The organism is Rheinheimera texasensis DSM 17496 (genome assembly GCF_000711985.1).
Classification (GTDB): domain Bacteria; phylum Pseudomonadota; class Gammaproteobacteria; order Enterobacterales; family Alteromonadaceae; genus Pararheinheimera; species Pararheinheimera texasensis.
In genome coordinates this window covers 99,412-157,082 of record NZ_KL544005.1, presented here as the reverse complement: position 1 = coordinate 157,082, position 57,671 = coordinate 99,412, and the positions used below count along the sequence as shown (strand labels likewise).

The window sequence follows — 57,671 nt, the reverse complement described above, 5'->3', positions numbered from 1 at the left end:
AAATTGCCTGAGGGGCGGCACCGGCTGACCCTCAGGCGCAATTAAAACAGCGCAGACCAGTCCGGATATTTTTTAAAGACATTTGCTATGTGTTTTAGTACATTGCTTCCTTTGGGCCACCGCAGAGCCCACGCGCTTCAGGCGCCAACAGACCACAGAGTCTGAGTTCACCACGGCGAGGATAAATGACAGATAACAAACGACTGGCAACAGCGTCCGAAGAGGCTCTGTGGCGGATCTTTACCGTCCCTGAAGCACCGGATTCGACCCTGAGTATCATCGAGCAGAATATTTCGCAGAATCTGGCCGGTTTCCTGCGCGAAAGTATTGTCGCAGTGGAAAAACCGCTGTGGCAAATCGAACGCGACTTCCAGGCTTATCAGATCCCGGCAGAACCGACTTTTGTCTCTGATTACGCTGAAAATATCATGCAAAAGCTGGTGGCTCATTCAGTCCACACCGCTGCGCCGAGTTTTATTGGTCACATGACCTCTGCCTTACCTTATTTTGTGTTGCCATTATCAAAAATGATGGTCGGACTGAATCAGAATCTGGTCAAAATCGAAACGTCCAAAGCCTTTACGCCGCTGGAACGTCAGGTGCTCGGTATGATGCACCATCTGGTCTATGGCGAAACCGAAGGTTTCTACAAAAAATGGCAGCATAGCGCTAATCATTCGCTCGGCGCGTTTTGTTCCGGCGGCACAGTCGCCAATATGACGGCACTATGGATAGCGCGTAACCGGCTGCTGAAGCCGGACGGTGATTTTAAAGGCGTGGCCAAAGAAGGCCTGTTCCGCGCCATGCGGCATTATGGCTATGACGATTTGGCTATTCTGGTATCAGAACGTGGCCATTATTCGCTGAAAAAAGCCGCCGATTTGTTAGGCATTGGCCGCGATATGCTGATCCCGATCCCCACTGACGACAACAACAAAGTGGACGTCGTAAAGATGCGCGAAAAAGCGCTGGAACTGCAGGCGCGACACATCCGGGTGATGGCGATTGTTGGTGTTGCCGGCACGACCGAAACCGGCAATGTTGACCCGTTAACCGAACTTGCAACACTCGCCGCTGAGCTGCAGTGTCATTTCCATGTCGATGCGGCCTGGGGCGGCGCCACTTTGTTGTCAGACAAATACCGCTATCTGCTCAAAGGCATTGAGCTCGCCGATTCAGTGACTATCGATGCGCACAAGCAGATGTATGTGCCGATGGGGGCCGGTATGGTGGTGTTTAAGCATCCTTCCAGCGCACATGCGATTGAACATCACGCTGAATATATCCTGCGTAAAGGCTCCAAAGATTTAGGTAGTCAGACGCTTGAAGGCTCGCGCCCCGGCATGGCGATGCTGGTGCATGCCTGTTTGCAGGTGATTGGCCGCAAAGGCTATGAAATTCTGATCAACCGTTCGTTAGAAAAGGCGCGTTATTTTGCGGGTCTGATCGATTTACATGCCGATTTTGAATTGGTCACTGCGCCTGAGTTGTGTTTGTTGACCTATCGTTATGTGCCGGCCTCGGTACAACAGGCCATGCAGAAAGCAAAAGCCGCCGGTGATGTTGATAAACTTAAAAAATTCAATGATTTGCTCAGTGGTCTCACCAAGTTTATCCAGAAGCGGCAGCGCGAAGAGGGCAAATCTTTTGTCTCGCGTACGCGCTTGACGCCGGCTCGATATTATCGGCAGGATACAGTGGTGTTTCGCATTGTGCTGGCGAACCCGCTGACCACAGACCAAATTCTGCACGACGTGCTGGATGAGCAAATTGAGTTGGCGAAAATGGATAAAGAGTTTTTACCGAAGTTACTGCAGCTGGCGCGGGATTGTTGATTGCACCGGTTGCAAAGTGATGTTTTTAAAAATGGCGGTCAAACCGCCATTTTTGATCAAGAAGCAGCTTGGGTCGTATAGAAAAAAACAGGAGTGTGTCGATGGCGTTATGGTTCAGGCGTGTTGGCCAGTTGCTGGCGGTCGGCGTGGTCTTGGCGGCGACGTTGTGGCCGTTTTATCAGGTTGGTCAGCAGCAATTGACCAGGGCGGAACAGGCGCGGATTGACGCACAGCCAGGTGTCAGCCGCACCAGGTATCAGCCAAGACTTGACCAGCTGCAGCAAACGGCGGATTTCAGCACTTTGGCATCGAGCGAAATGGCTGGCCGGCGACCAGGTCAGCCGGGTAGTGAGCTGGCGCGGCAGTTTCTGCAACGGCGTTTTACTGAGCTTGGCCTCATTCCTGCCGGTACTGATGGTTTTACACAACGATATCAAACTGACGGGCAAAGTGACGGCGTAAATTTCGTCGGTAAAATCAATGGGACTGATCCACAGCTACCTGCCATTGTTCTCACCGCCCATTATGATCATGTTGGTGTGCATCACAATCGCGTCTATCCTGGCGCAGACGATAATGCGTCGGGAGTGGCGGCTATACTGGCGCTGGCGGCTTATTTTCAGACGCATCCGCCGCGACATTCACTGATTTTTGCCGCGGTAGATCACGAAGAACAAGGCATGCATGGCAGCAAACAGTTATTTGCCGGCAAACTGTTAGACCCACAGCAACTGGCGCTGAACGTCAATCTGGATATGTTAAGCCGCGATACTAAAGCGCAACTGTTTGCGGTGGGCACCTATCAGCATCCGGCGTTGTTGCCGCTGTTACAGTCGTTACAACAAGATAGTCTGGTTGCACTGAAATTTGGTCACGACAGACCTGCAGCTGTAGCAGGGCGGGTGCAGGACTGGAGTGATGCCAGTGACCACGGCATTTTTGCCAAAGAAGGGGTGCCTTTTGTTTATTTCGGCGTGCCGGACCATCCGGACTATCATCAGCCGACTGACACTTTTGAGCGCGTTGACCTGGAGTTTTATCACAAAGTCAGTGACACCATTTTGTCGGCTTTGTTGCTGCTGGACCAGGCTGATATGTCTACGTTACGCCAGAAAAACAACTGAAAACTCAGATCTGGTGAAGTAGCCAAGCCCAGAGCGGTAGGGTGATAAAACTTAAAAGCAGACCAAAACCCACCAGCGCCGCCACTAACCGTGGTGCCAGGCCTGCCATCATCGCAATAGCGCCGGCCGAGATCATCGGCGGCATCGCCGCTTCGAACACAGAAACCTGCACTGCTTTGCCGGATAAATCCAGCAGCATAGCTCCCGCCAAAACCAATAGCGGCATCAGCAGTAGTTTGATGCCAAGCCCGCTCAACAGTGGCGACAAACGCTCACCGGCCAGTGAAAATTTCAGCTGAAAACCCACCGCAAACATAATCAGTGGCACCAGTGTGGCTGCGAGGTTATCTAACGTGGTCTGTAGCAATGGCGGATAAGTCCAGGCTTTGAGCGATAAACCGACCACAAGCGCCAGAAATGGCGGAAAGGTCAGAATGCGCATCGCCATAGCCGCTGCCGATACTTTGCTTTGCACTGCATTCACGCCATAGAGTGCGGCGAGAATGGTCGACCAGGTCGCCAGCGCAACAAAAGAGCCGATTTGGTCGTAAATCATCGCATAAGGCAGCCAGTCGCCGCCAAACAGCGCTTCAATCATTGGAAACCCAAGGAAGGACGTGTTGCCCAATGGCAGCACAATTAGCAGCGCCACGATAATGTCACGTGACCAGTGTAGCAAACGGCCCAGCGCCAAGATTAAAGCACTGACCAGTAACAACAAAATCCACGGTACTAACGCCGGGATCAGTAAATCCCAGGAAAAATGCAGTGACGGGATTTTCTGTAGCACTAAGGCCGGCAGTGCGACATACATAACAAAAGTGTTCAGCACGACCGGCGTGTCGGCCGGGAATTTCGGTACCCGGCGCATGGCAAAACCCAGGCTCAGGTAAATCAGGATCAGGATAAAATTGTCCACGGGGCAACAAATCTCAGAGTAGAAGACAACAGGCTCTGTAGGAGACTACCGGTTTTTCCACCACTTGCCTATGCGACTTCGGTGGAAGCTGACTGCACTGAGTCGACCGTGCTTTGAGTGGCAGGACTGTGCAGCAGCCAGTCGGGCTGCCAATGCCCCTGAACCAGGCGTTCTTTGTCGGCTTTTTTCAGTTGCTTCAGCTGATACTCAAGCACACAGGCATGGCTGCGGTTACAGGCTGTGAAAGTCCAGACCAGCTGCAACGGGCCTTTACCGCGCAGAGCTCTGGCCCCGCCGGCAAGCTCGCCCTGGTGCTGACGCAGCCGGCGTTTTGGGTCTGTCGAAATACCGGCATACAGGCTGCCGCTGCTGGTGCGCACCAGATAAAGCTGCCACTGCGACGCCTCGGCTGTTTCTGCTATAATCGCGCTCTGCAATGCGGCTCCTGCAGCTGGTTATTTTATTGAGGTGTTATGCAATTTACCGATTTGGCCCTTGCGCCGCCTATTCTAACGGCCATCGCCGAACAAGGCTATCAGACGCCAACGCCTATCCAGCAACAAACAATTCCACTGATTTTACAGGGCAAAGACGTATTAGGCGGCGCGCAGACCGGCACCGGCAAAACCGCTGCATTCACCTTACCGATTTTACAAAAGCTCAGCAGCGAGCCCACACCATTAGTGGCGAAACAGGTACGTTGCCTGATTTTAACGCCAACGCGCGAACTGGCGCAGCAAGTGGCGGACAATGTTGCCGCTTATGCCCGGCATCTTCCGCTGAAAACTGCGGTGTTTTATGGTGGGGTGTCGGTGAATCCGCAACTGGAACAAGCTGCCGGCGGCCTCGATATTCTGATTGCGACACCAGGGCGTTTGCTGGACCATTTGCATCAGCAAAGTATCAGCCTGTATCAGCTTGAAGTATTGGTACTGGATGAAGCCGATCGGATGTTAGATATGGGCTTTATCCATGACATTCGCCGTATCATGGCGAAGTTACCGCCAAAGCGGCAGACGTTGTTTTTCTCTGCAACTTTTTCGCCGGAAATAAAAACGCTGGCTGATTCTCTATTAGATAACCCTGTGTTGGTGGAAGTGGCCAAAGCCAACTCCACCGCTGCGGGGGTTGAGCAGCTGGCATACCGGGTCGATTCACAGCGTAAACGTGAATTGATCTCCGAAGTCATTGGCAAAAAGAACTGGCAGCAGGTGCTGATTTTCAGCCGTACTAAGTTTGGAGCCGACCGTTTAAGCAAGCAGCTGCAACTCGATGGCATCGACGCTCAGGCCATTCATGGCGATAAAAGCCAGGGCCACCGCACTAAGGTGCTGCAGGATTTTAAAGAAGGCAAAGTGCGGGTGCTGGTGGCAACCGACATCGCGGCACGGGGGCTGGATATCGAAGAGCTGCCGATCGTGGTCAACTACGACCTGCCACATCAGGCCGAAGATTATGTGCACCGCATCGGTCGCACCGGCCGCGCTGGTAATGTCGGTCTTGCCGTCACCCTGGTGACGCCGGACGATTTGCCGATGCTCAAAGAGATTGAACTGCTGACCAAGCAGGTGATCACGCAACAGGTATTTCCGGGCTACGAACACGACCCGCGCTTTAACCATTCCAGCAAAGGCACCCATAAAGCTGCAGATGAGCAGGATGAGGTGAAACCGAAGAAGAAGTTTTCCAACAATCGCAAGTTGTCACAGGAAAAAGCGCGACTGCGTGCTGAACTGACCGGAAAAAAACGCCCGCGTTAAGCGGGCGTTTTGCGATGAAAAACCTTAATCATCCTGCGGTTGCTGCGGCGTTGGCAGTGTCAGCTGATAAAAGGCTAAATCCAGCCAACGGCCGAATTTAAATCCGGCTTGTGTAATCGTACCGCTGTGGACAAAACCAAGCTTCTGATGCAGCGCGATACTGCCGCTGTTGCTGGCATCAATACCACCGATTAATAAGTGATAATCCTGTGACTTCGCCGCTTCAATCAGCAACTGCAGCATCTGCCGGCCAAGGCCTTTGCCCTGATGGTCCGGATGCACATACACCGAATGTTCTACCGAATACTTAAAGGCTGGAAAAGCACGGAAAGTACCGTAACTGCCAAAGGCCAATAAAGTACCATCGTCGGCTTTGAGGCCAATCACCGGGAAATTACCGGCTGTTTTATTGGCGAACCACTGCTGCATCGTCGCCATGGTGCGGGGCTTGTATTCATATAGCGCAGTTGTGTGCAAAATGGCGTGGTTGAAAATCTCGAGGATTTGCGCCGCGTCTGACTCATACTGGCACTGAATAATTTGCATGCAGGGCTCGCTTGAAATGCGCCTCAGGCGCGATAGAGGGTTTTGATCAGGTGGAAACCAAACTGGGTTTTCACCGGGCCATGCACTTCGAGCACCGGCTTTTTAAACACCACTTCATCAAAGGCTTTGACCATCTGACCCGGTCTGAACTCACCAAGGTCACCACCCTTTTTACCAGAAGGACATAATGAGTGTTTTTTCGCAAGGTCCTGAAAATTGGCGCCTTTGGCCAGTTGTTTTTTCAGTTGTTCCGCTTCTTCCTGGGTCTTCACCAGAATATGACATGCACAGGCTTTGGCCATAATGAGTACTCCTACCACTTAAATTGAGCAGCTCTGCCATCCGGGGCGGACCTTTTGCATTGGGGGCGTAGTTTAATCGAAAACAGCGACAAAAAAAATATGCAGCGCGGACCAGTTTAATTGTGTTTTTTTTGCGCTGTCTTGGATAAGGTGGACGCTGTTGCTGACAACATTACTTAAGCATCTGTTTATAAATATAAAAAAGGGGAACTTCGATGTGGAAATGGTTTGGGCGTTTATTGTTGCTGGCGCTTTTGGTACTGGCGGCTTTTGTAGTTAATGCGATCTGGTTTAAGCCAGTCTCCAGTCGGGTATTTTATGAGCGGGTATTTCTCGAGTTTGGTCTACAAAGCCCGGAGCTGCTCAGTCAGCTGCGGTTGCTGGAAGGCCTTGGTATTCGTGGCCACAATGCCGAGCTGGATGACCGTTCTCAGGCCAGCGGTGACAAGCAGTTCGCGAAATTGAAAGCAGATTTGGCAACCTTACGCAGTTACGATCGCGACAGCATGACCGACGCTGAAAAGCTCAATTACGACATGCTGGAATGGTTCATGGCGCATCAGGCCGAAGGGGAAAAGTGGCGCTATCACGATTATCCGGTCAATCAGTTATTTGGCGTGCAGAATATGTTGCCACGTTTTATGGTCAACACCCATCAACTGAAAGATAAAACTGATGCAGAACAATACATTAGTCGGTTAAATCAGTTTGACCGGGTATTTGGCCAGGTGGTGGAAGATTTAAATATCCGCGCCGCCCAAGGGGTGGTGCCACCGCGTTTTGTGCTGGAAAAAGTACTCAGTGAAGTCAAAGGGCTGACGGCTGGCGCAGTCGAACAGCAACTGCTGTATACCCACTTCACCACCGCCATTGGTAAAATTGAAGGTCTGACGGAAGCCGAACGTAGCGGCCTGACCACTCAGGTCAAAGCGGCGATAGAGCAATCGGTGTTACCGGGCTATCAGAAGCTGACGGGTTACCTGACCGATACTGTTGCGACCGCAACGACTGATGACGGCGTCTGGAAGTTACCGGACGGCGAGCAGTATTACGCTTATGCGTTGAAACAACATACCACCACAGATCTAACGCCGGAACAAATCCACCAGATGGGCCTGGATGAAGTTGCGCGTATTCAGCAGGAAATGCTGACGATTCTTCAGGCCCAAGGCATCAGCGGTGACAATGTCGCCCAGATGATGACAGCGTTAGGCGACGACCCGAGATTCCTCTATCCGGACAGTAATGAAGGCCGGCAGCAAATACTGGCAGATTACAAAACCATTATCGCTGATATCGAAACCAAACTGACGCCAGCTTTTAATATCAGACCGAAAGCGGCGATGGACGTGCAGCGCGTGCCGGAATTTGCTGAAAAAACCTCGGCCGGCGCTTATTACAATCCACCGGCGATGGACGGTTCCCGTCCGGGTGTGTTTTTCGCTAATTTGTATGACATCCGCGCCACACCCAAATTTGGTATGAAAACGCTGGCCGTACATGAAGGTATACCGGGCCATCATTTCCAGATTGCTATTCAGCAGGAGCTGAAGGGGTTGCCAACTTTCCGTAATATTTTGCCTTTTACTGTTTATGCAGAAGGCTGGGCGCTGTACACCGAACGGCTGATGGCGGAACTTGGTTTGTATAAGGATGACCCTTTTGGTGATTTAGGGCGGTTACAGGCCGAATTATTCCGTGCCATCCGGCTGGTTGTCGATACGGGCCTCCATCACAAACGCTGGACGCGCGAACAGGCGATTGCCTATATGTCTGGCAATGCCGGCATGGCTAAATCTGATGTGGAGTCTGAGATTGAGCGTTATATCGTGATGCCCGGACAGGCCTGTGCTTATAAAGTCGGTATGATGAAGTTATTGGAACTGCGCAGCAAGGCACAAAAAGAGCTTGGCGATAAGTTTAAGCTGACCGATTTCCATGATGTCGTACTGCAAAATGGTTCTATGCCATTGGCAATTCTGGAGCGGGTAGTGGACCAATATATCGCAGCGAAAAAAGCAGTATGATAGCGAGCTGATTTTATCGATATCAGCCCGTGATAAAAAAGGCGCCAGAAGGCGCCTTTTACTTTGGTGTTACACTGTTATTGCGCCGTGTGGCGTTTATCCAGCACATCCAGTTTAACCGTCTTGACACCAGCGACTTGTTGCAGCTGTTGTGTCAGCTGCAGTAAATCGGCGTTAGCACCGGCCTGCAACATCTGCAGCTGGCCTTTACGCAGACTTTTCAGTGGCTTTAAACCTAACTTGGCTGCAGCGGCATTCAGGGCAGCAACGTCTTGTGTCAGCACGCTGATACGGCCTGTCACAATCGCCAGCTCACCGCTGATCAGGTTACGCACTACAGTGTTTTCGGTCAGTACCGCAGGTTTTGCCTGTGCCGGGTTGGCATAGACCTTGTGCTCACCTAAAGTCGCCACAGTGTCAGCTGTTAACACTGTATCTGCCGTGGTCGCGCTAAAACCGGCGACTGTGATGTAGGTACCAAATGTCGCTTGTAACGGCAGCTCTTTGCCAGCGCCAGTGACTTGTTCGGTAGTGACCGCAGCGTTTTGCACTTGCAGCTCCGGAATTTCGCGGACTTGTTGTGCCTGGGCCAATGGCAGGCTCAGCGCCATCGCCAGTGTGATCATTGATTTATACATTATGCAGAGCTCCCGGCTTAGTGGCCAAATACACGGATAGCAACACCTTCAACAGTCGAAAGTGCTGTGTTGTTCAGATACCCTTTGGTTTTTAGCAAACCGCCGGTGGCTTTGATATCCGCGCCGTTGGCGTCCAGTACTTTGATTTTCCAGGTACCTTTGGCTTTTTCGCCATAAAATGCCTGCGAAAGCATCACAGAATCTTTCAGAATATAACCCTGATAGAAATCCACGCCGGCCGCCGGCATTAACAACGCTTGTTTAGAGCTCAGCAGCACGCTGCGGGTGCCCTGCGGCGACGTGACTTCAATCGCAAGGTCGGCACCGGCCGTAGTATGGAACTCTTTATACAGCGCACCTTTGGCATCGACACCCAGAGTCATTTCGCTGTTTGCCACCGTCAGGCGGAACTGCGCGCCTTCCAGCGTGATGTCATCAGCCACTTCGATACTGAACTCTGTACCCTTGGCTGAGTTGTCCGGCACTGTGCCAGCCAATTCTTCCGGCACCTCAGCATAAATGCCAAGACCAGTCCATTCCGCCAGTTTCAGTTCACCCAGATTGGCTTTATAACTCTTCGCCATCTCGACAGCTTTACCGGCGTTCACCCGGCCAAAACCGTACAGGTTGTTGTGTTCAAAGCCCGCTTTGTTTTTCACCCAGCCGGCATGTGCGACAAATTCACCATCTGGCAGCGTCAGTTTCACCGGGGCATTATTGGCATCCACTTTGGTTGAGGTGCTGGCCAGGATATGGCGCACATCACGGTAAGTCAGTGCCGGGTTGGCTGACAGGATCAGGCTGACGACACCGGCAGTGTTAGGCGCCGCTGAGCTGGTGCCGTTAAAGCTGTTGGTATAGTTACAGCTGCTGTTGTCGTCATGGCCTGGATTGTTAAACGGATAAACGGCCTCGAAATAACCCGGGCCAAAATACTCGTCGTACATTTCCGCGGACGCAAAGCTGGAGTAACCGCGCAGACAGGTCATCTGGTCGGTCGTCACCATAGCTGGCGCTGTGTCGCCATATTCACCTGCTGGCGCTACTACCAACAGGTTGGCACCGGCCGTTGAATAACTGGTGTGTTTGCCATCAGAGTTCACCGCGCCGATGCTGAAGTAATACGGCGATGACTGCGAGCTTTCCATGGCGGCGTTGTAGCAGGTCAGGCCCAAAGCCCGGGCACCGCTGGCGCTACAGAAATTGTTTTCCAGTGAGCTGCGGCCAGACAGGAAAGAGTTACCGCTGGACTTTGTATTGACCACACCTTTACCACTGCGCAGTTCAGTTGCGGTGAATTCCTGCAGTGCTTCTTCCATTTCGTCATAAGCAAGTGCGGTTGGATAAGTAATACCGTAGCTGCGGTTAAAGACTGCGACTGGTTCGCTTGCAGAGATACCGCTACCCGGAATACCGTGTGACAGGAAATAAGCCAGATCTGACTGGGCTTCCAGATAGTTCATGCCAATCAGTTTGGCATCCGGCGCCACACCGTGACCACCTTTGCCGTTCCAGCCGACTGCCGCAATCAAACCGGCCACGCTGGTACCGTGGTCGCCATCAATAGCGCTGCTGGTAGGATCGGTTGGGTTTAAAGCGCCTTCGACAAAGTTCAGTGAGCGGTTTGGTAAGATGTTGGCTTGCAAATCTTCATGGGCGATTTCAAGGCCGGAGTCGACCACAACCGCAATCGTATTTTGACCTGTCGCGCCCTGGCTATATGCCGCAGGGACGTTCATATCTTCACCTGGCACCAGGATTTTTTCCCAGTTCGCCATCCGTGTTTTTGCCAGTTTCACGGCATCTTCCGCTGACAGACCTTGTGCCTGGAAACTCTCGACCAGGTATTCATATAAGCCTTCACCTAAGGCATAGGCTTTTTGGCCGGTGTTGCGCAGGTGCCATTGCTGGCTCACCAGTGGGTCAGTGGCGGCAGCAGGGATCTCCAGCGCGGCACTTGCAGTGAGGAAACCGTCGCTGACCACATATTGCAGGCTGCTGGCCTGGCCTTGTTGCGGCGTATAAACAAAGTTCAGACCTTGCACTGTCAATGTGCCGCCTTTGAGGTTGTAAACACCGTTGACCGGACTGATTACTTTGCCCGCTTCGAGGATCTCGGTGATTTGCAGATTGTCACCGTCAATATCAGTAGCTTTAAAAGCGCCGGTTTGCGGTAACCAGCTCTTACCGGCAGCAATACTGACGTTGACCGCAGTCGGGGCGTTGTTTTTGTCACCACCACCACCGCAAGCGCTGAGCGCCAGCAGCACTGCAGCAGAGAGCGCAGATTTTTGAATAAAATGCATAACAAATCCTGGATTCTGATTTTTTTGGTTGACCCTGATTGGGCAACTGCTTCGGGCAGTTCCATCGGATGCTAGCATTTTGAGGCTAAAAGTCACTAAAAAGTTAAAATGTGTAATTTTATTGATTGTTTTTTGTGCAACCAATAAAAAGCCCCGCACTATGGCGGGGCTTCGAGGCAAAAAAATTGTTGGCTAGGCCGGTTGTTGCTGTGTGATGCAGTGGACGTTGCCACCACCGAGCAGAATTTCCCGGCCAGGCACAGTCACCACCTGATGTTGTGGAAATACCTTCGCCAAGATCTCTGCGGCAACGCTATCCATCGGGTCGTCAAAAGTAGGCAGGATTAAACCACCGTTACACAGATAGAAGTTGATGTATGAGCCAGCGAGGCGGGCTGCAGCTTCACGCGGCACCGCAGCACCAGTGAGGTCGACGGTGGCGTATTCTTCAGCTTTCGCCAGCAATGGGCCCGGCACCGGCAGTTTGTGCACGATAAAAGGCCGGCCTTTTGCATCTGTACTGGTTTCTAATACGGTCAGGGCGGCGCGTGAGCGGGCATATTGTGGGTCGGATTCGTCGTCAGTCCAAGCCAGCAGCACTTCGCCGGGGCGGATAAAACAGCACATATTGTCGACGTGACCATCGGTCTCGTCGTTAAAGATGCCTTCTTCCAGCCAAATCACTTTGTCAATGCCGAGGTAATCGCTGAGCCGTTGTTCAATCTGCGTTTTGCTCAGGTGCGGATTGCGGTTTGGATTGAGCAAACATTCGGCGGTAGTCAGCAAAGTTCCTTCGCCGTCGGTATGAATAGCGCCGCCTTCGAGCACAAAACCTTCAGTGCGATAACGTGGTAGCTCTTCGATATTCAGCACTTTTTGCGCAACCTGATCATCGCGCTGCCAGGGGAAGTACAGGCCACCGTTCAGGCCGCCCCAGGCATTAAAGGTCCAGTCGATACCACGCACTTCTTTGCCGTTGGTCACAAAAGTCGGCCCGGTATCCCGGCACCAGGCGTCATCACTGGAGACTTCCACCACCCGGATTGGGTGGACCGTTGGCTCCAGGCTCAGCTGGGCCTGAGCATTCGCAAACTGATTGGCCGATGCCATCACAGTGACAGGCTCAAAGCGGGCGATGGCGCGGATCACTGCGCTAAAGGCTTGTTGTGCGGGTTTTGCACCCATACGCCAATTGTCAGTACGCTCCGGCCAGACCATCCAGGTTTGTTTGTGACGGGCCCATTCGGCTGGCATATAAAAACCGTCGGCGCGGGGAGTGCTGGTTAAAGTGCGATCAGAGATATATCCGCTCACAGTAGCTGTATCCTTCTGAAATGCCGTCCTCAACATGCAGGCGGCTGGGTTCAAGACCCGGTGAAAGCGAAACAGGCCAGAAATTCTGGCCTGAAAAAGTTGTGAACCGCTGACCGGCTTATTGCGCCGAGTTCTTCGGCACTGTTTTGCCGTCTTTAGTCAGCAAAGTGTCAAACAAATCGATGCGGCGGTCGCGGTACACGCCCCAGCTGCGGCGGATGTGCGCCAGCTCGTCTAAATCAAAGCTATGCACCAATACGGCTTCGCTGACTTCGTCGGCTTCCTGCACTTTGGCACCAAACTGGTCAGCTATAAATGAGCTGCCATAGAAAGTGATAGAGAAATCCTGTTCGGATTCAGTGCCGATGCGGTTGGACGCAATCAGTGGCACCAGATTCGCAGCGGCATGGCCTTGTTGCGTGCGCTGCCAGTGATCGCGCGAAGAAATCGTCGGGTCATGCGGCTCGCTGCCAATAGCTGTAGGGTAGAACAGCAGCTCGGCGCCCATCAGAGCCATGGCACGGGCGCATTCAGGGAACCACTGATCCCAGCAAATACCGATACCAATTTTGGCATAGGCGGTATCCCAGACTTTGAAGCCGGAGTCGCCTGGGGTGAAATAGTACTTTTCGCTGTAACCCGGGCCGTCCGGGATATGGCTTTTGCGATAAGTGCCAAGGTAAGAGCCGTCGGCATCAATCACAGCAACACTGTTGTACAGGCAGTTGCCGGCGCGTTCATAGAAGCTGATCGGCAGCACCACGTTCAGCTCTTTGGCAATTTTGGTGAAATGCGCCACAGCCTGGTTATTTTCAAGTGGTGTAGCGAATTCGAGGTATTCAGGTTTTTGTTTCTGGCAGAAGTAGTTACGTTCAAACAGTTCCTGCAACAGGATAATTTGCGCGCCTTTTGCAGCGGCATCACGCACCAGTTTTTCACCGCGGGCAATATTTTCTTCCACATTCCAGCCACCGATCATCTGAGTGGCAGCAACAGTTACCTTACGCATGCAAAGCATCTCCTGGCAAAAGAACAAAAACGGACACATTACTTTAGCCACTTATCAGCGTCGCAGCAAAGACTGACGACGCGCAAAGGACTGGCACATAATGCAGTTTGGCCGCGCAAAATGCCGGATTTTCACCCGGCGGTCAATGAAATTCTGCTGATTTTTCTGCAGCTTGTAACTGGTGAATTATCCGCGAATTTCTATGCGCCATTCGCGGATAATCATCAGGTTTTTATGCGGTTTTGTCGGGGTTATTGATTGGCCAGTTCAGCCGCCAGCAACAACAAACGTGGTTGTAAGCGGGTTTTGAAGTTGATGTGCACATAGCTGAACTGAATTTCGCCATTTTTGCCGATGATAAACACCGCCGGGGCCGGTAATACGGCCTGGCCAGTCTCATCGTAAGTCAGCGTGATGCCATAAGTATTTTTGTAGGTTTTTTCGGTGGCGGCATCCATGTAATAGGCGATACCAAATCCTTGTAATGCCTGCAGATTGGCGTCCGACAACAGCTGGTAGTTTAAGGCGGCATCATTGGTCATTTGCTCTGACTTGGCACTGGCTGCCGGCATTTCAGGGCTGATGGCTAAAATACGGTAACCCAGCTTTTGCAGTTGTGGCGTGATGTCGCGAAGACCGGCCAGCTGCGTATTGCAATAAGGGCACCAGCCGCCGCGATAAAACACCAGAATGGTTTTTTGTTGGGTTAAAAGCGCGGATAAATCAACTGTAGCGCCTGTGCTGTCCTGCACTTGTATTCCGGCGGGGACAGACTGACCGTTTAACAAAGGTTTGATTTGCTCGGGCTTTAACGCGATTTCTGCGGCGCCGGCGAACAAAGTACATAGCAACAGCGGGATAGATAACAACATTTGTTGGATGCGGGTCATAACTTAGGCCTTCGGTTGATTGAAATAGCAATTGTGTGTGGATTGAAAAGACCTGTTCAGACTGAGTTTTTGTTCAGGTCACGAAAAAAATAGGCATTTTGTGATTTACCGCAGCTTTCACGCGCAGAAGCTGCGTAAAATATCGCTTCAGAATAAGGGGTTGATGGTCATCATGAATAAGGCAGGTCAGTGTGTTTGATATTGCAATTGTCGGTGGTGGAATGGTCGGCGCGGCTTTAGCTGTCGCAACAGCACAAGCCGGTATGAAAGTGGCGCTGCTGGAGCGGCAACAACCCGGCCTGATCACCGATGACAGCGCCTTTGATTTGCGGGTCAGTGCCATCAACCGGCGCAGTGAAGCCTGGCTGCAACAGCTAGGCGCCTGGCAGCAATTATTGGTCAACCGGCTGGCACCATACGCAACCTTACGGGCCTTTGAAGGCAATGATGCGCCGCTGGATTTTACCGCGGTAGAACTCGGCGAACCGCACCTTGGCCATATCATCGAAAATTTACATATTCAGCAGGCGTTATGGCAGCAACTGCCGGCGACAGTTGAGCAGTTTTGTCCGGTGCAACTGCTGGGGTATCAGCAGTTTCACGATTATGCCTGTCTGCAGACCGATCAGGGCGAAATCAAAGCCCGGCTGCTCATCGCCGCAGATGGTGCACAGTCACAGCTAAAACAGCTGGCGGGTATTGGCTCCCAAGGCTGGCTATATCAACAAGCCTGTTTGCTGGTGCACGTGAATACCGGCTATGACGCTTTACCGATGACCTGGCAGCAGTTTACATCACAAGGCCCGCGGGCTTATTTGCCATTGCCGGGTAAACAAGCGTCTCTAGTCTGGTATGACGATCATCTGCGCATTCAGCAGCTGGCAGCACTTTCGCCACATCAGCTCGAACAGCAGATCAAACAGCATTTCCCGGCTGAGTTGGGTGAGTTCAGCGTTATCAAACAAGGGTATTTTCCGCTGACCCGCAGTCACGCTAATCAATATGTCAAAGGCCGGCTGGTGCTGGCCGGTGATGCCGCCCATACCATCAATCCGCTGGCCGGGCAGGGTGTGAATCTTGGGTTTGCTGATGCGCAGTGTCTGGCTGCTTTATTGGTTAAACAATTTGCCGCTGGTGGCGATTTGGCGGCGCCGACATTATTGGCACAATATGAATCAGAACGTAGAAAAGCAAACTTGCTGATGATGTCGGCGATGGATGTGTTTTATCAGGTATTCAGCAGCAAGCTTAAACCTTTAGCACAGCTGCGTCGGCTCGGCTTACAGGTCGCCGCGAAAGCCGGACCGCTAAAAACTTATGTCGGGAAGTATGCGGCGGGTCTGGTCTGAGCCAACAGGTCTCTGTGGTTTTGGCTACAGGTAACTTCTGCCTTGCTCTGAATTCCTATGCTGTTCTATGCTGCGGTTTGTTTCATCACCGGGCACATTGAATGCAAAGTCTTGGATGGCGTGATTATGCCGCGCGTCGCACTGGTTTACCGGTCGGCAGCCGTGGCGAGTTACGGCAAAATCTCTATCGCGCTTTTACCGCCAGTAGCTTCGGTCGGTTCTGGCAGATCTGGAATCCTCTTTTTGGTTTTTATTTGCAGCTGTGGCTGTATCGCCCGCTGCAGCGAAAACTTCCGCAATCACTGGCGCTGTGGCTTACCTTTGTTGGCAATGGCGTGTTGCATGATGCAGTAACCATGCTGGTGCGTCAGGATTTTGCCTGGTTTTTCACCCCGTGGTTTGGCTTGATCGGGGCTTATGTCTTAGCAGAAAAACGGTTTGGGCTTCGTCTGAAAGCTGGCAGTCCAGCATTTGCGATCTGTTATCACAGCAGTTTGTTGGCAGGAACAGCTCTGCTTTCAACCTTAGTGCGCATCTGAATTATTTTCAGATAGCCAGAAAAAGAAAACCCAGCCGGAGCTGGGTTTTCATTTAATGGCAGGGGTACAGGGATTCGAACCCCAGAATGGCGGGATCAAAACCCGCTGCCTTACCGCTTGGCTATACCCCTGCAGAAATTTTGTGGCGCTACTTTTATGAACTGATGACCATACTGCCACTAAATTTAATGGCAGGGGTACAGGGATTCGAACCCCAGAATGGCGGGATCAAAACCCGCTGCCTTACCGCTTGGCTATACCCCTGCAGAAACTGCAGAATTCTTACTTGCTTTGGTGCGGAAAGAGAGACTCGAACTCTCACGCCTCGCGGCGCTGGAACCTAAATCCAGTGCGTCTACCAATTTCGCCATTTCCGCAATTTACGGCGAACAACGCAGAGAAAGTGGTGGCTACAGCGGGAATCGAACCTGCGACCCCAGCATTATGAGTGCTGTGCTCTAACCAGCTGAGCTATGTAGCCACTGCGTCTTAGTTGTCCTAAGCAAGTGGCGCGTATTATGCGCATCAGCCTTTTTTGCGTCAACCGTTTTTTTGCCACAAATCCATGCATTTGAATCGTTTGCTGAATTTCTGTTCGCCTTGCTGCAGTTCGCAGCATTTTCTGGCGAAATCATCGCCGCTCAGACAGATATGGTTTGGCGTCACGCGCTTTTAAGTTAGTATCAGCCCGACCTTTTATACGCACAAAATTGTATTTGGATGAGTTATGACAACACAAACTGCGCGCTGGCCGCGCCAACTGCCATATATCATTGCCAGTGAAGCCTGTGAGCGCTTCAGTTTTTATGGCATGCGCAATATTCTGACGCCATTTTTGATGACAGCGCTGCTGTTATCGGTACCGGAGCAGTTCCGTGCCGGCGAAGCCAAAGACATTTTCCACTCTTTTGTCATCGGTGTGTACTTTTTCCCACTGCTGGGCGGTTACCTCGCTGACAAATTCCTTGGTAAATACCGCACTATTTTGTATTTAAGTATCCTGTACTGTATTGGTCATGCTTTTTTAGCGGTGTTTGAAACCAATAAAGAAGGCTTTTACGCCGGTTTGTTCTTAATTGCCTTAGGCTCGGGTGGCATTAAACCTCTGGTGTCGGCTTTTATGGGCGACCAGTTTGACCAGTCGAATAAACATTTAGCGCGTAAAGCTTTTGACTGGTTTTATTTCACGATCAATTTTGGCTCCTTCTTCGCCTCGTTATTAATGCCGCTGGTGCTGAAACACTATGGTGCGGCCTGGGCTTTTGGTTTGCCTGGTGCGCTGATGGCGCTGGCAACGTTATTCTTTTGGCTTGGACGCGCGCGTTACGTGCATGTGGCGCCGGAGCCGGACAATCCACATAGCTTTTTACAAGTGGTGAAAACCGCCTTGCTGAGCAAGCAAGCTGGACAGGCAGATAAAGGCTTGTATTTGGCCTGTGCCGGTGTGGCTTTAGCGCTTTTTTCGCTGTCACAAACATCAAACCTTGGTTTTGTCGCCGCTTTTTGTTTGGCGCTCGTTTGCATCATGGGTTTCGGTGGTGCAGGTGCCGCGCTGCAACTCGACCGCGCCCGGGCTGCGCATCCGGCTGCTGCCGTGGATGGGGTGCGGGTGGTATTACGCGTCTTAGTGTTGTTTGCTTTAGTCACGCCATTCTGGTCTTTGTTCGACCAAAAAGCTTCAACCTGGGTATTGCAGGCCAATCAGATGAGCCGGCCTGAGTGGTTTGAACCGGCTATGATGCAGGCGTTAAATCCGCTGTTGGTGATGATCCTCATCCCGTTTAATAACTTTGTGCTGTATCCGCTACTGGAAAAGTCTGGATTAAAAATTACCGCATTGCGCCGGATGGGGGCGGGCATCGCTTTTTCTGGTTTTGCCTGGATAGTGGCTGGTAGCCTTCAGGTTTGGCTCGATAACGGTCATATCGTCAGTATCCTATGGCAGATGTTGCCGTATGCTTTGCTGACCTTTGGCGAGGTCATGGTGTCTGCGACCGGGCTGGAATTTGCCTACAGTCAGGCGCCGGCTGCGATGAAAGGTATTATTACCAGCTTCTGGCAGCTGTCGGTGACTATTGGTAATTTATGGGTCTTGCTGGCCAATAACAGTATCCGCAGTGAAACCGTGTTATCGCATGTCGATAGCACTGGGCTCAGTCAAACCGCGTTTTTAATGTATTTCTTTGCGGCCTTTGCGTTGATAGCTGCGGCAGTGTTTGCTTTGTACGCCAGACGTTATCAATTGGTGGATAATTACCGCGCTGCCGGTTAAATCGCGCCTTGAGCCAATAAAAAAGCCCGCAGTGCGGGCTTTTTTGTACAGAAAATTAATCAGACGTTAAACAGGAAGTGCATCACGTCACCGTCTTTACAGACGTAAGTTTTACCTTCTACCCGAAGTTTACCGGCTTCTTTGGCACCGGCTTCGCCGTTACAGGCGATAAAGTCGTCAAAAGAGACCACCTGAGCGCGGATAAAACCTTTTTCGAAGTCGGTGTGGATGACGCCAGCGGCTTGTGGTGCTGTGGCGCCGACTGGAATAGTCCAGGCCCGCACTTCTTTCACACCTGCAGTGAAATAGGTGTGCAGATTCAGCAGCGAATAACCACCGCGGATCACCCGGTTTAAACCTGGCTCGCTTAAGCCCATCGACTCTAAGAACTCGGCTTTTTCGTCATCTTCCAGTTCAGAAATTTCGGACTCAATCGCAGCGCACACCGGCACCACAATGGCGCCTTCTTTGGCGGCGATTTCGCGCACCACATCTAAATGTGGGTTGTTTTCAAAACCATCTTCCAGCACGTTGGCGATATACATGGTTGGTTTAATGGTGAGGAAGTTCATGTACGAAATCAGTGCTTTTTCTTCTGGTGACAGCTCCAGTTGGCGTAGCGTCAGGCCTGATTCTAAGTGCGCTTTGACTTTTTCCAGCACGTCGATTTCGGCTTTGGCGTCTTTGTCGCCGGCTTTGGCTTTTTTGCTGACGCGGAAAATGGCTTTTTCTGCGCTGTCCATATCGGCCAGCACTAATTCCATATTGATGGTGTCGATGTCGTCAGCAGGGTCCACTTTGTTGGCGACGTGAATGACGTTTTCGTCTTCAAAACAACGCACCACGTGGCCAATGGCATCAGTTTCGCGGATGTTGGCCAGGAATTTATTACCCAGGCCTTCACCTTTTGATGCGCCTTTGACTAAACCTGCGATGTCGACGAATTCCATCGTCGTTGGCAGGATTCGCTGTGGTTTGACGATCTCTGCCAACTGGGTCAGACGTGGGTCCGGCACCGGCACCACGCCGGTATTCGGTTCAATAGTACAAAACGGGAAGTTCGCCGCTTCGATACCCGCTTTGGTTAAAGCGTTAAACAGTGTAGATTTACCGACGTTGGGTAAACCAACGATGCCACATTTAAAACCCATGGAAGTATCCTCAGTGCTGAGCCGGCGCCGAGATAGCGCAGCCGCTGTTACCAGACCCTCAGGTCGTGGCGATAAAACTGTGTAATCGGTGCTGGGCTTTGACAAGGCCGTCTTTTTGCCACAGCTCAAGGCAGCGCAACGATTCGTCGAGCGCGTCCTCTATTAATTTTTGCTCTGCTTGCGGGGCTTTGCCCAACACGTATCCGGTGACGAGGTCTTTATGACCCGGATGGCCGATCCCTAAGCGCAGGCGGTAAAAGTTGGCATTATTGCCCAATTTGCTGGTGATGTCTTTTAAGCCGTTGTGACCGGCGTGACCGCCACCGAGTTTAAATTTGGCTACACCCGGCGCTAGCGCCATTTCATCGTGCGCAACCAGAATTTGTTCCGGTGCGACTTTAAAAAACTGCGCCATCGCGGCAACAGATTTTCCACTTAAATTCATATAAGTGGTGGGTATTAATAATTTGATTTCCTGACCGGCCAACAGAAATTTCCCTGTCAGACCAAAATATTTCGGGTCAGCTTTTAACGGTACGTTATAGCGGCGGGCCAGTTGTTCAACAAACCATTGGCCGGCATTGTGGCGGGTTTTTTCATATTCGGGGCCTGGATTACCCAGGCCCACGATAAGCTGAACAAAGTCAGACATTACTCAGCAGTTTCTTCCGCTTTACCAGCTGGTTTGTTTACAGAAACAACCGCCTGGTCATGGCCAGCGCCTTTAGCCAGTTCAGCGATAGTCACGCCGGCTGGAACTTTCAGGTCTGACAGGTGCAGAGTTTGACCAACAGCTACGTCAGCCAGGTCAACTTCGATGAATTCTGGCAGGTTAGCTGGCAGAACTGTGATAGCAACTTCGTTGATGTGGTGAGCAACGATACCGCCTTTTTTACCAGCAGCAGCTTCGTTGATGAAGTGCAGAGGTACAACAGTGTGCAGTTCGTGGCCAGCTTCAACGCGTTGGAAGTCAACGTGAGTTACTTTTGGCTTGAACGGGTGGCGTTGCATCGCTTTAACGATTGCTTTTACTTCTTCACCGCCGACATTGATAGTCAGGATGTGAGTGTAGAAACCTTCGTGGGCTTGCGCCTGGATCAGTTTGTTGTGTTCCAGCGTGATTGACAGAGGCGCTTGGTGGCCACCGTAGATGATTGCTGGAACTTTATCCGCGTGACGCAGGCGGCGGCTCGCACCTTTCCCCAGGTCGTTACGGATTTCGGCATTTAACGTGTAAATGGCTTCAGACATTTGGATCTCCAAAAATTAAGAATGCTGGTTTCCGCGACCAGAAAACCAGCTCAGATTTTTTTCACGGCAACAACACACAGAGTGAGCTGGCGGAAAAAAGCGCGACATGATAGCACCGGCGCTATGCTCAGGCAAACAAAAAAGCCGCTCAGGGAGCGGCTTTTGTCAATGTTGTTACGTCTTAGTCAAACATCGAAGAAATCGATTCTTCATTGCTGATACGACGAATACATTCTGCCATCATTTCACTCAGCGTCAGCTGTTTCACTTTGCTCACAGCCTGCATCGCTGGCGAGAGTGGGATAGTGTCGGTGATGATGAGTTCGTCAATCACTGAATTGGCGATGTTTTCTGCAGCGTTGCCAGAGAATACCGGGTGTGTGGCATAAGCGAATACACGGCGGGCACCTTGTTCTTTTAATGCTTCTGCGGCTTTACACAGCGTACCACCGGTGTCGATCATATCGTCGACGATGATACAGTCGCGGTCTTTCACGTCACCGATGATGTGCATCACTTGCGCGACATTGGCTTTTGGCCGGCGTTTGTCGATGATGGCTAAATCGGCATCGTTCAGCAGCTTGGCAATAGCACGGGCTCGTACCACACCACCAATATCCGGAGAAACCACGACCGGCGCCTGGAATTCACGCTTACGCATGTCGTCGAGCAGCACTGGTGAGGCGAACACGTTGTCGACCGGGACGTCAAAGAAGCCCTGGATCTGTTCGGCATGCAGGTCAACCGTTAATACACGGTCAACACCAACGCTGGACAAGAAGTCTGCGACAACTTTTGCTGTGATAGGCACACGTGCCGAGCGGACACGGCGGTCCTGGCGGGCATAACCAAAATACGGGATCACCGCAGTGATACGACCGGCAGAAGCGCGGCGCAGCGCATCAACCATCACGATCAGTTCAATCAGGTTATCGTTGGTTGGGGCGCAGGTAGACTGGATAATAAAAACGTCCGATCCACGGACGTTTTCATTAATCTGAACGCTGACTTCTCCATCGCTGAAACGGCCAACTTCGGCATCGCCGAGCTTGATGTACAGGCGGCTGGCGATTTTTCTGGCGAGTTCTGGTACGGCGTTACCAGCGAATATCTTCATGTCGGGCACGGTAGGATCCTCAGGGATTGCTCCGGTTAAAATCTGAGATCAGCGCGCTCGGCGATTAAGGCGCTGATCCCTCGTCATACGGCATGTCGTAACGCAGTCAGCAGCGGCGACTGGTTGAGCCCCCGGGCGACAAATCCGCGGCAATTTGCCGGTAAGTCAGCCAGGGCGCGACGAGCACTGAGTTCATCGGCGAATTCAGCGAAGACACTGGCACCAGTACCCGTCATTCGAGACGGCGCATATTCTACCAACCACTGTAAGGTTATTGCAACCTGCGGACAGAGACGTTCAACCAGTGGCTGACAGTCATTTCGCCACGGACTGGTCATTAAATCTGCCAGTGTCAGCGGCTTACTGTCGCGGGTTAAATCCGGATGGGTGAACACCGCCGCAGTCGACACATGCGCATCCGGTGTGGCCACCAGATACCAGCAATCAGGCAGTTCCACCGGTTGTAACCGCTCGCCAACGCCTTCAGCAAAAGCTGTCTGACCAAACACAAATACCGGCACGTCGGCCCCGAGTTTTAAACCGATATCGGCAAGTTGTTGGGTGGATAACTCCAACTGCCACAGCAGATTTAGAGCATGCAACGTGGTGGCCGCATCCGAAGAACCGCCGCCAAGGCCACCACCCATCGGTGTGCGTTTATCCAGATGGATACAAACACCAGAACCTTCAGCCGCTAACGGTTGCAGCATCTTCGCTGCGCGCACCACCAGATTATCATCGCCGCCGATACTGGCATCGGAACAGCTGAAGCGGATTTCACCGCTGTTGTCTGCCTGAAAACTCAGCTCATCCCCGACATCCAGCATACGAAACAGCGTTTGTAAATTGTGGTAGCCGTCAGCGCGTCGCCCGGTGATATGCAAAAACAAATTCAGTTTGGCCGGGGCGGGCAAGGTTAATAGGCTGATCATGGCTGCCACTCCCGGATCACCAGTTTTAAGCGGGTTTCACCGGATTGCAGCTGCATTTTGCGCGGTAGTGATTTGGCGTCGGGGAAAAAGTCCGTGTAGCTGACCTGCCATTGCCGGGCGCGGCTGTCGGTCAGGGTGAAACTGGTCAGGCGGCCCATGCCGTCGCGCTGTAAGTTTTCACTGCTGGGGCCCGGCAAGCCTTTGAGCCACAGCTGCATCTCTTCAATCGGCAAAGACCAGCCGGATAAATAATCCAGCAAAGCGCCGGCAGACATCGCCTGATGCGTCTGGCCATCGACTTTCACCGTCGCGCCACCTTCATGTGTGCTGAGTTCAAATACCGTCAGGCCGAGGAAATTGGTCATAGACGCCTGATAATAAGGGCCTTGCTGCTGCCAGTTCAGTGTGCCGCTGACATTTTCGCCCGGCGCTTTGACGCCAAGCGCTGCGACCACGCTATATTCAGTCATTGCATCCAGCGCCTGCTCACGTTCGGCGGCAGGCAGCGGGCGTGAAACTTGGGTGACTGGTTGGCTGGCACAGCCGGTTAACAGCAGGCCCAGCAAACAGCTGGCCCAGAGATTTTGCTTTAAAAACACAGTTTTTCCTGTCTGAAACGGGCGGATGACAGACGCTGGCCATTGCAGCAGGCTTTTCAGCGTCAGTGGATTTTCGTACAATCGCGCCTTTCTTCGTGACTTTGGGCTGAACAGACCGAAGCGGCGTTTAATTTTTTAGGTGAATCGCTATTTTTGCACTTGGCATCAATCACAAAACAGCACCAGTGGCGCTTCGCGAGCAACTGGCTTTTGCGCCAGAGCAAATCGCTGAAGCTTTGCTGGATCTGACGGCCAAAACGGCGGTGACAGATGCGGTGATAGTGTCCACCTGTAACAGAACTGAGCTGTATTTTAGCGGCAGCAGCGAACAATCGAAACAAGTGATTGACTGGCTGACGCAATTTCATCAGTTAAACCGCGCTGATGTAGAACCGCATTTATATCTGCATAGTGATGATGCCGCCTCGACGCACTTGATGCGGGTGGCTTGTGGCCTTGATTCTTTAGTGCTTGGTGAGCCGCAAATTTTAGGCCAGGTGAAACAGGCGTACAGCCAGTCGCGTCAGCTCGGCACTATCCAGCCGGTATTTGAACGGCTGTTTCAGAAAACTTTTGCTGTCGCCAAACAAGTGCGCACCGACACTGAAATCGGTGCCAGTGCGGTATCGGTGGCTTTTGCCGCGGTTACTCTAGCCAGACAAATTTTCGGCAAACTCAATGATGTCAAAGTGTTATTGATTGGTGCCGGTGAAACCATCGAATTAGTCGCCAAACATTTGCTGGAGCAAGGCGCAGCGCATTTAACCGTCGCCAACCGCTCATATGACCGCGCAGCAGCGCTGGCCGGCCAGTTTAACGGCCAGGTGGTGACTTTATCCCAGGTGCCGCAGGCGCTGGTCGATGCTGATGTGGTCATAAGTTCTACCGCCAGTACGCTGCCGATCGTCGGTAAAGGTATGGTCGAACAGGCCTTAAAGAAACGGCGGCACAAACCGATGTTTCTGGTCGATTTGGCAGTGCCGCGTGATATCGAAGCGCAGGTGGCGGAATTAGAAGATGCTTATCTTTACACAGTCGACGATTTACAAAATATCGTTGCGCAGAATATGCAGTCGCGCCAGCATGCCGCAGAACAGGCTGAGCAGATGATTGCTGAAGGCGTAGCCGATTTCAGTCAGTGGTTGTCACTGCAGGGCAATATTGACTGGGTACGCGACTATCGTGAGCGCTGTGAGGCGGTCAAACAGGAATTACTACAACGGGCGCTGAATCAGCTTGCCAGCGGCCAGAGTGCTGACAAGGTGATGACGGAATTAGCGACTAAACTCAGCAACAGGCTCATGCATGCTCCTACCCGGACTATCCGGCAGTTGCTGCAGGACGACACCACGCAACCTCAGACATTAATCAACACGCTGTTAGATGTGTAGTTGGATGTTTTATCAGGTAATTAATCAGGTATTTATTGCTCCATGAAAGAATCGGTATATCGCAAACTCGAAGGTCTGGTCGAGCGTTATGAAGAAGTGCAGGCGCTGCTTAGCGACGCTGCTGTGATCTCGGATCAGAATAAATTCCGCGAGTTATCCCGCGAATACAGCCAACTCGAGCCAATTGCTCAGCATTTTGCCCAGTACCGTCAGGCGCAGGATGATTTGCAAAGTGCCGAAGAAATGCTGAAGGATTCAGATCCGGACATGCGCGAAATGGCGCAGGAAGAATTTAAATCCGGCAAAGAGCGCATCGAACAGCTGGATCAGGAACTGCAAATCCTGTTGTTGCCTAAAGACCCCAACGACAACAATAACTGTTTCCTCGAGATCAGGGCCGGCGCAGGTGGTGACGAGGCGGCGATTTTCGCCGGTGATTTATTCCGCATGTACAGCCGTTACTGTGAGAAGCGCCGCTTTAAAGTTGAAATTGTCAGCTGTAACGATGGTGAACACGGTGGTTATAAAGAAGTGATCGCCAGTGTGCAGGGCGAAGGGGCCTACGGCGTCCTGAAGTTTGAATCCGGTGGCCACCGCGTGCAACGGGTACCAGCCACTGAATCACAAGGCCGGGTGCACACTTCAGCCTGTACTGTCGCCATTATGCCGGAAGTGCCGGAAAGTGAAGCCATCGAAATCAACCCGGCCGATTTAAAAGTCGATACTTACCGGGCGTCCGGCGCTGGTGGTCAGCACGTCAACAGAACGGATTCAGCCATTCGGATCACGCACATTCCGACCGGTATTGTGGTGGAATGTCAGGACGAACGTTCGCAGCATAAAAACCGCGCCCGCGCCATGTCGGTGCTGCAGTCACGTATTCAGGCTGCCGAAGATGAAAAACACCGGCTGGCAGAAGAATCAACCCGGCGCTTGCTGGTCGGCTCCGGCGATCGATCAGAGCGCATCCGCACTTATAACTTCCCGCAAGGCCGGTTAACTGACCATCGCATCAACCTGACCATTTACAAATTACTTGATGTAATGGAAGGCGATTTAGATGCAGTGCTGGAACCGCTGAGTCACGAGCATCAGGCCGACCAACTGGCGGCCCTTGCCGAGGAAAATCGCTGATGTTATTGCGCCAGTGGCTGGCAGAGGCCGAAACGGCGCTGCAGGCGCTGGCGCAGCAAGACCCGCAGGCGACAGATCTCAAATTTGAAGCCAGCCGGCTCTGGGCCGATGTGCTGGATAAAAATCCGGCCAGTGAGCGGTTGTATCTTGAACAACCACTCAGCGATGCCGAACTCAACTGCTTAAATTCTGCCCTACAGCGGCGCGCCAGCGGCGAACCACTGGCCTATATTACCGGGCGCTGGTGGTTCTGGGACTTAGAGCTGGAAGTCGCACCTTGTACCTTAATCCCCAGACCTGATACAGAGCTATTAGTCGAACAGGCCTTGCAGCTTGCTTTGCCAGCCGATGCACAAGTGCTGGATTTGGGCACCGGCACCGGTGCTATAGCGCTGACGCTGGCGTCACAGCGGCCACAGTGGCAACTGACCGCGGTTGATTATTCTGCTGATGCAGTGGCACTTGCGGAGCGCAATCGTTGCCGCCTGCAGCTTGAGAACGCCCGGATCCTGCAAAGCGACTGGTATCAGGCCGTCGCCGGCCAACGTTTTGATTTAATCCTGTCCAATCCACCTTATATTGACGCCGAAGATCCGCATTTGACGCAGGGGGACGTGCGATATGAGCCGCTAACAGCGTTGGTCGCGGCAGAAGACGGCCTGGCCGATATCCGGCAGATCTGCACTCAGGCGCCAGCGTATTTACAGCCGGGCGGCTGGATCTATCTGGAGCATGGTCATCAGCAACATGAGGCCGTGCAGCAAATCCTGCAGCAAGCCGGGTTCATCGACGTTAGCTCAAGACGAGATTATGGCGGTAACTGGCGGATCAGTGGCGGCCGTTTGCCGCGTTAAGTCAGTCGCATTTTTATCAATAAATTCCCCCGGTACTTTTCACGGTAATTTGCCGCAATCTTTTGACCAGCGCTGGAATAGCGCATATAACTATTGCTGATTCTTCTTAAAAATAATTAATTCATCTCAATCACTTAAGCTACTGCGATCAAGTAGACGAAGCTCAAGAGGGAACAAGCGTGGCGAACGATTTTTTATTTGCGGATGAACCGGAAGAGCAAGTACCGCAACATAACGGCAGCTGGAAGGTGCTGATCGTAGACGATGAACCGGAAGTGCATGCGGTAACGAAGTTAGCACTCAGCGACTTCTCTTTTCAGGGCAAAAATCTGGAGTTTTTCAGCGCCTACTCAGGTGCAGAGGCTAAAAAACTGATTGCCGAACATCATGATGCCGCCATCATCCTGCTCGACGTAGTGATGGAGTCCGATGACGCCGGTTTAATCGTCGCCCGTTATATTCGCGAAGAGCTACACAATCATTATGTGCGCATCATTTTGCGCACTGGCCAGCCGGGCCAGGCGCCGGAGCGGCAGGTTATCGTCAACTACGACATCAATGACTACAAATCTAAAACTGAACTGACTGCGCAAAAACTCTTCACCGTAATCATGTCCAGTCTGCGCTCTTACCGCGACATCCTGTCGATTGATAACAGTCGTCGCGGCCTGGAAAAAATCATTACTGCCTCTGCTGATTTATTTTCCTCGCATTCGATGGAGCAATTTATCGATGGCGTGCTGCAGCAGCTGACGTCGATTCTGGGTTGTGACGAAGACGCTTTACTGGTTACTTCGTCGTTGGTGGCCGGTAATATTTATGAGAATACCGATCCGGATCAGCTGGTGGTATTTGCCGGTCTTGGCGAATTTGAACATCAGGAAGGCCGTGCTGTGTCTGATGTTCTGGATCCGACACTGATGGATGCTTTCCATCAGGCGCTGAAAAGCCGCAGTATTGTCTATCGTGAAAACTATCTGGTGGCATATTGCACCAGTAAATTTACCCATGGTTCATTGTTGTACGTGTCCGGGCTGCCAAATCAGGTCAATGAAACGCAGAAACGGTTGATTGAACTGTTTTCGCAAAACGTCCAAATTGCCTATGAAAACGTGCAGTTACAGCACGAAATTGAAGACACCCAACGTGAAATTGTTTATCGGCTCAGTGAAGCCGTCGAGCAGCGCTCCATTGAAACCGGTAATCATGTCAAACGAGTTGCGTTTATCTGTTACGAACTGGCGACCGCTTATGGCCTGGCAACAGATGAAGCAGAAAAGCTGATGTTTGCCTCGCCGTTGCACGACGTTGGCAAAGTGGGCATTCCAGACGGCATTTTAAATAAACCGATGAAACTGGCCGAGCATGAGTGGGAAGTGATGAAGACACACTCGAGCATCGGTTATGAAATTTTGAAAAACTCCAAACGTGCCATTATCCAGGCTGGTGCTGTGATTGCCCGTGATCATCATGAAAAATGGGACGGCAGCGGCTATCCTGCCGGTAAGCGCGGCGAAGACATTCACATTTATGGCCGTATCGCTGCGGTGGCTGATGTCTACGATGCGCTGCGGCACCGGCGTTGTTATAAATCGCCGTGGACGCCAGAGGCGACTTTGTCACATATCGAAAGCGAAGCCGGCCGGCAATTTGACCCGAAACTGGTGGAGATTTTAAAAAACCGCATCGATCGGATTGAAGCCATTTTGCAGAAGTATCCTGACGAAGAATAAGTCAACGGCAATAACGTACAAAGCCACCCGCCGGTGGCTTTGTTATTTGGCGAGCTGTGGCCTGAAACCCGTAAGTTAGTGACTCAACTCAGGCGCGGCCGTGGGCTTTTCTGAGACGGGGATGGACGCTGCCTCAGCTTCCATGCAAAATATGCCGCTCAGTCCATCTTTTGCCGATTTTCCGGAGTGTTGTTATGTATATGGCGTTAAAACACACGCATTTGTTGTTGGTTTCATTGAGCGTTGCTTTGTTGTTTGTCCGCTTTGTGCTGAGTTTGCTGGAATCGCCTTTGCTGCAGAAAAAACTGCTCAAAGTACTGCCGCATGTCGTGGATACTTTTTTACTGTTATCAGCCGTTGGCCTGATGCTGACGTTGCAACAGTATCCATTTGTCACCCCTTGGCTCACCGAAAAATTTATTGGCTTACTGGCTTATATCGCCCTTGGCTGGATGGCGTTAAAAGGTCGCACTAAAGCCTTGCGGGTCTTTGCGTTTTTTGGCGCTTTGGGCTGGTTAGCACTGATGGTGCGTGTCGCTGTCACCAAAATGCCGGTACTGTTCGGTTAAGCCGGCAGGCGATTCATCTAACAGCGGGCGAATCCGCTGTGGTTTTAAGGAGGCCCGTGTGGCAGCAATGAATATTCAGATTGGCAAGATTGAAGTTGCCAATGACAAACCCTTTGTGTTGTTCGGCGGTATGAATGTGCTGGAATCCCGTGAGCTGGCGCTGCAAATTGCGGAACACTATGTCAAAGTCTGTGAAAAGCTTGGCATTCCTTATGTGTTTAAAGCGTCTTTTGACAAAGCAAACCGCTCGTCAGTGCATTCTTATCGTGGCCCTGGCCTCGAAGAAGGATTACGGATTTTCGAAGAAATCAAACGCACTTTTAATATTCCGCTCATCACTGATGTGCACGAACCCTATCAGGCGGCGCCTGTGGCGGAAGTGGTTGATGTGATCCAGTTGCCGGCCTTTCTGGCACGACAGACCGATTTAGTCGTGGCGATGGCAAACACCGGCGCAGTGATTAACGTGAAGAAACCGCAGTTTTTAGCACCACATGAGATGCGTCATATCATCAGCAAATTCAGCGAAGCCGGTAACGATAAAGTCATTTTATGTGAACGCGGTTCCTGCTTTGGTTACAATAATCTGGTCGTTGATATGCTGGGCATGGATGAAATGAAGCAATATGGCCCGGTGATTTTCGACGCGACCCACGCGCTGCAAAAACCGGGCGGCCGCATTGATTCAGCCGATGGACGCCGGGCGCAAGCGGCGCAGCTGGCTCGTTCCGGCATGGCGCTTGGGCTTGCGGGTTTGTTTATCGAAGCTCACCCGGAACCGAATCAAGCCAAATGCGATGGCCCCTGCGCTTTGCCATTAGCCAAGCTGGAAGATTATCTGCAGCAAATGCAGGCGCTTGATCAATTAGTGAAATCCTTCCCGCCGCTGGATACATCAGCCAACTAATCTGCCCCGGCAGTTCCGGATCAGTGAGTCCACACCGGCCGGCCGTTATAAAGCGCATTCAGGTTTTATAACGGTCGGCGACGTAGGCCGTAACCTGCAGAAAACTCTGCTGTAAGGCGCTAAATAGCTCAGAAAGCGGTTCAGTCCCGGCATTGTCGCTGTCTGCAGCCTGTTCAAGCTGTAACGCCAACGCTGACAAATTTAAGGCTCCGACACTTTTTGCCATAGATTTCAGCTGATGTGCCAGGCTGCGACAGCGCTCTGTTTGCATCTCAGTGACCGCTTGCTGCAACTGTTGTAACAGTCCTTCTGCCTGCGTAGTGAAATAATTGAGATATTCCTGATGCTTGTGCGGATCTGGCCCTAAGAAATTGGCGATAGTGGTAAAGCAAATCGGCGTATGGTCACTCTGTTGGTTGGCTGCGCCGGCGGCCAGCGTCGTGGATTTGGTCTGGCTGTCTGTCCCCGTTGGCAATGGCAGCCAGCGCTGCAGCACCGCGTTTAATTTTGCCAGTTCGACCGGCTTGGTCAGGTAGTCGTCCATGCCAACGCTCAGGCACTTCTGTGCTTCACCTTTGAGCGCATTTGCCGTGATGGCCACAATACGGGTATATACAATCTCTTCGTCGTCATACTGTGACGCTTCTTTGCGGATGGCGCGGGCGAGATCGTAACCGCTGAGCTGGGGCATGTGTAAATCAGTGAGCAGCAGCGGGTAGCGGTATTGCCGCCATTTATCCAGCGCGATCTGACCATCGTCCGCGACTTCCACCCGATAGCCAAGCGTTTGCAGTTGCTCTACTAAAACTTTCTGGTTCATCGGATTATCTTCGGCTAACAGTAGCAGTGGCGCATGCGGGCTGACTTCAGCTTTGCCGCTTGCAGTTCGAATGGACAGCGCTGCTGGTTCTTTGCCCTGCAATCGCAGCAGGCTTGTCACTAAACTGCTGCGGCACAGCGGATTCATTTCCAGCAGCTGCGCACCTTCTGGTGCGCTTTGCAGAGGAGCCTCAGCACCGGTCAGGCACAACACCGGGCCCGGTAAAGTCGCCGGCCAGTAAAAATCGGTCTGCAAACTGCTGTCGACAATATATAACGCCGCCTGCTGCTGCCAAAGCTGCGGATAAGGCACAGTTTCAGGTGCGGCACCAAAGGCGCGCAGATAACCATCCAGCAAGTCGATGGTGTCTGGGTCTTCGCTACTGATCACCACGCGTTGCTCAGTTAAATCAGGTTGAACTGTGCCGATCTGTTCTTCGGCATGGCGCAGTGGCAGCACGACTGTAAATACACTGCCTTTGCCGATTTCACTCTGGACATCAATGCGGCCAAACATCAGTTCAGTCAGTTGTCGGCAAATCGATAAGCCGAGGCCGGTGCCGCCATATTTGCGGGTGATAGATCCCTCAGCTTGCAAAAACGGTTGAAACAGCTGATTGAGCTGGCGCGGGGACATGCCTTTGCCGTTGTCGGTTACCGAAATCCGCACCTGACAGAATTCCAGATTGTTGTCGAGCAGTTCTGCTCTGATTTGCACTTTACCGCGCTGCCCAGGCTGAGTTTCGGTAAATTTGATAGCGTTGCCGGTCAGGTTGTACAGAATTTGCCGCAGCCGTACCGGGTCGCCAATCAGCGATTCTGGAATGGCCGGGTCGACAAAGACTGTCAGCTGCAACTGGCGTTGCAGCGCCACGGTAAACATAACCTGGGCAACAGCTTCAGCGACTTCGTTAACCGACAACGGAATATGTTCAATTTCCATTTTGCCGGCTTCAATTTTGGAAAAATCGAGAATGTCGTCGAGGATGCGTAACAACGCAAAAGCTGACTCGCGGATGGTGTTTGTGAGCCGCAACTGATTGCTGCTCAACATTGTATTCCTGAGTAAATCCACAGTACCGATGATGCCGTTCATCGGCGTGCGGATCTCATGGCTCATGGTCGCCAGAAAAGTGGATTTGGCTTCATTGGCGCGCTCCGCACTGATTTTTGCTGCCGCCAGCGCTTCGGTCCGTTGCAGGATTTTATCATCGAGTTCATGTTGCAGTACCGCGCAATCAGCTTTTATCTTTTCCAACTGCTGTTGTTGCTCACGGCAGTATTGCAATAACAGCTGTATTGGATGCTCAAGTGCTTGCAGACTGGCGGGCATTGTCAGCGTTTGGTCAAAATGATGTTTGCCAATGCATTGCAACAGCTGGTCTATTAAACACTGCTGTTGTTGTTGCCAACGCCGTTCAAACAACAGTATGGGGAGCCAGCCCAACATCAGTAAAAATACAGTACCGCCTGCGGCAAGCAGGACCCAGAATTGCCAGTTGGTCTGAATCTGTCGGGTGACCAGAATGAGTTCACCTTGCGAAGTGGGTAAACGGGCGATTAATAAATCATCTTGAAGCAAGTCCGTCAGCAGTGGATTAAAACCAGCGATGCCTGGTGTGTGAGCCAGCACTTGTTGGTCTTGACCGAGCAGATACAAGGCTTGCTGTTGTGGTGCAGCCAGCAAATTTTCTAGTTGCGCGTTGGCTTGTTCCAGGCGCATTGAAGCAATATTTGCTGGCAACAACTGACTGGTCAGAGTCAATTGATGCTGAAGTTGCAGCCTTTGAACATTATCTTGCTGATATTGCTGGTACCAGGCCTGGCCCCAAAGTGCGCTAAGGAACAAACAACAGCAAACAGCAAGCAGCCAGATAAGTAACAACGGGGTTTTAAAGCTTGATTGTGCCATACAGGTGGGTGAGGAAAAGTGGAAGTCCTTTCATTTTAATCAGATTTTTCTAATTATCTGAGAAGTTTCAGAAATTTTATGGCCACGCAGTACAGTGCTTATGCTGATTACTGTGGTGGTTTTGCTGAAAAATTGCCGATAGTTCCAGCAGAATTGGCGGATTTGTTCAATCCATAAGCGGTCAGACGATTGCAGCCAAAAAAAAGTTGACTTGGATCGGCAAAATCCGTTTAATACCCCCCGTTGCCCAGATAGCTCAGTCGGTAGAGCAGCGGATTGAAAATCCGCGTGTCGGTGGTTCGATTCCGCCTCTGGGCACCATAAATTCCAGTGTCTTGATTTTACATATCATTTCGCTAAAAAGCCGAAACCCGTTTCGCAATGAAAATGCCGCTTTAGCTCAGTTGGTAGAGCAACTGACTTGTAATCAGTAGGTCATCCGTTCGACTCGGATAAGCGGCACCATTTCAGATATTTTTGCCCAGATAGCTCAGTCGGTAGAGCAGCGGATTGAAAATCCGCGTGTCGGTGGTTCGATTCCGCCTCTGGGCACCACTCTTCAAAACCCCGGATTTTATCCGGGGTTTTTGATTTTCTGCACCTTCGAAAATTTCACTGCGTTTATTTGACGGACAGGTTTGTGCCTAATGTTGTCAGCATTCAGTTAAGTAGTTGCTAATTCTTCGCATTCGGCTTAATCTGCGTGCCCCTTTTTGCTTTTGCGCCGCAACAGGGGGTTAGTTTGGCCATATTGCTGAAAAACACAGCGGTCAGTGCAGACTGAGTATCAACAGTTTCCGCTTCAGCTATGGTTATCGTATCTGCTGTGAGTCCACTGGCTTGCAGATCTTGCGCTGTAGAGGTTCGACCATGAAAAAAGCAGTGATTCTGGTTTTAGATAGTTTTGGCATCGGCAGTGCGCCGGATGCTGATAAATTTGGTGACAGTGGTGCTAATACCTTTGCCAGCATTGCAAGGGCGTTTGCAAACCACAAAGGCCGCCAGCTCCAGGTGCCTAACCTGGCCAGACTGGGTCTGGTCAAAGCTGCGTTCTCAGCGTCTTCTGAAATGGCTTGTGTGGCCGACAATGAAGCAACAGTCGGGGCTTATGGTTACGCCCGAGAATTGTCCAGTGGCAAAGATACGCCCAGTGGTCACTGGGAAATTGCCGGCGTCCCGGTGTTATTCGACTGGGGCTATTTCCACAATAAACAACAAAGTTTCCCGCAAGAGCTAATCGATGAGCTGTGCCGTCGCACCGGCGTTGCCGGCATCCTCGGCAATTGTCACGCCTCCGGTACTGACATCCTGGTGAAGCTTGGCGACGAACATATCCGCAGTGGCATGCCGATTTGTTATACCTCGGCCGACAGCGTGTTTCAGGTCGCAGCGCACGAAAGCCACTTTGGCCTGGACCGCCTGTATCAGTTCTGTGAAACCGCCCGCCAGTTGCTGGATGACTACAATATAGGTCGCGTCATCGCCCGGCCATTCCTTGGTGATGCACCGGCGAATTATGCCCGCACCGGCAATCGTCGTGATTATTCAGTGTTGCCACCGGCACCCACGCTGTTAGATAAGTTAACGGCAGCGCAGGGCACTGTCGTCAGTATTGGCAAAATCGCCGACATCTATGCTCATCAGGGCATCAGCAAAGCAGTGAAAGCCAACGGTCTGGCAGCACTGGTGGATAAAACCATCAGCGAATATCAGGCGGCGCCGGACAACAGCCTGATTTTTACCAATCTGGTGGATTTTGACCAGAACTACGGCCATCGCCGGGATCCCATCGGCTACGGTGAGGCGCTGGAGTATTTCGACAGCCGCTTGCCGGAGTTAATGGCAATGTTAGAACCGGACAGCCTGATGTTATTAACTGCTGACCACGGCTGCGACCCCACCTGGATTGGCACTGAACATACCCGTGAATACGTGCCGGTGTTGTGTTATGGCCCGCAAATCAAAGCCGGCTCGCTCGGCGAACGCGCCAGTTTTGCTGACATGGGCCAGACGCTGGCTGACTATTTTGCGCTGGATGCGATGGCTTATGGCCAGTCATTCCTCAAGCAAATGCATTAAATTTCAACCATTTATAAGAGAACGTATTTAATATGACCACTCCACATATCCACGCCGCTGCCGGCGCTTTTGCTGAAACTGTGCTGATGCCGGGCGATCCGCTGCGCGCCAAACACATTGCAGATACATTTTTGACGGACGTGCAATGCATCAACACAGTGCGCAACATGTACGGTTTTACCGGTAAATATCAGGGCAAACCTGTCAGTGTGATGGGCTCAGGTATGGGCGTGCCTTCGATGTCGATTTACGCCACTGAGCTGGTGAAATATTACGGCGTGAAAAATATCATCCGTATCGGTTCCTGTGGCGGTTTACCGCTGTCAGTAAAAGTTCGCGAAGTGGTGATTGCGATGGGCGCCAGTACAGATTCAGCTGTTAACCGCAACCGTTTGCAGGGTATGGATTTTGCCGCCTTAGCAAACTACGACCTGCTGGAGCGCGCGGTCGCTGCAGCCCGGGCGAAACAGATCGGTGTCAAAGTCGGTAACGTGTTCACTTCTGATTTGTTCTACAACCCAAGCGAAACGCTGTTTGATACACTGGAAAAATACGGCATCCTCGGTGTTGAAATGGAAGCGGCCGGATTGTACGGCGTGGCGGCAGAATATGGCGTTAATGCGCTGGCGATTATGACAGTGTCAGACCATATCCGCACTGGTGAATCTTTAAGCCCGGACGAGCGCCAGACCAGCTTTAACGAGATGGTTGAGATCGCGTTGGCGCTGGTTTAACAGGAGCTGCAACATGTCATTATCCAGTAACAAAAACTTTTATGTGTCGTGGGAAGCCTTTCACCGTGCTACCAAAGAGCTGGCGAAAATGTGTCTGCACGGTAATTTCGACAGCATTGTCGCGGTCAGCCGCGGTGGTCTGGTGCCAGCAACTATCATTGCCCGCGAATTGAATATCCGCGTACTGGATACCATTTGCGTATCAAGCTACGACCATGATCAGCAACGCGCGTTGAAAGTGTTAAAAGATGCTGCTCTGCCTGATTCTGAACGCCTGCTGGTGATTGACGATCTGGTTGATACCGGGGAAACGGCCCGCGCACTGCGTGAGCGTTTTCCAAAAGCCTGTTTTGCAACTGTGTATGCCAAACCACAGGGCAAAGCGCTGGTCGACAAATATGTCACCGATATTGAGCAGGACACCTGGATCCATTTACCCTGGGATATGGAGCTGGCCTATAGTGCGCCACTTGCTGAGCAGTCGAATTAAGCTGTTGTTTCATAAATAAAAAAACCGCCGTTGGCGGTTTTTTTATGTCCTTGAGCCCTGAGGTAATTATTTTCTTATTTTTTCTCGTCAGTCAGGCTCAGTTTGACCCAGACCAGCCGGTGATCTGAACTGGCGCCGCGGCTCGCCACAGCTTCGTATAATGGCTCACCTTTGACCGGCCAGAACACGCCGCTGCTGTTGACTTTAATACCATGTTTGGACGGTAGCACATAGTCTGCCCGCATCCGCCAGCCGGCCGTGTGGAATTTTGCCATCGGATTGTCCGGGGTATGCGCGGCACCCCCCGCGCTTTGTGGGACTGGATCATGCTGAATCGTCGGATGATTCACCAACGCCTGAATGGCATAACGATGTGCATCACCTTCGTCCGGCGATGAATTCTGATCCCCCATCACGATAAAAGGTGCAGTGCTTTGATAGCCACCCCGACCGCCTTTATCGTCATAGATGTAGTCAGCGTTGCCGGACAAGTAGTCGACCCAGAATTTCACTTCATCATGATTACGATGACCATTGCGGTTCTCCGGGCCGTCAAACACCGGTGGTGTCGGGTGGCTGATTAACAAATGCAGCGGTTTGCCGTCGACACTCAGCGGCAAATCCCAGTGTGATTTGCTGGATAATGGCATTTTTTCCCAGGCTTGCGGGCTAAACCAGGCACTGCCATCGGCTTTTTTCGTTTCTTTATGGCCCGGCATGTCCTTCCACTTAAAGTGCTGGAAAGTGCGGGCTTTGGTGGCATCAATCGGGTAACGCGACAACACCAGCATGCCATATTGACCCGGATAATGACCAAAACCCCAGGCATCTTCAGCACCTTCGACTTTGCCATCGTTATTTAAATCGAAACCACTCGGCTGTCCGGTATTGACCGTCTGATAATAAAAATAGGGGTATTGCAGTGGCTTGCCGCCATGCTGCGGTTTTGTCAGATATTGGCTGATAAATTGCTGGACGCCTTGCGCCGGGTCAGCGATGTAATCAAATTCATTCAGCAACAGAATATCGGGCCGCACTTGCTGCAAAATCGCCGCGATATTGCTGATTTGCGGGTTTTTGCCGCTGGCTAATTGACCAGCCAGCACTTCAGGCCCAAGCGGACTGCCTTTAGCGACGTAGTTTTCGGCTTCCATGCTGACGTTAAAAGTGGCGATGGTCAGTTCAGTTGCATGCACGTAAAGACCTCCACATAGCCCTATCCCAGCCAGCAGACCTTTGAACGATGGGTTCATGATTGAATACTCAGAGAATTAGTCAGGAATAGCCTAACCAGAATTGCGCATTTATCCCAGAAATTTCAATTCAGACGGCTGGATAGCCGAAAATGTCAACAAAATACAGCGAAAATTTAAACAAACTTATTTAGGCCGCCTGCATATTTCTGGTCTGATATGTTACACTCGCATGACATCAGGTTCTTGACTGCTGAAGTCCGGAGAAGTTCCGTGTACTTCAATAAATAATTCATCAGCAAGATCTTGTGTAAGAAAAACGTAATGTTACTGCGTTAAGCTTGTCGCCCAAATTGGAAAATCAGTTTGGTTTTATTCAGGGTTTGACAATACCTACAACTACCAGGTGAAAAACGATATGAAAATCAGACATATTGCTATGGCGGTTGCCGTAGCCTTAGGTTCTAGCTATGCCATCGCTGATACTTCTTCAGCAATCCGCGGTCGTATTTCTAATCCTGAAGGCGCAGCCGCCGCAGGAACTAAAGTCATCATTTTACACGTACCGTCAGGCACCAGCCGTACCGTCACGACTAACGAATCCGGTAGCTTTGTAGCTTCAGGTCTGCGCGTTGGTGGTCCGTACAAAGTCATCGTCGATTCAGAGACTTACAACGACGAAACCGTCAACGACATCTTCCTGCAACTGGGTGACACTTATCAGTTAAACCGTCAGCTGCAATCTGCATCAGTTGAGCGTATCGCCGTAACTGGTTCAGCGATCGCTACAGTGGTTGCGACAGGTAGCTCAAGCTACTTCAGCGCCAAAGAAATCGAAAACGCGCCAAGCTTAAACAACGATTTAAAAGATATCGTTAAAAACAACCCATTAGCAGTACTGTCGCCAAAAGACGGCGAGCTGAGCGTGGCGGGTTCTAACCCACGTTTTAACAGCATCAACGTCGACGGTATCTCTCAGAACGACGATTTCGGTCTGAACGCCAACGGTTACCCAACCACCCGTACACCAATTTCTTTTGATGCTATCGATCAGGTCACTGTCGACGTATCGCCATTTAACGCTAAAGCCGGTGGTTTCCAGGGCGGTAATATCAACGCTGTGACCAAGTCTGGCGCCAACGATACTTTCGGTTCTTTCCGCTATGAAATCAAAAATGACAGCTTAGCCGGTACCCCGGAAAACAAATTCGCTGCAACGGCAACCAATCCAAAAGGCGAAGTGCCGCTGAATTTTGAAAACAAAAACTGGGCAGCTACTTTAGGCGGCGCAGTCGTTGAAGACAAACTGTTCTATTTCGTTGCGGCTGAGCAATATGACGCGACTCCTCCGCTGGAGTGGGGCCCAAGTGGCGCTGGTCTGTCAAACGCTGCCTTAGTTACTCAGGACCAAATCAATCAGGTTACGCAGATTGCAAAATCTGTCTACGGTGTTGATGTAGGTGACTGGAACGTAGTACCGGAAGAAACTGACGAAAAGCTGTTGGTGAAACTGGACTGGAACATTTCTGATATCCACCGTGCTGCTTATACCTATCAGTACAACAAGGGTAACCAGACTCAGGGTAACCAGTCGACTTCAACCAATATGCGTTTGTCGTCTAACTGGTACAACAAAGAAGAAACGCTGAACAACCACGCGTTTAAACTGTATTCAGACTGGACTTCAGAATTTTCTACCCAGTTAAGCGCCACTTATATGGATGTTGCCACAGTACAAAAATCACTGGGCGATTTCGGTGAAGTGTCTATCCTGGTGCCACGTTTTGGTGGTACGCCAACTCAAACTGCAACTATTTCAATTGGTAGCGACATTAGCCGTCACTCTAATGACCTGAAAAAGAAAACCTGGATCATCGCTGCAGACGGTGAATACCTGATGGACGACCACCGTCTGTCGTTCGGTTACCAACTGAAACGCCTGGATATCTTCAACCTGTTCCTGCAGCGGACTAAAGGTCAGTATACTTTTAACGGTATCGCTAACTTCCAGAACCGTCTGGCGCAATCAGTGCGTTACCAGAACTCTATCACTCATAATCCTGATGACGTTGCAGCAAGCTTCGTACGTGACGAACATGCGCTGTATGCACAGGATGAGTGGGCTATTACCGACGAGTTCACTTTAAATTACGGTCTGCGTTACGAGCGTTTAGGTTCTTCTGATAAGTCTGTTTACAACAAGTTCTCAGAAGCCCGTACCGGCCTGCGCAACGATGAAAACCTGGATGGTGCAGATATCTTCTTACCACGTATCGGCTTCAGCTACCTGATGACTGAAGATTTAACCGTACGCGGTGGTGTGGGTCGTTTCTCTGGTGGCCAGCCAACAGTTTGGATCTCTAACAGCTATTCAAACCCAGGTATCGGAACCGGCGACCGTTCACAAAGTAACGTCGCAAACGTCAGCATCACTGAAGTTCCACAGTCGCTGAAAGACGCTGTGGCTGGCGTGACCACTGGTGGTAATACCAACCTGGTGGACCCGAACTTCAATCTGCCGTCCGACTGGCGCGCACAGTTAGGCGCAGACTATATTTTCAGCCTGCCGCTGGTTGGTGATGAAATCACCTGGACCACTGAATACCTGTACATCAAGAAACAAGACAGCTCGTTCTGGAAAGACGTGTCTATCCGTGATTCAGAAAAAGTCGGTACTACACCGGACGGCCTGCGTAACATCTACAACGACACTGACGGTGTCGTAGATATCATGCTGACCAATGCCGATGAAGACGGTCGTGCCAAAGTATTCAGCACGCAACTGGCGAAAAACTGGGACAGCGGTGTAAGCCTGCGTACTTCGTATACCAATATGGATATCACTGAAGGTGCTCCGGCGACCAGCTCTACAGCAGGTTCTAACTACGGTAACAACGCTGTGATCAACCGTAACGACGTGCTGATTGGCCGTGGTTCTTTTGAAACTGAGCACCGTTTTGTGGTGAATCTGGGTTATGAAACTGAGTTTTTCGCTAACTACGCGACTAACTTCAACCTGTTCTTCGAACGTAAATCAGGCAAGCCAATTACTTATGTTCTGGGTGTAGCTGATTTCAACGGTTCGAACAAAGCAACCAATCCGTACCTGCAGTTAAGCCCGGGCACCACCAACAACTACTTCCTGCCATTCATCCCGAAAAAGGGTGATAACAGCGTAGTAACTTTTGCTGATGCTGCGTCTGAAACGGCGTTCTGGAACACTGTGACGGCTTTAGGCCTGGATAAATACCAAGGTCAATATCTGCCAAAAGGTGTGAACACCACTCCTTGGGTCACCACACTGGATTTGTCAGTCCGTCAGGAAATCCCTGGTTTTGCTGAAGGTCACAAAGGTACTGTGTATTTCACAGTTGATAACCTGCTGAACCTGATCGACAAAGACAAAGGTAAAGTCTACGGTGACGACTTCGGTGATATGACACTGTCTAACTTCGTGTTGAACCAAACCAACAACAAGTACGTGTACAGCAACGTGTCTTCTAACACCAACAACTGGGACAAGTTCTACACTGAAGAATCAACCTGGCGCATCAAAGTAGGCGTCAGCTACAAGTTCTAAGCGGACCTGTTGTAGTGAATAAAAACGCCGGCGCAAGCCGGCGTTTTGTTTTTTACTCAATCCGCATCAAGGATAAAGGATTTTCCCTGTAACAGTGGTTTCTAATCTGCCGTGAATTGGCGATAATTAACAAAACATCCTCAAAGAAGAATAACCACCGTGGCCAAACCAACCATCATCGCCATCGCCGGTGCTTCGGCATCTGGCAAAAGTTTATTTGCCTCCACCGTCTACCAGGAACTGGTGGCAGAATTTGGCGGAGAACGCATCTCCGTGTTAGCAGAGGATGCTTATTACCGCAATCAGGACCATCTGTCGATGGAACAACGGGTGCTGACTAATTACGACCATCCGGCGGCCTTTGAGCACGAATTACTGGCTCAGCATTTACAGCAACTGCGCGACGGTATTGCTGTTGAGATGCCACAATATTGCTACAAAACCCATACCCGTAAAGCGGAAACCATTAAAGTACAGCCAGCCAAAGTGGTATTGGTCGAAGGGATTTTATTGTTGACCGACGCCCGGCTGCGTGAGCAATTTAACATCACTGTCTTTATGGACACGCCGCTGGATATCTGTTTGCTACGTCGGATTAAACGTGACGTCGAAGATCGTGGCAGAACAATCAGCTCGATCACTGAGCAGTATGAAAACTACGTACGACCGGCATTTTTTGAATTTATCGCGCCGTCGAAACAGTATGCCGACATCGTCGTGACCCGCGGTGGTAAAAATCAGATTGCGATTGATATTTTAAAAACCAAAATCCGTGCGCTTTTGTCTAATTAAGCCAAAGGTACCTGCTGCAAAATCCCGCTACGGCGGGATTTGTCTTTTTGCAAATTTGCGCTGATCATCATGGATATGGCAGCGAAAACCGGATATTTTGCCGGCAGATTATTGTTTGCACTGCTGTTAAATTAGTCTCTTTTCAACTGCAATGTTTCTGCTATATAATCGGCCGGCAAAACTTCAAGTTCAGACAACCCCATACGAGCAATTCTCAGTCAGAATCAATGATTCCGACTCCCGCTTTGAAACTGTAACTACTTGATCTTTTGATGCTATCCTAGGGTTTCAGCATCACAAGAACAATAATTCCGCAGTGCTGTAGCGGACCTAAAATCCAAGGAAAATCAATATGATGAGTTTAGTTGGCATCGCTGCCATCTTATTAATCGCTTATCTTTGCTCGACGCACCGCCACGCCATTAAATGGCGCACTGTCGGCGGCGCTTTTGCAATTCAGCTGGCGATTGGTGCTTTTGTTTTATACGTGCCGGCCGGCAAAGACGTCTTAGTCAGTGTTTCCAACGCCGTCGGCGCAGTAATTAGCTACGCCAATGAAGGCATCGTGTTCTTGTTTGGTGACACTGGTGCGAAAAAATATGGTTTTGTGTTTGCCATTCACGTGCTTACCGTCATCATTTTCTTTTCTTCTTTAATTGCTGTGCTGTATCACATTGGTGTGATGAAAGTGGTGATCGGCGTGATTGGTGGTGGCCTGCAAAAGCTGTTGGGCACCAGCCGGCCTGAATCTATGAGCGCTGCTGCCAATATTTTTGTCGGCCAGACTGAAGCGCCGTTAGTTGTGCGGCCATTTATCCCGACAATGACCCGCTCTGAGCTGTTCGCGGTGATGGTCGGGGGCCTGGCCTCAGTCGCAGGCTCAGTGCTGGCCGGTTATGCCGGGATGGGCGTAGAGCTGAAATATCTGATCGCCGCCAGCTTTATGGCGGCACCGGGTGGTTTGTTAATGGCCAAGCTGCTGCTGCCGGAGACGGATACACCGAAAAATGATCTGACCGAAATCAGCGGCGGCGAGAAAAATACCAATGTGATCGATGCAGCAGCTGCGGGTGCTGCCAGCGGTCTGCAGTTGGCCTTAAATGTTGGTGCTATGTTATTAGCCTTCGTCGGTTTAATTGCGCTGATCAACGGTATTGTTGGCTGGGTCGGCAGTCTGCTTGGCTTTGATGGCCTGACTCTGCAGCTGATCTTTGGTTATTTATTCCAGCCACTGGCCTTTATTCTGGGTGTGAACTGGGAAGAAGCACGATTAGCGGGCAGCTTTATCGGCCAGAAACTGGTGATTAATGAATTTGTGGCATACATCGATTTTATGCAGCATGTGCAGGCAGGAAAACTGTCTGAACATACGCAGATCATCGTGACTATTGCCTTGTGTGGCTTTGCAAACTTCTCGTCGATTGCCATTTTGCTGGGGGGTCTTGGCAGCATGGCACCAAGCCGGCGCGGAGATATTGCAGAGCTGGGTTTAAAAGCGCTGTTTGCCGCCACATTAGCAAACCTGATGAGTGCGGCTATTGCAGGCTTTTTCTTCTCGTTAAGCTAAAAACAGGTCGATATTATGACTCAACAACAAGTCCCTACGTTGGACATCAGACGGTTTGCCACCGACAAAGACGCCTTTGTTGCCGAAATTGGCAAAGCCTACACTGAGTTTGGATTCTGTGGCATCAGTGGCCACGGTATTTCAGATGAAGTGGTTGGGGAAACCTACAAAGCAATTAAGCAATTTTTTGCTTTACCGACTGAAGTAAAACAGCAGTACCATGTGCCGGGTCAAGGCGGCGCACGGGGCTACACGGGATTTGGCGTTGAGAAAGCCAAAGACAGCAAGCATCCGGATTTAAAAGAGTTTTTCCATGTTGGTCGCGAGCTGTCTGGCCCGGCACCGCATGAATGTTTATATCCGAATGTCTGGCCAAGCGAAGTGCCGGAGTTTAAAGCCGCGACTTACACCTTGTATCAGGCACTGGAAAACCTCGGTTGTCAGGTACTGGAAGCTTTGGCCTTGTTCCTGAAGCAAGAACAAAAATACTTCGCTGACAAAGTGAATTACGGCAATTCGATTTTACGGCCGATTCATTATCCGCCTATTCAGGATACTTCAACGCAAAGTATCCGCGCTGGTCAGCATGAAGATATTAACCTCATCACTTTATTGGTTGGCTCTCACGAATCAGGCCTCGAAATTTTACGTCGCGACGGCAGCTGGCTGCCGGTTACGACCATTCCGGGTACTATTGTGGTGAATATCGGCGATATGTTGCAGCGTCTGACTAACCATGTGTTGCCGTCAACGACGCACCGCGTAGTGAATCCGGCCGGTGCTGCGGCGGGCCAGCCGCGTTATTCGATCCCGTTTTTTATGCATCCGAACCCGGATTATGTCATTGAAACGCTGAGCAGCTGCATCAGTGCAGACAATCCAAATCGTTACCCGGAGCCGATCAACTCCAACGACTATCTGTTACAGCGGCTGGAAGAAATTGGCCTGCTAAAAAAAGCCAAATACTAAGCACTGTATTTGCATCAGAACGGAGCCGCAGGCTCCGTTTTTTTGCTTTGGCAGAGTGGTGGAGGTCATCTTGCTGCTGAAGAAAACTTCAGGTTGCTGAGGTTTTGCGCAATCGCACCGCATTTACCAGATTTTTTGCAATCAGCAGTTGACGACTTTGCCACTGGCGCATAATATGCACGGCGTCGGCGGCATATGCCTCGGTGGTGGAATTGGTAGACACACTAGCTTCAGGTGTTAGCGCTTCGCGGCGTGGGGGTTCGAGTCCCCCCCTAGGCACCAAAGTCGCAGACAAATAAAGTCGTATTGCAAAATACGCAGAACACATGCCTCGGTGGTGGAATTGGTAGACACACTAGCTTCAGGTGTTAGCGCTTCGCGGCGTGGGGGTTCGAATCCCCCCCTAGGCACCAAATAATCCAGCTTAACGCTGGATTTTTTGTTTTTACGTCCCTGTAAAAATTACTTCGCAACCAGCCAAAGGCTGTCAAAAATCGCTCCAGGCGATTTTTTGCATTTTACATCCCTGTAAAATGTCCCAGCAGGCTCCGCCATTTTTCTATCGCTGTCTTGTTGTTGTCATCTCAATCGCAGACACTGGTTCTTGCACAGCATGCGGAGGCCAGATGTCTGTTCAAACGATTTACCTGTTACGCCATACCAAAGCCGAGGAGCGTTCTGTACTGCGCGCTGATGTGGATCGCTGCCTAGTGGAAAAGGGGCGGCAGCAGGCGATGCGGATTGGTGCTTTTATCCGCCGGCAGCAGCTGGAAGTGCAACTGGTGCTGACAAGTCCTTACCCGCGCGCCTTACAATCGGCGATGCTGGTCGCCGCCAGTGCGGATTTATCCTGTGATGTGCAGGAAGCCCTGTGGTTATCCCATGGCACTGCTGTGCAGACGCAATATCAGCAGCTGTTGCAGGCACTGCCGGACTGGCCGGCGCAGACCTTGCTGGTTGGGCATGAACCAGAATTGTCGGCATTGCTGGCGCTGTGTTTAGGACAGCCTGAGCCGACAATACAAATAAGAAAGGGGACGTTATTGTGTTTACACTATGCGCCCGCCATAGGTTTTCAGCTGCAATGGCTGTTGCCTTGTCAGTTGTTGCGGTAACAATGTTTGTGTTGTAGCTGGCCAGATTTCCTGACTGTCCCTGCTTGCCCCATTCCTGCCCCTCCAGTCACAAATAATTGACAAAATCCCCGTTGTTGGCTTAAAGCTAAAGGATGTGTTTTTGGCTTGAGCCAAACGAAAACAACCCTTGCGGCCGGAGGTGTGTGATGTGGCGATTGATCCTGATGTTAAGTGCCCTGAGCCTGAGCGCCTGTCAGCAGATGCCGCAAAGGACTGAGGCTGTTGCAACTGAAGATCTACTCAATAATCAGGCATTTATGCCAGTTAGCACCCCGATTGAAACAAAAGAGCAAATTTTTGCATTACCTGAAACACTCATCAAAGAGGCGCGCCAGGACATACTGATCTATGGTGTCCCCAGAGACCGCAGTCTGGCTCTGTTGAAGTTTATTTTCCGCGAACAACAAGATCCGCTGCAGTACGTCAATAACGCCACGCTGACTGCACTACAAACTTATCAGCGACGTGAAGCGAACTGTTTGTCATTGACCATTCTGTCTTATAGCCTGGCGCGGGCCCTGGGTTTTAAAGCACAGTTTCAGGATGTGCAGATCCCGGAATATTGGATCACCCGCAATGGCACCAGTGTATTAAATGGCCATGTGAATCTGGTGGTGGCGCCACCTTACATGCAGAGCGCGGCAAAGACCTTTGTTTCTGCAGATCACAATTTCCTGATTGATTTTGAGCGTGCCGGTGGTTCGCGCGAGCGTTTGCCGGTGCGAAAAATCAGTGAAAATGACATCGTTGCTTTGTTTTATAACAACAAAGCCGCTGATGCCATGCTGACCCAGCAGTTTGATTTGGCATATCACTATTTGCAGGCCGCTGCTGACATAGCCCCTGGCGTTGCCGCCACCTGGAACAATCTGGCCGTGTTGTACCGGCAACGCCAGATGCCGGATTATGCCGAACGGGCTTATTTGCAAAGCCTGAAGCTGGAGCCGGAACACGCCAATACCATGGCGAACCTGGCCATCCTCTATGCAGCGATGGGCCGGCAGCAGGACGCTGCAACCCTTGAAGCCAAAGTGCAGCAAACCCGGTTACGCAATCCGTATTATTTTGTCATGCAAGGCAATGAAGCGTTAAGTCAGCAGCGACTGGCTGACGCTGAGATGGCCTTTCACCGCAGTATCCGCTTACAGCCAAAAATGTCCGAAGCGCTGTTTGGGCTGGCGAAAGTCGCCATCATGCAACACGACTATGCCGCCGCAACCGGCTATCTGCAGCGGGCCCGTTTGCATGCACCGGCCGGTGCCGACCGGCGTCTATACGACCATAAAATCGAGATGTTAAATGCAGTGGCGCAAGCGGATTAATCTGGTTTTAACGCTCGGCGCTTTGGCCTGGTTTACACCTGTGGCGTTTGCAACAGCGCAGCCGCAACAGGTCACGTCGGACGAAACGCAGGCCTGGCATGACCTGCAGCATTTAGCTGCAGACGCCATGGCCGGTCGCGCCACCGGCAGTGCCGGCAGTGTGCTGGCGCAGCAATATTTGCAGAGGCGGTTCGCTGAACTTGGCTTGCATCCGGTCGGCGACGATTATCTGCAACCTTTTAGCTTTCACGAAGGTTTCAGTGAAAAGCATGGTGTTAATGTGCTGGGGATGCGGCGTGGCTGCGGGCAACCGGCGCGCTACATCGTCGTCACAGCACACTACGATCACCTGAAACCACGCGGGAAAAAGATTTTTAATGGCGCCGACGACAATGCTTCCGGAGTGGCGGGGTTGTTATATCTGGCGGCGAAGACGCAGCAGAGCTGCCCGCTGTATTCTTATTTATTTTTAGCGACCGATGCTGAAGAGTTGGGCTTAGATGGTGCCAAAGCCTTTATGGCCAAACCGCCGGTGGCGCTGGACGCTATTGTGCTCAATATCAATCTGGACATGATTAGCCGCGGTGAAAGCAATCAGCGCTTGTATCTGGCCGGCAAAAAGCAGCTACCGCAATTAGTTAAGTTTGCCGAACTGGCACAGACGCCGTTAAAACTGACGCTGGCGCACGATGGCCGGCAAAGCAGCCTCGGCCGGCGCAGTCAGCCGCCGGTTGACTGGAGCAATGCCAGTGACCACGCGGTGTTTCGCAAAGCCGGCATTCCGTTTTTGTATTTTGGTGTTGATGTGCATCCGCAATATCACACGCCGCAGGACGACTGGCAACGCATTGATCCGCAGTATTTTTTCGCTGCTCTGCGCCTGATAGAACAAAGCCGGCGCTGGCTGGAAACTTTACCGCCGCAAACATTTCAGAAGTCGAGCAACAACTGAGGCTGCTGGTTGCCTCTTGCCGTCGCGCGGCGTTCAACAGGTCTTTTGCGGCTGGCGTGACGTTCGCGCACAGCGTCCCGGCCTTGTTGCCAGTCTGTTTTGGCAAAACGGCTATGCCATTCACTTAACCTGCTGCGGGCGAGCCGTGTGGCCTGCTGCAGGTCGACCACCGCTGCCGGATAATCGATGCCTAACCGCATGCCATATTGCAGTTGCAGCGCCGGTGGCAATAACCAGGGCTGATGCAGCCATTCATTGGGAAGCCGCGACAGCTCCGGGCACCAGCGCCGGATAAATTGCCCTTGAGGATCCTTCAGCAGGCTTTGTTTCAGCGGGTTGTACATCCGGTTTGGATTAATTGAGGTGGTGCCGGCTTGCATCTGGATCTGCGGATAATGGATGCCGGGTTCATAGTCGGTGAAACAACGTGCCAGGTGCAGCGCCACTGGCCGCCAGTCCAGCCACAGCTGATAACTGGCGAAGGCCACCAGCATGGCGCGGGCGCGAAAATGTAACCAGCCGGTGGCGAGCAGGCAGCGCATCGCCGCGTCAATCATTGGATAGCCGGTTTCACCACGTTGCCAGGCCTGAAACAAGTGCGGCTCAAACTGGTCGCGCATGCCCTGATACAACGGGTTCATTGGCATCAATTCAATTTGCGGTTCATCCTCCAGCTTTTGCATAAAATGGCAATGCCAGCGCAGCCGGCTGAAAAATGCCGCTAAGGCCTGTTGCTCGCGCCCGTCCGGCAATTGTTTGATCTGGCGGTACGTCTGTTGCTGCAGTTGCCGTAAACTGAGTTGGCCATACGCAAGGTAAGGGCTGAGCCTGGAGCAACTATGGCCCGCTTTGGCGGCGATCGAGATATCGCGTTGATAGTTTTTACTGCGGCTTCGCCAAAAAGACTGCAAAGTGGCACTGAGATCACCGGCTCGCTGGCACAGTTGCGGCTCGCAGGCGGGCAGTTCGCGGCGTGGTGGTGCCTGCCACAATGCCTGCGGCCAGGGCTCGTCTGCAATCAACGGTAAAGACTTTGGTGCCTGAAAAGTCGGACTTTTTAAAAAAGCATCGGCCTGCAGAAACCACTGGTCACGATCAGTCAGACAACGTTGTACCGCATGCTGGCGGTATTGCCGCCAGGGCAGGCCCAGCTCACGGCATAACCGCGCCACCGCCTGGTCGCGCTGAAAAGTCCATAAATTACCGGTTTCCTGATGGCTGACGATTTGCTGCACCGCATATTCGCGCGTCAGTTCCCTGAGCACCCGGGTAGCCGGCCCGCGCCGCACTAATAATGGCTGGCCCAGCGCTTTGAGCTGCTGATATAGCAAATACACGGCGTCCTGATTAAATTGCCATTGTCGCAGCGACGTATCCGGCTGCAGCCAATAATCCGGTTCTAGGATGTAGACCGGCAGCACGGCGCCTTGCCGGGCGGCGAGCGCTAAGGGTTCGTGGTCTTCCAGCCGCAGGTCGCGCTTAAACCACACCAAGGTTATCACGGCTCAATCTGCCCTGAGTTGCTGCAGATATTGCTGCCATTGCCAGGCCTGTGGTGCCGGCCAGTTCGGCTGAGCATACGGCTGATGCCGGTGGTTGCCAGTCTGCGGCGCGCCTAACAACAGGGAGGTGAAAGTGGCGGCATGGTCATATTCCACGGCTTGTTTTAATGCATTAAAACTACGTGGCGCAGAATACAAAGCGCCGGCGATATAAGCCCAGTTGCCCCAGTTACTGGCGACGTCGTAATCCAGCAGTTGTTGTTCAAACCAGGCGGCGCCGTGGCGCCAGTCACAGCCAAGCTGGAACATCAGGTAGCTGGCGACGTTCTGCCGGCCGCGGTTTGACATCCAGCCGGTCTGCGCCAGCAGCTGCATATTGGCATCGATAAAGGGCAAACCGGTTTGCCCCTGCTGCCAGCGCTGCAACGCCTCGCCCGCGCTGCTGGCAGTCCCGGGCACCTGATGTAAACCGAGACCGCTGCGGCAGAAAAAAGCCAGCGGATGTTTACGCTGCAGATGACGGAAATATTCGCGCCACAACAATTCAAAACGCAGCCAGTAACTGGATTCATTCTGGCCAAACTGCAGCTCATGTTGGCGGATCAGCTGCCAGGCGCGGCGCACCGACAGAGTGCCACGACTGAGCGGAACTGATAAAAAACTCGCAAAATCGGCGCCAATCAACGCATTGCGGCTCAGTTTGTAATGTGACAAATGCTGCTGAATATACTCAGAAAAGCGCGCTAGTACCGCCGACTCGCGCTGCTGCTGCCAGTGACCAAATCCGTCAGGAAGCTGCTGCGCCAAAGCCACAGGAAGAGGCTGGTCTGGCTCAGGCCGTGGTAAATCAGAAAGCTCTGTCACGTCAGTGACCGACAGAATTTTATTCAGCGCCAGGATTGAAGGCTGTGTTTGCTGCGGCGCCAGCACTTGCAGTTCTGGCTCGCGTTGCTGGCGAAACGCGGTGAAGCTGCGCGGCAGCGTGTAAAGATCCGGCCTGAGTTTATCCGCTAACAACGAATTAGCATCCAGCCAGTGCCAGTTCAGCCCGGCTGCCCAGCTATATTCTTCCGGTGCTGTGGGCTCCGCAGCGACCACGCGTACCAGCTGATATTGCTGCAGCAGCTGCGGCAGGACAACGGCCGGATCGCCGGAACGCAGCAATAACGGAATGCCAAGCGCCGCCAGGCGCTGCTGGAAGTCATGCAATAGACCGAGTTGTAATTGCCGCCTGCGCGCACTGGCGCGTTTCGGGCTGAACTGATGCTGTGGCAGGATACAAACTGCCAGCGCTGCATCGCCATCGCTCGGCAGGCAAAGCAGCGGGTTGTCGTCTAGGCGCAGTAAGTCGTTACAAAACAGCAGATACCGGCTCATAGCTGCTCCAGATGGATCAATAGGTCTGCGGCTTTGGCGCGAAGCGCTTGTTGGTCACTGGCTGCTTTACGCCGCCATTGCTGATAGGTCAGCTGCATCCGAGCATTGCTGCCGAGCTTGTCTTCATGGCGGGCAATAAAATCCCAGTACAGTGCATTAAAAGGGCAGGCGGTTGGGCTGGTACTTTGTTTGACGTCGTAATGGCAGTGCTGGCAGTAATTACTCATTTTGGCGATGTAATTGCCGCTGGCCGCATATGGTTTGGACGCCAGCAAACCACCGTCGGCAAAAAGTGCCATGCCGAGGGTGTTCGGCAGCTCCACCCATTCATAAGCATCGGCGTACACTGCAAGATACCAATCTGTCATTTCATCAACTGACAAACCGGCCAGCAACGCAAAGTTGCCGGTCAGCATTAGCCGCTGAATATGATGAGAGTAAGCGTGGCGAATGGTATGACCGATGGCCTGCGCCAGGCAGTTCATCCGTGTCTTGCCGCTCCAGTACCACGACGGTAATGGCCTGTCGGCAGCAAAAAAGTTTTGCCGGCGGTACTCGGGCATCTTCAGCCAATACAGACCACGCACATATTCGCGCCAACCGATGATTTGCCGGATAAAACCCTCGGCGGCGTTGAGCGGCACTAAGCCGGCTTTCCAGGCCTGTTCGACCTGCAGGCAAAGCCAGCGCGCGTCGAGCAAGCCGCAGTTGAGATACATCGACACCAGACTGTGGAATAAAAACGGCTCGTCCTGACGCATTGCGTCCTGGTACTTCCCAAACAGCGGCAGCCGGTGCTGCAGAAAATGTAAAAAAGCGGCCCGGGCGTCCTTGCCTGTCACCGCGAAAACAAATTGGCTTGCCTTGCCCATATGACTGGCAAAATGGCGTTGCACCAGTGCTATCACTTCAAGAGTTATTTCATCAGGCTGAAACTCGGGTGCTGCGGGGATTTGCACCTCTGCCGGGCAGGCCTGGCGGTTCTCTGTGTCAAAATTCCACTGGCCACCGGCTGGTGTATTGCCATTCATCAATAAGCCGGTATAGCGGCGCATTTCGCGGTAAAAATATTCCATGCGGAAACTCTGCCGGCCATCAGCCCAGCGCCGGAACATGGCGTGGCTGCAGACAAAACGGTCGTCTTCAACCACATCGACCGGCACACCTAAGGTCTGCGGCCAGCTGGCGATTTCCTGCATCAGCCGGTATTCCGCGAGCTCGGTCAGGCGCACCCGTTGCAGCTGCGGTTGCTGCTGCAATACCTGCTGCACAGCGGCCAGTAATGACAGCACCTGCTGGTCAAAGTCGACATAATGCACCTGATGGCCTTGCAAACGCAGCGCGGCGGCAAAGTGGCGCATGGCGCTGAATAACAGCACAATTTTCAGCTGATGGTGCGGCGCGTAATGGGCCTCGGCGGCAACTTCGGCCAGCAAAATCTGGTCGCCGGGCTGCAGGTCACGCAATGAACTCAGCGCCGGACTCAACTGATCAGCGGTAATAAGAATGAGCGCTGACATTAACGATAGCGCCTTGATTTGTTGGGCATTTGGGGAAAACTCGCTGCGATCTGGCGGATAACTGGCACTACGCCATTATTTTTTGATTGGATCAGCATTTCGCGACCTTTGGCTGATTTACAACGGCGCCGCTTTTCGCTAGCTTAAATTTTAATCTGACAGGGTGTGGGGTTGACGTGGATCCACTTGAGCATATTTTACTGGATGTCTCGGCATCTCCGCTGATTGACCTCGGCGCCTGGGAGCAGGCCAGTCAGCTGATTTTGCAGAGTCTGCAAAAAGGCCTGATGGTACAGCGCGTCAGTTTGTGGCTGTATGATCTGGGCGACCAGAGTATGGTTTGTCAGTTGTTGCTTGATGGCGATGAGTTTGCAACTGAAGCGCTGCGCCTGCAAGCCAGTCAATTCCCGGCTTATTTTCAGGCATTGCGCCGCGAGCGGGCCATAGTGGCGCATGATGCGCGTGTTGACCCGCAGACTGCGGAATTCCTCGATTATCTGCAAAACCACCAGATTTTTTCCATGCTGGACTTGCCGGTTCGTCACCTGGGCAAAATGATCGGCATCATTTGTTGCGAACACACGCGAAGTCGGCGTGACTGGAATGACAACGAAGTACGTTTTGCCGCCGCCATGGCTGATCAGGTTGGGCGGGCGCTTAATGCTGACCGCTTTCTTTGCGCGCAAAGCCAACTGGAGCAACTGAACCTGCAGCTTGAACAGCGGGTGGAACAGCGCAGTCAACAGCTGGCAGACACCGATGAACTCGTACGGCGCGCCCATCAGCAAATGGAAGCGCAGGCCAGGCTCGCTACTTTAGGCGGCATTGTTGCGGGCGTTGCCCATGAAGTGAATTCACCGCTTGGTGTGGCGCTGACCGCCAATACCTTGTTGGAACAACGCCTACAGGACTTTATTTTTGGCATGCGGGAGCGGTCGATCAGTGCGTCGCAGGCGATGAGCCTATTAGAACAAATGCATGAGAGTTCACTGCTGGTGACCGCCAATTTGCAGCGTGCCCAGCGTCTGATGGCGCAGTTTAAAGAAACCGCAGCGCATCAAACCCGCGTGGAGTCAGCTCCGGTGGCGTTTCGCCAGCTAGTGGTAGATTTACTGGCCAGTCTGACGCCGGCGACCCGGCAGGTGCCGGTATTTCCCGACGTGTATATTGACCCAAACCTGACGCTGATCACTGCTGCCGATGTCTGGCTGCAGATCCTGACCAATCTGGTGATCAACAGTTGCCTGCACGCCTTCAGCGAGACGGCGCACCCGGCCATTAGTATCAGCGCTACCTTAAACGACCAGCACGAGCTGCAGTTTGTTTACAAAGACAATGGCTGTGGTTTAACTGCCGAAGTCCGCAAGCAGATTTTTGAACCGTTTTTTACCACTAAACCCAATGCCGGCGGCACCGGTCTTGGCATGTCAATTTTAAAACAGCTGGTGGAGAAAAAACTCTGTGGCGAGCTGAACTTGCTCGATGGGCCTGGGTTTGGCCTGCAAATCAGTTGTCTGGCCTGAAAGTCTGGCTGGCCTTACTGCTTTTTAGCTAAGTTTTGTGATAGTGTCACATTTTGACCGGTAATGACGGTTTATTGATGTGGAGACTCATGATGCGTATAGCTTGGACCTGGTACCTGTTGCTTTTTGCAGCAACGCCGATAATGGCGGCAGAACACGGCGATGCTGCAGGGCATGAAGAACATGGCGCCCATGTGCACGGTGAAGCTCAGCTTACGCTGGCCACCGACGGCGGCTTGCTGGAAATAATGTTAGAAAGTCCGGCGGCGAATCTGCTGGGCTTTGAACAGAAACCGGCGACTGCAGCCCAGCAAGGTGCCTGGCAGCAACAGCAAGCCTTGCTCAAAAGTGGTCAGTGGTTGCAGCTGCCTGTTGCTGCAAAGTGTGTGCTGCAACAACAGCAACTTAATGAACCGTGGGCTAAAGGCGGGCAGCACGCTGACATCAGCATCAGCCTGAGGTATCAATGTAATGCAGCGGAATTACTGAATGAAGTGAAAGTCATTTTGTTCACAACAGCTGCTGACTTGCAGCAAATCGATGTGCAGTGGGTTAGTGGCGGCCAGCAGGGTGCCGCGACATTGAATGCGAAACAGCCGGTGCTGCAGCTACCGGGTACCGAGTAAATCCCTGATCGTCAAAACAAAAAAACACAGCAATTGCTGTGTTTTTTTGTTTTCTACATCCATGTAGAAAATTGCTTCGCAACCAGCCTGCGGCTGTCCAAAAACGTTCCGGACATTTTTTTGTTAATGGTGCAGTCGTTTTATTCGTAAATGTATTCGCTGATCTTGTCGACTTTCAGGCTATAGGCGGAGTTGGCCAGGTCGTGACTCATTGTATCTGTTGTCATTGTCCCTTCAATCCAGAACGGGTTGTAAATCAGGTCTGCTTTTAAGTTCTTCGCGCCACTGACATAAACAATCTGGTTTGGTGGTGGCGGTGGCACGTGAATACAGGCACCGAAATAAGGCACCAGAAAAAATGCGGTGATGTTCTGGTCGGCGTCGTATTCAATCGGCACCACAAAACCAGGTAATTTGACTTTTCGACCGTTCAGTTCAGGACGGACATTGGCTGAGGACATCACATCAGCCCAGGCTTTCATCGACGGGTCATTGCTGGTATTAAAGTTTTTATTGATGGCTGACCCAGCACCTTCGCCGCCTTCATGGCTGACTTCCGGTAGTGCTTCCATTTTTTGTAAGTCAGCGTCCGGCAGTAAATCTGTCCATTCCAGCTCAATCACTTTGCTTTTATCTGCCGGCAGACTGCGTGCGGCTGGTGCTTGTTCAGCGGCTTTTGCAGTTTCGGTAGCCATGGCTGGTGCAGATGCGACCAGTGCCAGAATAGTTCCTATTAACAACGGTTTGAACATTGGAGCTTCTTCCCGACTATATGTTATAAAATCACGGTTTTTCGCATCATACCATTATTCAAAGGGCAGCTTGTGGCCGTGGATCTGAATATTCCCGCAATTGAACTCAAAAATCTGCGCCATCAGTGGCCGGACCAGGCATTTTGCCTGCAAATCCCGGCGCTGACTTTGGCGGTTGGACAACACTTATTTATCCGTGGGGCTTCTGGCTCCGGCAAAACCACTTTATTAAATCTGCTGTGTGGTGTGCTGAGCATCCAGCAAGGCGAAATCCGCCTCGGTGGTCAGCTGCTGCAACCCAATTCGGCAGCCAAACGCGATCAGCTGCGTGCCCGCCAGATAGGCGTGGTGTTCCAGCAGCTCAATCTGATCCCTTATTTGTCAGTGCTCGATAATGTGCTGCTTGGACAGGCATTTAGCGGTAAAGCAGCAGACATGGCACGGGCTGAAAGACTGTTACAGGCACTGCAATTGCCGGCGGAGCTTTGGCAGCAAAGTGCTGCGGCGCTCAGTGTCGGCCAGCAGCAGCGCGTCGCCATCGCGCGGGCTTTGCTCGGCAAGCCGACCTTGCTGATCGCAGACGAACCGACGTCCGCATTGGATGCAGATAACCGTGATGCCTTTATGCGGGTGTTGTTACAGGAAGCGGATGCAGCCGGCAGCACTGTGGTGTTTGTCAGCCATGATCAGGCACTGGCCGGTTATTTTCAGTATCAGCTGGATATGGGGCGGCTCGGAGATGGGGTCACAGCGGTACGGGGGAATGCAGCATGTTGTTAAAATTAGCCCGGCAAAGTTTGTGGAGCCGGCGGGGCACCGCCTGGTTGACGTTGTGTTCTTTAATCATCTCGCTGAGTCTGTTGCTTGGCATCGACCATTTGCGGCTGGAAGCCAAACGCAGTTTTACCAGCACAGTCGCTGGTACCGATTTGATTGTCGGGGCTCGTTCCGGCCAGCTGAATTTGTTGCTGTATACGGTGTTTCGCATTGGCAACGCCACCAATAACATCAGCTACGCCCATTATGAACAAATCAGTAAACACCCGCAGGTGCGCTGGGCTATTCCGCTGGCGCTGGGCGATTCGCACCGCGGCTTTCGGGTGTTGGGCACTAACACCGACTATTTCCGCTACTTCCGCTATGGCGAGCAGCAGTCGCTGCAGTTAGCGGCCGGGCGTGAGTTCAGCAGTGTGTATGAAACTGTGCTTGGCGCGGATGTGGCGAAAAAACTCGGCTATCAGCTCGGACAGGAAATTGTGTTGTCGCACGGCGTCGGCAAAGTCAGCTTTAGTCAGCATAAAGACCAGCCTTTTACCGTCGTTGGCATTCTGGCGCCTACAGGCACACCGGTCGACCAGTCGGTGCATGTCAGTCTGACTGGTATCGAAGCCATTCATCAAGGCTGGCAAAACGGTGCGCCAGCTATGCGCAAAGCCAAAACAGTACTGTCTGAGGCTGAGCTGGCGGCACTGCAACCGACTGTGCTGACCGGCGCTTTGCTTGGGCTCAAATCCAAAGTAGCGACTTTTGCTGTGCAGCGCCAAATCAATGAATTTAAAGCTGAACCCTTATCGGCGATTTTACCGGGTGCGGCGCTGGCAGAGTTGTGGCAGATGTTAGTGCTGGTGGAAAATCTGCTGCTGGTGATCACCGCGCTGGTGCTGCTGGCGGCCTTGATTGGCCTGACCACCACGCTATTGGCGGCGCAGCGTGAGCGGGCGCGCGAACTGGCGATTTTGCGCGCGATTGGCGCGCGGCCCTGGCAACTGTTTTTGCTGATTGAGCTGGAAGTGCTGCTGTTAACAGTGACCAGTATCGCCGGTGCGTTTCTGCTGTTAACCGGCAGCCTGGCGGCGCTGCAACCTTGGCTTAGCAGTCAATATGGCCTGGTGATTAGCCTGCTGGCCTGGCATCCGCATACGGCTGCGGGCCTTGGTCTGGTGTTGGCACTGTCGCTGTTGCTGGGTGCTATACCCGCAGTGCAGGCGTACCGGCAAAGCCTGAATCAGGGGCTGCAGGTCAGGTTATGACGGCGCTGGAGTCAGTTGACCTCCCTTGCTATAGTAGGCAAATAGATGTGATTTTGATGTGGGATGTGCATGGACGGAACTGCGGCGAATCTTGAACAGCAACTGGCGCAACTGAACCAGCAGTATCTGCGTCGTCTGCAGCAGGAGCTGCCGCAATTGCAATGGCTGCTGCTGCAGTTTGTTCAGGCCGGGCCGCTGGAGTGGCGTGAACAGGCCTCCGTATTAATTTTACGTTTTCATACCCTGGCCGGCTCCGCCGGTACCTTTGGACTCGCCAATGTTGGCATAATCGCCAAAGGTATCGAACAGCAGCTCAAAACCCTGCTCA

Annotated in this window: 50 protein-coding genes and 9 tRNA genes (1 of these 59 running past the window's edge); 33 read left to right on the top strand and 26 right to left on the bottom strand. The window is 52.0% G+C overall.

What is annotated here, in order from left to right; genetic code table 11:
* The first annotated feature begins 185 nt into the window (after positions 1 to 185).
* Entirely contained in the window at positions 186 to 1,835 is a 1,650-nt protein-coding gene (panP, locus tag Q399_RS0111355; RefSeq protein WP_031568531.1) for a pyridoxal-dependent aspartate 1-decarboxylase PanP, read from the top strand.
* 101 nt (positions 1,836 to 1,936) lie between these two features.
* Entirely contained in the window at positions 1,937 to 2,959 is a 1,023-nt protein-coding gene (locus tag Q399_RS0111345; protein ID WP_051685923.1) for a M28 family peptidase, read from the top strand.
* Between the two features lie 4 nt (positions 2,960 to 2,963).
* Here the strand turns inward: Q399_RS0111345 and Q399_RS0111340 are convergent, their stop codons facing one another.
* Positions 2,964 to 3,878, bottom strand: coding sequence for an AEC family transporter (locus tag Q399_RS0111340; protein ID WP_031568528.1), 915 nt, complete (start codon positions 3,876 to 3,878; stop codon positions 2,964 to 2,966).
* Between the two features lie 68 nt (positions 3,879 to 3,946).
* Complete coding sequence (locus Q399_RS0111335; RefSeq protein ID WP_245612879.1) at positions 3,947 to 4,315, bottom strand: GIY-YIG nuclease family protein; 369 nt, start codon at positions 4,313 to 4,315, stop codon at positions 3,947 to 3,949.
* Between the two features lie 36 nt (positions 4,316 to 4,351).
* Here Q399_RS0111335 and Q399_RS0111330 point away from each other — a divergent pair, with 36 nt between their 5' ends.
* Positions 4,352 to 5,638 (top strand): DEAD/DEAH box helicase, encoded by a 1,287-nt coding sequence (locus tag Q399_RS0111330; RefSeq protein ID WP_031568526.1) that lies wholly within the window; start codon positions 4,352 to 4,354, stop codon positions 5,636 to 5,638.
* Positions 5,639 to 5,662: 24 nt separating this feature from the next.
* Here Q399_RS0111330 and Q399_RS0111325 read toward each other — a convergent pair whose 3' ends face one another.
* Together Q399_RS0111325 and ppiC are read right to left on the bottom strand one after the other, a co-directional pair.
* Complete coding sequence (locus tag Q399_RS0111325; RefSeq protein ID WP_031568525.1) at positions 5,663 to 6,184, bottom strand: GNAT family N-acetyltransferase; 522 nt, start codon at positions 6,182 to 6,184, stop codon at positions 5,663 to 5,665.
* A gap of 23 nt (positions 6,185 to 6,207) precedes the next feature.
* On the bottom strand, positions 6,208 to 6,486 hold the full coding sequence (gene ppiC / locus Q399_RS0111320; RefSeq protein WP_031568523.1) for a peptidylprolyl isomerase PpiC: 279 nt from the start codon (positions 6,484 to 6,486) through the stop codon (positions 6,208 to 6,210).
* Between the two features lie 215 nt (positions 6,487 to 6,701).
* On the opposite strand from ppiC, the gene Q399_RS0111315 reads away from it, so the two are divergent.
* Complete coding sequence (locus Q399_RS0111315; RefSeq protein ID WP_031568522.1) at positions 6,702 to 8,513, top strand: DUF885 domain-containing protein; 1,812 nt, start codon at positions 6,702 to 6,704, stop codon at positions 8,511 to 8,513.
* Positions 8,514 to 8,590: 77 nt separating this feature from the next.
* On the opposite strand, the gene Q399_RS0111310 is transcribed toward Q399_RS0111315, so the two are convergent.
* The 5 genes from Q399_RS0111310 to Q399_RS0111285 all read right to left on the bottom strand — a co-directional run bounded on the left by Q399_RS0111310 (position 8,591) and on the right by Q399_RS0111285 (position 14,670).
* Complete coding sequence (locus Q399_RS0111310; protein ID WP_031568521.1) at positions 8,591 to 9,151, bottom strand: hypothetical protein; 561 nt, start codon at positions 9,149 to 9,151, stop codon at positions 8,591 to 8,593.
* A 17-nt stretch (positions 9,152 to 9,168) separates the two neighbouring features.
* Positions 9,169 to 11,457, bottom strand: coding sequence for a S8 family serine peptidase (locus Q399_RS0111305; protein ID WP_031568520.1), 2,289 nt, complete (start codon positions 11,455 to 11,457; stop codon positions 9,169 to 9,171).
* Between the two features lie 192 nt (positions 11,458 to 11,649).
* A complete protein-coding gene (aguA, locus tag Q399_RS0111300) occupies positions 11,650 to 12,771 on the bottom strand; it encodes an agmatine deiminase (RefSeq protein ID WP_245612878.1) in 1,122 nt (373 codons plus the stop codon).
* A 118-nt stretch (positions 12,772 to 12,889) separates the two neighbouring features.
* The gene (aguB, locus tag Q399_RS0111295; protein ID WP_031568516.1) at positions 12,890 to 13,780 is read right to left on the bottom strand and encodes an N-carbamoylputrescine amidase; all 891 of its coding nucleotides are present in this window, start codon (positions 13,778 to 13,780) and stop codon (positions 12,890 to 12,892) included.
* A 251-nt stretch (positions 13,781 to 14,031) separates the two neighbouring features.
* Complete coding sequence (locus tag Q399_RS0111285) at positions 14,032 to 14,670, bottom strand: peroxiredoxin-like family protein (protein WP_031568513.1); 639 nt, start codon at positions 14,668 to 14,670, stop codon at positions 14,032 to 14,034.
* 191 nt (positions 14,671 to 14,861) lie between these two features.
* Between Q399_RS0111285 and Q399_RS0111280 the strand changes: the two genes are divergently transcribed.
* Together Q399_RS0111280 and Q399_RS0111275 are read left to right on the top strand one after the other, a co-directional pair.
* Positions 14,862 to 16,019, top strand: a complete 1,158-nt coding sequence (locus Q399_RS0111280; protein WP_211253304.1) for an FAD-dependent oxidoreductase — start codon at positions 14,862 to 14,864, stop codon at positions 16,017 to 16,019.
* A 101-nt stretch (positions 16,020 to 16,120) separates the two neighbouring features.
* Positions 16,121 to 16,558, top strand: a complete 438-nt coding sequence (locus Q399_RS0111275) for a hypothetical protein (protein ID WP_051685922.1) — start codon at positions 16,121 to 16,123, stop codon at positions 16,556 to 16,558.
* A 56-nt stretch (positions 16,559 to 16,614) separates the two neighbouring features.
* Here Q399_RS0111275 and Q399_RS0111270 read toward each other — a convergent pair.
* The 4 genes from Q399_RS0111270 to Q399_RS0111255 form a co-directional block, all read right to left on the bottom strand.
* Positions 16,615 to 16,689, bottom strand: a tRNA-Gln gene (locus tag Q399_RS0111270).
* Between the two features lie 58 nt (positions 16,690 to 16,747).
* Positions 16,748 to 16,822: transfer RNA gene (locus Q399_RS0111265), tRNA-Gln, on the bottom strand.
* A 28-nt stretch (positions 16,823 to 16,850) separates the two neighbouring features.
* A tRNA-Leu gene (locus Q399_RS0111260) sits at positions 16,851 to 16,935 on the bottom strand.
* A 27-nt stretch (positions 16,936 to 16,962) separates the two neighbouring features.
* Positions 16,963 to 17,039 (bottom strand) — tRNA-Met (locus tag Q399_RS0111255).
* Between the two features lie 246 nt (positions 17,040 to 17,285).
* On the opposite strand from Q399_RS0111255, the gene Q399_RS0111245 reads away from it, so the two are divergent.
* Positions 17,286 to 18,830, top strand: coding sequence for a POT-type proton-dependent oligopeptide transporter (locus tag Q399_RS0111245; protein ID WP_031568506.1), 1,545 nt, complete (start codon positions 17,286 to 17,288; stop codon positions 18,828 to 18,830).
* Positions 18,831 to 18,889: 59 nt separating this feature from the next.
* Here Q399_RS0111245 and ychF read toward each other — a convergent pair whose 3' ends face one another.
* The 6 genes from ychF to lolB form a co-directional block, all read right to left on the bottom strand.
* The gene (gene ychF / locus Q399_RS0111240) at positions 18,890 to 19,981 is read right to left on the bottom strand and encodes a redox-regulated ATPase YchF (protein ID WP_031568504.1); all 1,092 of its coding nucleotides are present in this window, start codon (positions 19,979 to 19,981) and stop codon (positions 18,890 to 18,892) included.
* Between the two features lie 58 nt (positions 19,982 to 20,039).
* Positions 20,040 to 20,633: an aminoacyl-tRNA hydrolase gene (pth, locus tag Q399_RS0111235; protein ID WP_031568502.1), complete on the bottom strand. Its 594-nt coding sequence runs from the start codon at positions 20,631 to 20,633 to the stop codon at positions 20,040 to 20,042.
* On the bottom strand, positions 20,633 to 21,232 hold the full coding sequence (locus Q399_RS0111230; RefSeq protein ID WP_031568500.1) for a 50S ribosomal protein L25/general stress protein Ctc: 600 nt from the start codon (positions 21,230 to 21,232) through the stop codon (positions 20,633 to 20,635). Before Q399_RS0111230 ends, pth begins: the two co-directional genes overlap by 1 nt.
* 181 nt (positions 21,233 to 21,413) lie before the next feature.
* Positions 21,414 to 22,349 carry a ribose-phosphate diphosphokinase gene (locus tag Q399_RS0111225; protein ID WP_106388982.1) on the bottom strand — a complete coding sequence of 312 codons (936 nt, stop codon included), beginning with the start codon at positions 22,347 to 22,349 and terminating at the stop codon, positions 21,414 to 21,416.
* An 83-nt stretch (positions 22,350 to 22,432) separates the two neighbouring features.
* Complete coding sequence (gene ispE, locus Q399_RS0111220; RefSeq protein WP_084164278.1) at positions 22,433 to 23,281, bottom strand: 4-(cytidine 5'-diphospho)-2-C-methyl-D-erythritol kinase; 849 nt, start codon at positions 23,279 to 23,281, stop codon at positions 22,433 to 22,435.
* On the bottom strand, positions 23,278 to 23,961 hold the full coding sequence (gene lolB / locus Q399_RS0111215) for a lipoprotein insertase outer membrane protein LolB (RefSeq protein WP_051685921.1): 684 nt from the start codon (positions 23,959 to 23,961) through the stop codon (positions 23,278 to 23,280). The genes ispE and lolB overlap by 4 nt, the downstream gene beginning before the upstream one ends.
* A 62-nt stretch (positions 23,962 to 24,023) precedes the next feature.
* Here lolB and hemA point away from each other — a divergent pair, with 62 nt between their 5' ends.
* The 6 genes from hemA to kdsA all read left to right on the top strand — a co-directional run bounded on the left by hemA (position 24,024) and on the right by kdsA (position 30,468).
* Positions 24,024 to 25,271 (top strand): glutamyl-tRNA reductase, encoded by a 1,248-nt coding sequence (gene hemA, locus Q399_RS0111210; protein ID WP_031568491.1) that lies wholly within the window; start codon positions 24,024 to 24,026, stop codon positions 25,269 to 25,271.
* A gap of 42 nt (positions 25,272 to 25,313) precedes the next feature.
* Entirely contained in the window at positions 25,314 to 26,405 is a 1,092-nt protein-coding gene (prfA, locus tag Q399_RS0111205) for a peptide chain release factor 1 (RefSeq protein ID WP_031568488.1), read from the top strand.
* Positions 26,405 to 27,259 carry a peptide chain release factor N(5)-glutamine methyltransferase gene (gene prmC / locus Q399_RS0111200; RefSeq protein WP_031568485.1) on the top strand — a complete coding sequence of 285 codons (855 nt, stop codon included), beginning with the start codon at positions 26,405 to 26,407 and terminating at the stop codon, positions 27,257 to 27,259. Before prfA ends, prmC begins: the two co-directional genes overlap by 1 nt.
* 179 nt (positions 27,260 to 27,438) lie before the next feature.
* On the top strand, positions 27,439 to 28,992 hold the full coding sequence (locus Q399_RS0111195) for a DUF3369 domain-containing protein (protein WP_031568483.1): 1,554 nt from the start codon (positions 27,439 to 27,441) through the stop codon (positions 28,990 to 28,992).
* Between the two features lie 194 nt (positions 28,993 to 29,186).
* A complete protein-coding gene (locus tag Q399_RS0111190) occupies positions 29,187 to 29,561 on the top strand; it encodes a SirB2 family protein (RefSeq protein WP_031568480.1) in 375 nt (124 codons plus the stop codon).
* A 67-nt stretch (positions 29,562 to 29,628) separates the two neighbouring features.
* Positions 29,629 to 30,468, top strand: coding sequence for a 3-deoxy-8-phosphooctulonate synthase (kdsA, locus tag Q399_RS0111185; protein ID WP_031568478.1), 840 nt, complete (start codon positions 29,629 to 29,631; stop codon positions 30,466 to 30,468).
* Between the two features lie 58 nt (positions 30,469 to 30,526).
* On the opposite strand, the gene Q399_RS0111180 is transcribed toward kdsA, so the two are convergent.
* Positions 30,527 to 33,010 carry an ATP-binding protein gene (locus tag Q399_RS0111180; protein WP_169739316.1) on the bottom strand — a complete coding sequence of 828 codons (2,484 nt, stop codon included), beginning with the start codon at positions 33,008 to 33,010 and terminating at the stop codon, positions 30,527 to 30,529.
* Between the two features lie 434 nt (positions 33,011 to 33,444).
* On the opposite strand from Q399_RS0111180, the gene Q399_RS0111170 reads away from it, so the two are divergent.
* The 6 genes from Q399_RS0111170 (at position 33,445) to gpt (ending at position 36,502) form a co-directional block, all read left to right on the top strand.
* A tRNA-Phe gene (locus tag Q399_RS0111170) sits at positions 33,445 to 33,520 on the top strand.
* A gap of 68 nt (positions 33,521 to 33,588) precedes the next feature.
* Positions 33,589 to 33,664 (top strand) — tRNA-Thr (locus Q399_RS0111165).
* 14 nt (positions 33,665 to 33,678) lie between these two features.
* Positions 33,679 to 33,754: transfer RNA gene (locus Q399_RS0111160), tRNA-Phe, on the top strand.
* A 315-nt stretch (positions 33,755 to 34,069) separates the two neighbouring features.
* The gene (locus Q399_RS0111155; RefSeq protein ID WP_031568474.1) at positions 34,070 to 35,278 is read left to right on the top strand and encodes a phosphopentomutase; all 1,209 of its coding nucleotides are present in this window, start codon (positions 34,070 to 34,072) and stop codon (positions 35,276 to 35,278) included.
* A gap of 32 nt (positions 35,279 to 35,310) precedes the next feature.
* Positions 35,311 to 36,012, top strand: coding sequence for a purine-nucleoside phosphorylase (gene deoD, locus Q399_RS0111150; protein WP_031568471.1), 702 nt, complete (start codon positions 35,311 to 35,313; stop codon positions 36,010 to 36,012).
* Between the two features lie 13 nt (positions 36,013 to 36,025).
* On the top strand, positions 36,026 to 36,502 hold the full coding sequence (gene gpt, locus Q399_RS0111145) for a xanthine phosphoribosyltransferase (protein ID WP_031568470.1): 477 nt from the start codon (positions 36,026 to 36,028) through the stop codon (positions 36,500 to 36,502).
* Positions 36,503 to 36,576: 74 nt separating this feature from the next.
* On the opposite strand, the gene Q399_RS0111140 is transcribed toward gpt, so the two are convergent.
* A complete protein-coding gene (locus Q399_RS0111140) occupies positions 36,577 to 37,755 on the bottom strand; it encodes an endonuclease/exonuclease/phosphatase family protein (RefSeq protein ID WP_031568467.1) in 1,179 nt (392 codons plus the stop codon).
* A 358-nt stretch (positions 37,756 to 38,113) separates the two neighbouring features.
* Between Q399_RS0111140 and Q399_RS0111135 the strand changes: the two genes are divergently transcribed.
* The 4 genes from Q399_RS0111135 to Q399_RS0111115 all read left to right on the top strand — a co-directional run bounded on the left by Q399_RS0111135 (position 38,114) and on the right by Q399_RS0111115 (position 44,603).
* Complete coding sequence (locus Q399_RS0111135; protein ID WP_031568465.1) at positions 38,114 to 41,275, top strand: TonB-dependent receptor; 3,162 nt, start codon at positions 38,114 to 38,116, stop codon at positions 41,273 to 41,275.
* Positions 41,276 to 41,434: 159 nt separating this feature from the next.
* Positions 41,435 to 42,067, top strand: a complete 633-nt coding sequence (gene udk / locus Q399_RS0111130) for a uridine kinase (protein ID WP_037046095.1) — start codon at positions 41,435 to 41,437, stop codon at positions 42,065 to 42,067.
* Positions 42,068 to 42,419: 352 nt separating this feature from the next.
* The gene (locus Q399_RS0111120) at positions 42,420 to 43,634 is read left to right on the top strand and encodes a NupC/NupG family nucleoside CNT transporter (RefSeq protein ID WP_031568461.1); all 1,215 of its coding nucleotides are present in this window, start codon (positions 42,420 to 42,422) and stop codon (positions 43,632 to 43,634) included.
* Positions 43,635 to 43,649: 15 nt separating this feature from the next.
* Entirely contained in the window at positions 43,650 to 44,603 is a 954-nt protein-coding gene (locus Q399_RS0111115) for an isopenicillin N synthase family dioxygenase (protein ID WP_031568460.1), read from the top strand.
* A gap of 88 nt (positions 44,604 to 44,691) precedes the next feature.
* Here the strand turns inward: Q399_RS0111115 and Q399_RS22465 are convergent, their stop codons facing one another.
* Positions 44,692 to 44,826 (bottom strand): hypothetical protein, encoded by a 135-nt coding sequence (locus Q399_RS22465; protein ID WP_281172235.1) that lies wholly within the window; start codon positions 44,824 to 44,826, stop codon positions 44,692 to 44,694.
* Between Q399_RS22465 and Q399_RS0111105 the strand changes: the two genes are divergently transcribed.
* The 5 genes from Q399_RS0111105 (at position 44,801) to Q399_RS0111085 (ending at position 48,013) form a co-directional block, all read left to right on the top strand.
* Positions 44,801 to 44,885, top strand: a tRNA-Leu gene (locus Q399_RS0111105). The genes Q399_RS22465 and Q399_RS0111105 overlap by 26 nt on opposite strands.
* 46 nt (positions 44,886 to 44,931) lie before the next feature.
* Positions 44,932 to 45,016: transfer RNA gene (locus Q399_RS0111100), tRNA-Leu, on the top strand.
* 213 nt (positions 45,017 to 45,229) lie between these two features.
* On the top strand, positions 45,230 to 45,718 hold the full coding sequence (locus Q399_RS0111095; RefSeq protein ID WP_031568458.1) for a SixA phosphatase family protein: 489 nt from the start codon (positions 45,230 to 45,232) through the stop codon (positions 45,716 to 45,718).
* Positions 45,719 to 45,885: 167 nt separating this feature from the next.
* Complete coding sequence (locus Q399_RS0111090) at positions 45,886 to 47,061, top strand: tetratricopeptide repeat protein (protein ID WP_031568457.1); 1,176 nt, start codon at positions 45,886 to 45,888, stop codon at positions 47,059 to 47,061.
* Complete coding sequence (locus tag Q399_RS0111085) at positions 47,039 to 48,013, top strand: M28 family peptidase (protein WP_051685920.1); 975 nt, start codon at positions 47,039 to 47,041, stop codon at positions 48,011 to 48,013. The genes Q399_RS0111090 and Q399_RS0111085 overlap by 23 nt, the downstream gene beginning before the upstream one ends.
* Here the strand turns inward: Q399_RS0111085 and Q399_RS0111080 are convergent.
* From Q399_RS0111080 to Q399_RS0111070, 3 genes are read right to left on the bottom strand one after another with little or no spacing between them, the layout of a single operon-like run.
* Entirely contained in the window at positions 47,992 to 49,515 is a 1,524-nt protein-coding gene (locus Q399_RS0111080) for a cryptochrome/deoxyribodipyrimidine photo-lyase family protein (protein ID WP_211253300.1), read from the bottom strand. The two genes, Q399_RS0111085 and Q399_RS0111080, sit on opposite strands and share 22 nt — an antisense overlap.
* A gap of 3 nt (positions 49,516 to 49,518) precedes the next feature.
* Complete coding sequence (locus Q399_RS0111075) at positions 49,519 to 50,892, bottom strand: FAD-binding domain-containing protein (RefSeq protein WP_037046094.1); 1,374 nt, start codon at positions 50,890 to 50,892, stop codon at positions 49,519 to 49,521.
* On the bottom strand, positions 50,889 to 52,412 hold the full coding sequence (locus tag Q399_RS0111070) for a cryptochrome/photolyase family protein (protein ID WP_031568450.1): 1,524 nt from the start codon (positions 52,410 to 52,412) through the stop codon (positions 50,889 to 50,891). The genes Q399_RS0111075 and Q399_RS0111070 overlap by 4 nt, the downstream gene beginning before the upstream one ends.
* Positions 52,413 to 52,588: 176 nt before the next feature.
* Between Q399_RS0111070 and Q399_RS0111065 the strand changes: the two genes are divergently transcribed.
* Positions 52,589 to 53,935, top strand: a complete 1,347-nt coding sequence (locus tag Q399_RS0111065) for a GAF domain-containing protein (RefSeq protein WP_037046093.1) — start codon at positions 52,589 to 52,591, stop codon at positions 53,933 to 53,935.
* A gap of 92 nt (positions 53,936 to 54,027) precedes the next feature.
* Positions 54,028 to 54,561 (top strand): ZrgA family zinc uptake protein, encoded by a 534-nt coding sequence (locus tag Q399_RS21555; RefSeq protein WP_169739315.1) that lies wholly within the window; start codon positions 54,028 to 54,030, stop codon positions 54,559 to 54,561.
* A gap of 140 nt (positions 54,562 to 54,701) precedes the next feature.
* Here Q399_RS21555 and Q399_RS0111055 read toward each other — a convergent pair whose 3' ends face one another.
* On the bottom strand, positions 54,702 to 55,313 hold the full coding sequence (locus Q399_RS0111055) for a DUF3299 domain-containing protein (RefSeq protein ID WP_084164270.1): 612 nt from the start codon (positions 55,311 to 55,313) through the stop codon (positions 54,702 to 54,704).
* 72 nt (positions 55,314 to 55,385) lie between these two features.
* Between Q399_RS0111055 and Q399_RS0111050 the strand changes: the two genes are divergently transcribed.
* From Q399_RS0111050 to Q399_RS0111040, 3 genes are all read left to right on the top strand, one after another.
* A complete protein-coding gene (locus tag Q399_RS0111050) occupies positions 55,386 to 56,093 on the top strand; it encodes an ABC transporter ATP-binding protein (protein ID WP_031568441.1) in 708 nt (235 codons plus the stop codon).
* A complete protein-coding gene (locus tag Q399_RS0111045) occupies positions 56,084 to 57,343 on the top strand; it encodes an ABC transporter permease (protein ID WP_037046091.1) in 1,260 nt (419 codons plus the stop codon). Before Q399_RS0111050 ends, Q399_RS0111045 begins: the two co-directional genes overlap by 10 nt.
* Positions 57,344 to 57,412: 69 nt before the next feature.
* Positions 57,413 to 57,671, top strand: the 5' portion of a protein-coding gene (locus Q399_RS0111040) for a GGDEF domain-containing response regulator (protein ID WP_031568437.1). It continues 1,412 nt past the right edge of the window; 259 of the gene's 1,671 nt are visible here — the first part of the coding sequence; its start codon is at positions 57,413 to 57,415; the stop codon falls past the right edge of the window.

Coding starts and splice junctions, on each gene's coding strand:
- panP (WP_031568531.1), top strand. CDS start 186: ATGACAGATAACAAACGACTGGCAACAGCGTCCGAAGAGGCTCTGTGG.
- Q399_RS0111345 (WP_051685923.1), top strand. CDS start 1,937: ATGGCGTTATGGTTCAGGCGTGTTGGCCAGTTGCTGGCGGTCGGCGTG.
- Q399_RS0111330 (WP_031568526.1), top strand. CDS start 4,352: ATGCAATTTACCGATTTGGCCCTTGCGCCGCCTATTCTAACGGCCATC.
- Q399_RS0111325 (WP_031568525.1), bottom strand. CDS start 6,184: ATGCAAATTATTCAGTGCCAGTATGAGTCAGACGCGGCGCAAATCCTC.
- ppiC (WP_031568523.1), bottom strand. CDS start 6,486: ATGGCCAAAGCCTGTGCATGTCATATTCTGGTGAAGACCCAGGAAGAA.
- Q399_RS0111315 (WP_031568522.1), top strand. CDS start 6,702: ATGTGGAAATGGTTTGGGCGTTTATTGTTGCTGGCGCTTTTGGTACTG.
- Q399_RS0111310 (WP_031568521.1), bottom strand. CDS start 9,151: ATGTATAAATCAATGATCACACTGGCGATGGCGCTGAGCCTGCCATTG.
- Q399_RS0111305 (WP_031568520.1), bottom strand. CDS start 11,457: ATGCATTTTATTCAAAAATCTGCGCTCTCTGCTGCAGTGCTGCTGGCG.
- aguB (WP_031568516.1), bottom strand. CDS start 13,780: ATGCGTAAGGTAACTGTTGCTGCCACTCAGATGATCGGTGGCTGGAAT.
- Q399_RS0111285 (WP_031568513.1), bottom strand. CDS start 14,670: ATGACCCGCATCCAACAAATGTTGTTATCTATCCCGCTGTTGCTATGT.
- Q399_RS0111275 (WP_051685922.1), top strand. CDS start 16,121: ATGCAAAGTCTTGGATGGCGTGATTATGCCGCGCGTCGCACTGGTTTA.
- Q399_RS0111245 (WP_031568506.1), top strand. CDS start 17,286: ATGACAACACAAACTGCGCGCTGGCCGCGCCAACTGCCATATATCATT.
- ychF (WP_031568504.1), bottom strand. CDS start 19,981: ATGGGTTTTAAATGTGGCATCGTTGGTTTACCCAACGTCGGTAAATCT.
- pth (WP_031568502.1), bottom strand. CDS start 20,633: ATGTCTGACTTTGTTCAGCTTATCGTGGGCCTGGGTAATCCAGGCCCC.
- Q399_RS0111230 (WP_031568500.1), bottom strand. CDS start 21,232: ATGTCTGAAGCCATTTACACGTTAAATGCCGAAATCCGTAACGACCTG.
- Q399_RS0111225 (WP_106388982.1), bottom strand. CDS start 22,349: ATGAAGATATTCGCTGGTAACGCCGTACCAGAACTCGCCAGAAAAATC.
- ispE (WP_084164278.1), bottom strand. CDS start 23,281: ATGATCAGCCTATTAACCTTGCCCGCCCCGGCCAAACTGAATTTGTTT.
- prfA (WP_031568488.1), top strand. CDS start 25,314: ATGAAAGAATCGGTATATCGCAAACTCGAAGGTCTGGTCGAGCGTTAT.
- prmC (WP_031568485.1), top strand. CDS start 26,405: ATGTTATTGCGCCAGTGGCTGGCAGAGGCCGAAACGGCGCTGCAGGCG.
- Q399_RS0111190 (WP_031568480.1), top strand. CDS start 29,187: ATGTATATGGCGTTAAAACACACGCATTTGTTGTTGGTTTCATTGAGC.
- kdsA (WP_031568478.1), top strand. CDS start 29,629: ATGAATATTCAGATTGGCAAGATTGAAGTTGCCAATGACAAACCCTTT.
- Q399_RS0111180 (WP_169739316.1), bottom strand. CDS start 33,010: ATGCGCCTGGAACAAGCCAACGCGCAACTAGAAAATTTGCTGGCTGCA.
- Q399_RS0111155 (WP_031568474.1), top strand. CDS start 34,070: ATGAAAAAAGCAGTGATTCTGGTTTTAGATAGTTTTGGCATCGGCAGT.
- deoD (WP_031568471.1), top strand. CDS start 35,311: ATGACCACTCCACATATCCACGCCGCTGCCGGCGCTTTTGCTGAAACT.
- gpt (WP_031568470.1), top strand. CDS start 36,026: ATGTCATTATCCAGTAACAAAAACTTTTATGTGTCGTGGGAAGCCTTT.
- Q399_RS0111140 (WP_031568467.1), bottom strand. CDS start 37,755: ATGAACCCATCGTTCAAAGGTCTGCTGGCTGGGATAGGGCTATGTGGA.
- Q399_RS0111135 (WP_031568465.1), top strand. CDS start 38,114: ATGAAAATCAGACATATTGCTATGGCGGTTGCCGTAGCCTTAGGTTCT.
- Q399_RS0111120 (WP_031568461.1), top strand. CDS start 42,420: ATGATGAGTTTAGTTGGCATCGCTGCCATCTTATTAATCGCTTATCTT.
- Q399_RS0111115 (WP_031568460.1), top strand. CDS start 43,650: ATGACTCAACAACAAGTCCCTACGTTGGACATCAGACGGTTTGCCACC.
- Q399_RS0111095 (WP_031568458.1), top strand. CDS start 45,230: ATGTCTGTTCAAACGATTTACCTGTTACGCCATACCAAAGCCGAGGAG.
- Q399_RS0111090 (WP_031568457.1), top strand. CDS start 45,886: ATGTGGCGATTGATCCTGATGTTAAGTGCCCTGAGCCTGAGCGCCTGT.
- Q399_RS0111085 (WP_051685920.1), top strand. CDS start 47,039: ATGCAGTGGCGCAAGCGGATTAATCTGGTTTTAACGCTCGGCGCTTTG.
- Q399_RS0111075 (WP_037046094.1), bottom strand. CDS start 50,892: ATGAGCCGGTATCTGCTGTTTTGTAACGACTTACTGCGCCTAGACGAC.
- Q399_RS0111070 (WP_031568450.1), bottom strand. CDS start 52,412: ATGTCAGCGCTCATTCTTATTACCGCTGATCAGTTGAGTCCGGCGCTG.
- Q399_RS21555 (WP_169739315.1), top strand. CDS start 54,028: ATGCGTATAGCTTGGACCTGGTACCTGTTGCTTTTTGCAGCAACGCCG.
- Q399_RS0111055 (WP_084164270.1), bottom strand. CDS start 55,313: ATGTTCAAACCGTTGTTAATAGGAACTATTCTGGCACTGGTCGCATCT.
- Q399_RS0111045 (WP_037046091.1), top strand. CDS start 56,084: ATGTTGTTAAAATTAGCCCGGCAAAGTTTGTGGAGCCGGCGGGGCACC.